Genomic DNA, 55023 nt, shown 5'->3' with positions numbered 1-55023 from the left:
AGCCGCAACGGCGGGATCACCGCCACCGGCATGGGATCCGACCGGGTCAGCGCGGACAGCCGCAACGGCCGCATCAGGATGACGATGGACCGCGCCCCGTCCCTGGTCGAGACCGACAGCCGCAACGGTCGTACCACCATCGAGCTCCCGGACGGCAGCTACCGGGTCAGTACCCGGACGGACAACGGGAAGGTGGAGGTCAGCGTCCCGCAGGACGAGGGCAGCGCGCACCGGATCAGCACCCGCAGCAGGAACGGGGACATCACGGTGCGCAGCTCCGGCTGACGCGGCCGTGTCCCCCCGCTCCCCCGGATGGAACAATGGCACCGGATCGTCCGGGATCTCGTCGGCGGGGAGAGGGAGCACGTGACAGCGACACGCACCGTGAAGGATCTTGCGGCATGGGCGCTGCTGCCTCTGCCCGTGCTGCTGGCCTTCGCGGTGAGCCTTCCCGGATCGTTCGCCGGTGGCGGTACCCGCCGCTGGGGCCGCGGGCGGGCCGAGGACCTGCGGGCCGAGGCCCAGGAGGCCAAGGACGGTGCGGCGGCCGCTTTCTACGAGCTCGACACCGCGCAGCGCGACCTGCGCATCTCGATCGAGACGATCGCCGCGGTCGACGACTCACCGCAGGCGGCGAAAACCGGTGCGGACTTCGCCGCCTTCGGCGAACGCATCGACCGGGTGAGCCACGAGTACATCCAGGTGATGGACGCCCATGACCTGGACAGCGGGAATCTGGACGCCACCGCCGCCTCCCGGGCCCGGCACGACCTGAGCCGGATGCGGGACGAGCTGCTCCGCACCAAGGTGGACCTGGAGCGGTTCGCTCACAGTCTGGGCCCGTTGCTGGAGCAGGCCGAGACTCAGCTGGCCCAGGTGGCCCCGGCCGTGGAGCGGGCCAAGCAGTCCCTGCTGGCCGCCACCCAGGCCCTGGACACGGTCCGTGCGGCCCGGCTGCAGGCCGACGAGCTGGCGGCCTCGCTGGCCGCCCTGGCGCCGGAGCTAACCCGGCTGAACCAGGGTGCGGCCCGGCACGGGGTCAAGGCGACCGTGCAGCGTGCGGAGGAGGTGCGGCGCCGGGCGGAGGCGCTGCGGGCGGAGGCCGAGCAGCTTCCGCGGCGGGCCGGGGAGATCGACCGCCGGCTCGCCTCCCTGCGGACGAGGGCGCAGGCGCTCACCACCCGGGCCGGCCAGGTGGATCCGGTCCTCAGCGAGCTGCGCCGCCGGTTCAGCGCGGCCTGCTGGCAGGACCTGCAGCGGGTACCGGAGGAGGCGGCGGAGTCTGTCCGGCAGGCGGAGGAGACCCTCCGCGAGGCGCAGCGGGCCCGGGACGAGCAGCGCTGGACGGACGCGACGGCCCGGCTGACGACGGTGCAGACCCTGCTGGGCCGGACCGACGAGTCGGTGTCGGCGGCCGGCGAGCGGCTGCAGCGGCTCAACGAGGTGTCCTTCGATCCGAAGAAGGAGATCGACCGGACGCGCTTCGCGGTACGGGACGCCCAGCGGCTGGCGATGGCCGGGCGCAGCGTCCCCGAGCCGCGGCACGCGCAGCCGCTCGACGCGGCGGTGGAGCGGCTGGACCGCGCCGTGGGGGTGCTGGAGCGCGGCGGGCGCAATCCGGACTACTGGCAGTTCCTGATGGAGGCCCAGGCGGTACGGGGCATGGTCGCCGCGGTCGTCGAGGACATCCGGGGCGGCCGCTCCTGAGCGCGGCCGGTTACTCTGCTGCCATGCCGCGATACGAGTTCCGCTGCCGCAGCTGCGGCAGCCAGTTCGAGCTGAACCGTCCGATGGCCCAGTCGGGCGCCCCCGCGACCTGCCCGCAGGGTCATGAGGACACGGTGAAGCTGCTGTCCACGGTTGCCGTCGGCGGCGTCTCGTCCGCTCCGGCGGCTGCCCCGGCCGGGGGCGGCGGAGGCTGCTGCGGGGGCGGTTGCTGCGGGTGATCCGGCCCGTGTAGGGCAGCGGCTCACGGGTACGCGGCAGGGAACGTACGCGTACGTGAGGAGGTCGCTGTGCCCACTCCCCCTGAGACGGAACGCGAGCCCCGGGTTCCCGATGCCGGGGTCCGCGGTCTCCTGCAGCAGGCGAACCTGGACGAGCACCTGCCCGCCGACCACCGGCTGAGCACCGTCTACCGCAGCGGCGCCGGGCTGATGGGGCTCATCCTGATCGTGTTCGGGGTCCTCGGGTTCACCCAGAACCTTGACTTCTTCGACACCGGGGACGAGACGGTTCTCGGTCTGCAGACCAACGGCGCGCTGAGCGGGCTGTCGGTGACCGTGGGTGCGCTGCTGCTGTTCGGCATGGTCAAGGGCGGCAACTTCGCGTCCACGTTGAACATCGTCATCGGCGGGGCCTTCGTGCTGAGCGGCTTCGTCAATCTGGCGGTGCTCGAACGCGACAGCCTGAACATCCTGAACTTCGAGATCCAGAACGTCCTGTTCAGCTTTGTGACCGGGGTGATGCTGCTGATGTTCGGCCTGTACGGCCGGGTCAGTGCCCGCCTGCCGCACGACAACCCGTACTGGCAGGCTCGGCATCCGGATCTGGCCGGTGAGGAGCAGCGGATGCGTGAGGAGGCGGCGGCGCAGCAGCGGGAGCTGATGAACCGGCGGCGTGGCGGAGCATCGCGCGAAGTACCTCCTCCCCACAACTGACGCCCTGCCCGGGCAGGGCCGTGACGTGCGGTGCGCTCCAGCCGACGGCGGCGAGTTCGCCGTGGCCGGGGCGCCAGCCGTGGTCCGCGGCGAGCAGCAGGTCGGCGTCGAGAAGGGAGTCGCCCGCGGTGAGGATCTCCCCGGCGCCGCTGCGCCGGGCCACCTCGGCGAGTGCGGCGCTCTTGGTCAGCGGCCGGGGAACCGCGTAGAGCTTGCGGCCCTGCAGGGAGACCCTCCAGCCCCGGGGTTCCGCCCAGGCTGCGAGCTCGGTGGCCCATTCCGCCGGGAAGCGGTCGCGGTCCAGCACGAGGTAGCAGAACAGGTCCTCGGCGGTGCGGGCGTTCAGCAGCCAGTCGGAGCCTGCGGTGCTCCGCATCCGGTCGCGGATCTCCGGCAGCGGTGCGCAGTCGGCCGCCAGCGTGCGGCGGACCCCGCGGTGCCAGTCGTGGTCGGTCTCACCGCGGACCAGGAGGTGGCCACCGTTGGCGCAGATCGCGTACTCCGGAACGGGAACGGGCAGGCTGATCCGGTGGTACTGCTCGCGGGTGCGGGTGGTGCAGGGGACGAAGACGGTACGGGCCGCGAGGTCGGCGAGCAGCGCGGCGGCGGTCTCGGTGAGGTAGGACAGCGGCTTCCCCCGGTAGACCTCGACGCAGAGCAGCCGGGGGGCGTCGGCATCGGGCATGCCGAGCGCGAGAGCTGCCGCGGAGTAGATGAGGGTCCGGTCGAGGTCGCTGCCGACCAGCACGGCGGGCTGCGGTGCGGCCGGCGGCTGCTGCGCGGGCGGCCCGGGCGCGGTCATCGGGCCGCCTTTCCGTCGGCGCCGGTGGCGCCCCTGGTGTACCGGGGATGGATGAGGCCGACGCAACTGTAGGGCAGCTCGTCGGTCTCTTCGACGGGCACGCCGCGCTGCGCGGCGAGCAGCCGTATGTGGTCGAGGTCGGCGCCGGTGCCCCGGCGTGCGAGGACGCGCCAGGGGACGCGGCGCAGCAGGACCCGGGTGGTCTCGCCGACGCCGGGCTTGACGAGGTTGAGGTCGCCGATGCCGTACTCCTCGCTGATCCTTTCCACGGCCTGCCGGCCCGCCCAGGTGGCGGTCCGCTCGCCCGGCGGTGGGGGCGGGTCGGGTGTGGTGGTGGGGAAGTGTGCGGTGACGGCGTCCAGGAAGTGCCCGGAGACGTCCGCTCCGGCGAGTTCGCGGTAGTACTTCGCCCCGTGGAACTGTCCGTCCCGGACGAGGTCGGCACGGAGGACGGTGCGGGAGACGAGCCCGGAGACGGTGGAGTTGAGGCAGGCCGAGGGGATGAGGAAGTCCTCCCGGGTGCCGTAGGTGGTGACGCAGGCCCCGGGGTCGGCGAGGACCACCAGCGAGGGGTCGAAGCCGGGTTCGGGGCGCAGGGCTTCGGTGAGTTCGCGGGCGATGGCGCCTTTCCCGGTCCACCCGTCGACGAAGACGGTGTCGGCGGGGTCGTGGTGGGTGGCGAGCCAGCGCAGCGCGGCGGTGTCGATGCCGCGGCCCCGGACGATGGACACGGCGTAGTGCGGCAGGTCGAGCCCGTGCGCGTGCTGGGCCCAGCGGCGCATCAGGACGCCCACCGGGGTGCCGGCGCGGGCGAGGGAGACCAGGACCGGGCCGGACCGGCCGCGGGGCCGGCCTGCCGGGTGCCGGTCGGCCAGCACCATGTCGGTCACGGTGGCGACCGCGCGGGCGATCCGGGGGGCGGAGGCGTCCAGCGCGCTGTGGAAGAGCCGCTGGTACTCCGCGCTGGGCTGGTACTCGACGGGCAGCGATTCGGCGTAGTGCGCGCCCCCGCGCTGGATGGCCTCCTCGCGTTCCTCGGTGGGCGCTTCCAGGGTGACGTGCGAGAGGTCCTGCAGGAGCCAGCCGACCTCGTCGGGGGCGTAGGAGGAGAAGTGCGGACCGCGCAGCGGGTGCGGGGCGCCGTGCGGGACGGGCGCGTGGGGCGGGCCGGTCGCCGGGAGCGTGCGACGGGGTGCGGTGGCCGGGCGGGGCTCCGGGACGTGGCAGGGCAGGACGGTCAGCAGCAGGTGCGCGGTGTGTGCGGCAAGCCGGTCGGTCAGGCCACCGGGGGCGTGCAGGGCAGGGGTGTCGCCGGCGGAGTCGGTGACCAGTACGACGGCGTCCCAGCCGCCGTCCGCGACGTTGTACGCGTAGCGGGGTCCGGGACCGTCGGCGGGGTCGTCGTGGGCGGGGAAGGTCAGGCCGGTGCGGATCGCGTAGCCGGGGTCGTCGACGGGCAGCGCCGGCGAGCGGCTGGTGGTGGAGAAGAGCACCTCGGTCCGCTCTCCGTGCCGGTGCTCCAGGGCGGCGGCGAGCCGCAGCGGCGTGTACATCAGTTCCTCGGTGCCCAGGACGAGGATCCGCCGGGCGGTGCGGGGCAGGGTGGCGGCGAGCCGGTCGGCCATGGCCGGCAGCGCGGCTTCCAGGCGTGCCCGGTGGGCGGGGGTGAAGCCGTGCCGGCCGCCTTCGGGGAGGCGGGCGGGCCAGCCGAGGTCCACCCGCTGTGCCGCCGGGCGGTCGGTGTCCGCGGAGCGGGACCGCCCGGCGGGGCGGTCGGTGTCCTCCAGGGGCTGGTGGGCGGTCACCAGTGCCGCGGCCCGGTCCAGCACCCCGTCCGGGAGGTGCACGGTACCGGAGGCCAGGGCGACGACGTCGGCCCGGACTCCGAGCCCGGCCGCCCACTTGTCCAGGCCGGCGGCGTCCTCCGGGGTGCGCAGGTCGACGAGCGCGGCGACGACGTACCGCTCCCGCGGCCACTGCCGGTGCAGCGCCTCGACGGTGTTGCGGACGGTGCGGCCGGTGGACAGTTCATCGTCGACGAGCACCAGGGGGCCCGTCCCGGCGAGCAGTTGCGGGTCGGCGGGCAGCAGCAGGTGGGAGGTGGCGTGGCTGTGCTCCTCCTCGAAGCCGCCGACCGGCCCGATCCCGGCCACCGGCCGGCGGGTGGAGTGCAGGTAGGGGGCGCTGTCGAGCCGGTCCGCCACGCAGTGGCCCAGTGCGGTGGCGGTCTCCGCGTAACCGAGAACCACGGCCCGTCCGGCGTCCTCCCCGAGCGCCTCGCGCACCAGGGAGCCGAGCGCGTCGCCGGCGGCGCGGACGGCCGCCGGCCGCTGCGGCACGTGCTTTCCGAGCACGGGCGACACCAGGAGCTGCGCCCGTTTGGCGTTGCGCCGAAGGGCCAGGCCCAGCAGCTCGCGCAGCCCGGCTCCGTGCAGGCGCACGCCGAGCCGCTCCCCGACCCAGTCCCCCGTCCAGGGTGCTCCGGGCCGGGTGCCTCCGGGCGTGCGGGGTGCTGTGGAGCCACCGGTGACGGGGATCTGCTGCCCTCGGTGGCCGCTGGGGTTCTCGTTCCGGTTCATGCGTGCTCGCTCACGGTGACGTCCTCGGCAAGGCCCGCCGACAACAGGTCGACGTAGTCCACGCCCGGGCGGGTGACCCCGAAGACCGCGGCCCGGCGCGTGATCCGCTCGGCCCAGGCCCGGTGGGGTTTCACCTCGTTCATCTTGTTGGTGTAGGCGGAGCGCAGTACTCCACCGCCGTCCGGCCCGGTGCGCAGGATGTCCGCGGCGTCGCTGAACTCCTCGTGCGTGACGACGGAGAGGGCGTGGACCGGTGCCACGTGGGTGGGGTGGATGCAGGTCTTGCCCTGAAGGCCGTTGGCACGGTCGAGTTCGATCTCCTGCAGCAGGCCGTCCATGTCGTGCTCGATGAGCGCGGTGCGCAGGCTCTCGGCGCCCCGGCCGCTGAACGGGCTGCGGCGCAGCTGAGGCTTGAACATCCTCTCCTGCGGGCGGAAGTACTCCCACACGGGCCCGGCGACGACGTGGCCGGTCCCGTCGGCCCGGCCGAAGACGTTGACGACATCGGCGATGACGGAGGCGACCAGGTGCACGTCGTAGGCCGTCACGTCGGGGGTGCGGCGCAGCCCGTAGGCGGAGCAGAAGTCGGTGACGCCGATACGTACCGCGGGTATTCGCTCCCGGTACTTGTCGGCCAGCCGGGCCGCCGCGACCAGCGCCTCGGCGCGGGTCTCCAGGTGCAGCAGCTCGGGGGACTCCAGTACCGGCATGGCCAGCAGCCGCCGGCCGCACCCGACCTCGGCGGCGGTGAGCGCCTCCAGGAACGCCGGTCCGGTGTCGGCGGTGAACTTGGGAAGGACGTAACCGGCGAGCAGCTCCGCGTGGCTGCCGAGACGGCTGGTCAGGTCGGTGATCTGCCGGGGGTCGCGCACCCGGATGAACAGCAGGGGCAGCTCGTCCGGTGGTGCCTGCCCGCGCAGTCTGCCGAACTGGCGGATCAGGTTCTGCTCGGCGCCGGGGACTTCGGCCTCGCTGATGGAGTCCTCGAGGCAGAGCACCATGGATACCACGCCGCGGGCGGCCTGTTTGCGGATGTCCGCGGCGAGCCGGGGGCGGGTGGCGGGGCTGTAGAGAGTGGCGCCGAGGGCGGTGCCCAGGGTGACCAGGTCGGAGTCGAGAGAGAACTCGGCCGGCTCCTGGTGGAAGAGCGAGCGCCGTTCCGCTGCCGTGAGCTGCCCGTAGTGGCGCATGTGCTTCCCCTGGTGCGATTGTTCCGCGGGGCCGGCGGCAGCGCGGTCCCAGCGGATTATCGTACGGGCGAGCGTGTTGCGGCGTGATGAAGGCGGCGCGGCCCCGGCATGTCGGCTTTCCGGCCACCCCGGTCCCCGCCGTCTCCCCGGCCTAACTGCGCAGCCTGCTGGGCTTGTAACCGCGCCCCCAGGACAGGCCCCAGCCGTAGAGCCGGTCGATCTCGGACTGGAACCCGTAGACGTACTTCACCTCACGGCGGGCGATCAGCTCACCCTTCTCGTGCTCGATCATCACCACCGCGCAGGAGCGGGCCTGCGGGAAGGGGTCGGTCAGGCCGATCTCGATGTGCTCGCCGTTACTGGCGATCAGGGTGACGACCACGTCCGCCCGCGCGAAGGCCGGGGTCCCCTCGTAGATGTAGACGAAGACGAGGAGCCGCTTGAAGGTCTCGGCGTGGTCGAGGTTGACGTATATCGTCTCGCCGGAGGACGTGCCGAAGCGGTCGTCGCCGCTGAGCTTGATGTGCGGCGGGGAGTTGAAGTCCCCGGTGAGGCCGCCGAGCGGCTGCACCACACCCTTGGTGCCGTCCGCGAGTTCGTAGAGGCAGGCCAGGTCGAAGTCCACATCGACGAGGCCCTGCGTGTGGGCGGTCACCTCGGCCGGCTTCAGCAGTTGCAGCGGGTGCCGCCACGCGTTCAGCCGCCGGTGGCTGCCCGCCCCCATCTCGTTGCTGCGGAGCCGCCAGGCGAGGTTGATCCGCATGGTGCCCGTGGAGGCGCCCTCCTTGGTCAGCGAGAGCTGCGGAGCCCGCTTGGTGAGCTCCACCGCGTAGCTGGACGAACCGCCGATGGTGTCGAACTTCCGTACCGGCGCCCTGCTGCGCCTCCAGTTGTCCCACAGGGACGCCATGCCGCCCAACCCCTCCCGCACATCCCGGAACACCGACCGCTCCGGCGGGGCGGGCGCTCCGGCCCGCCCCGCTACGTAGACTTCCGCATTCGCCCCGTGTTCACACCCCGGTGGGCACGGCGGGCTTGTCCGCGGTGCCTCCGGAATCCTCCTGCTTGAGCTCCGCCCGGTTGTGCCGCACCGATGACCAGAACGCGGCGGCGATCAGACCGACCCCGAAGAGGCCGGTGACGACCTCCGGCAGGTGCCAGCGGATGCTGACCAGCAGCATGATGGCGAGGGCGCCGATCGCGTAGTGCGCGCCGTGCTCCAGGTAGCGGTACTCGTCGAGCGTGCCCTCCCGGACCAGGTAGATGGTCAGGGACCGGACGTACATGGCACCGATACCGAGCCCCAGCGCCATCCAGAAGATGTGGTTGGTGATGGCGAAGGCCCCGATGACCCCGTCGAAGGAGAAGGACGCGTCCAGCACTTCGAGATACAGGAACAGGAAGAAGGCGGCCTTGCCCGCCAGACCGACGGCGGTGGGCTGCCGGCCGGCGCGCCGCGCGGCCTCCTCCGCCTCGGCGTCACGCTCGTCGTCCTCCTCGATCCGCTTCTCGAAGAACCCGGAGAGCCCGCCGACGAACAGGTAGGTGAGCAGTCCGGCCAGTCCGGCGAGCAGTACCGTGTCGGTCTTGTCCGCGTGGGTGCCGCCGTGCTGGTACGCCTGCCCGGCGATGGTGGTGGCGGTGAGCAGCAGCGCGGTGAGCGCGACGCCGACCGCGAAGGAGTCGATCTTGCCGAGCCTGGCCAGGGGCCGCTCCAGCCAGGCGAGCCACTGGATGTGCCGCTCCTGGAATATGAAGGTCAGGAAGATCATCAGCAGGAACATGCCGCCGAAGGCCGCGATGGACGGGTGGGCGTCGGTGACCATCTCGGTGTAGGTGTCCGGCTCGTCCAGGGCCAGCCGGACCGCCTCGATCGGGCCGACCCCCGCGGTGATCGCCACGATCGCGACGGGGAAGACCAGGCGCATGCCGAAGACCGCGATGAGAATGCCGATGGTGAGGAAGATCTTCTGCCAGAAGGCGTTCATCTTCTTCAGGATTCCGGCGTTGACCACCGCGTTGTCGAAGGAGAGCGAGATCTCCAGCACCGAGAGGATCGCCACGACGGCGAAGCCCTGCCAGCCCCAGAAGTAGTAGGCAGCAGCAAGCCCGACGCCGGTGACGGCGAAGGACCAGCCGAAGGTCTTGAGAATCACGGAGCGTTCCTGTCTCCAGCGCGGGTGATCGCGCACTCACACCACCGGCGCCGCGCTGCTCCTCCTCACTCGGGGTGAGGGGAGAACACGACGCCGTGGCTGCGGATGGTCAGACGTTCAGACGTTCACGCCGAAGTCCAGCGCGATACCGCGCAGACCGGAGGCGTATCCCTGGCCGATGGCGCGGAACTTCCACTCCGCGCCGTTGCGGTAGAGCTCACCGAAGACCATGGCGGTCTCGGACGAGGCGTCCTCGCTGAGATCGTAGCGGGCCAGCTCGTTGCCGTCCGCCTGGTTGATGATGCGGATGTACGCGTTGCGGACCTGGCCGAAGTTCTGCTGCCGGGCCTCCGCGTCGTAGATGGACACCGGAAAGACGACCTTGTCGACCTCGGGTGACATCGTGGACAGGGAGACCTTGATCTCCTCCTCGTCCTCGTCGTCACCACCGGCTCCGCCGACCAGCTCGTCTCCCATGTGCTCCACGGAGCCGTCGGGGCTCTTCAGGTTGTTGAAGAAGATGAAGTGCTGGTCGCTGATGACCTTGCCCTGGGCGTTGGTCAGCAGCGCACTCGCGTCCAGGTCGAAGTCCGCGCCGGTGGTGGCACGGGCCTCCCACCCGAGGCCCACGGTGACGGCGGTCAGGTTCGGGGCCTCCTTCGTCAGCGAGATGTTGCCGCCTTTGCTGAGGCTGACTCCCACGGGTCCTCCAGAAGTTCCTTGAGGGGCTTCGGACGGGCCCCAATATGCCATTGCGCTGCACCACCGGGAGAACGAGGCGGGAGGGGGCGATGTTCCCGGGCCGGCGTACCGGTCAGGCGTCCAGCGTCCGCAGCGCCTTGGCGTACTCGGTCAGGTCGCGGGCGTCGGCGAGCCCGTTGACCACGGTCCAGCGCACCACACCGTCCCGGTCGATGATGAAGGTGCCGCGCACCGGGCAGCCCTTCTCCTCGTCGAAAACCCCGTAGGAGCGCGCCACTTCACCGTGCGGCCAGAAATCGGAGAGCAGCGGGTAGTCCAGCTGCTCCTGATCGGCCCAGACCCGCAGCGAGAACCGCGAGTCGGTGGAAACGGTCAGCAGCTGCACGTCCTCATTGGCGAAGGTGGGCAGCTCGTCACGGAGCGCACACAGTTCTGCGGTGCAGACACCCGTGAAGGCGTATGGGTAGAACACCAGAACCACGTTCTTGGCACCGCGGAACTCGCTGAGGGTGACTGCCTCGCCGTGCTGGTTCCGGAGCGTGAAATCGGGGGCCTCGGTGCCGGGCTCGATCACCATGGAAGAGCTGCCCTCTCATCTGTCGTCGTCTCGCCGCAGGTGTTCGCGCGGCCCCTGAGGAGCCGGGTCCCGGCCCGCACCCCGGGGCACCACGCTCCAGAGTACGCCGCGGCCCCCGGCGGCGCTGCTGCCGCCGGGGGCCGGTGAGATGCGGGGACGTTACTTCTTGCCCGCCGTCTTCGGAGTGACCAGCCGGCTGCCCGACCAGTCCTTGCCTGCGTTGATGCTCTTGGTCTGCGCCAGGCCGGCGGTCTTCGCCGCCTCGCCGATCTCGCTCGGCTCGACGTAACCGTCCCGGCCGGTCTTCGGCGTCAGCAGCCAGACCGGTGCCCCCGGGTCGATCATCGTCGTGGCATCCACCAGCGCGTCGGTCAGATCGCCGTCATCCTCTCGGAACCACATCACGACGGCATCGGCGAGGTCGTCATAATCCTCGTCAACGAGCTGCTGGCCCGTGAGGGCCTCGATCCCGTCGCGGAGCTCCTGCTCGGTGTCCTCACCGTATCCGAGCTCCTGGACCACCTGCCCGGGCTGGAAACCCAGCCTTACGGCCGGGTTGGTCCGCTCCTCCGCGTGGTCCGCGGTCGCGCTCACGGATGGCCTCCTGTCGTGGGTTGAAGAATAGGGTGCGCCCGCGGGAACGCGAGCTTGAGCCGTAGTCCACACGGGCTGAGCGGATCACGCAAGTACCGGAAGCCCGAGCCCGCACAAACATTGACTTTGCGGCCCACAAGGCACCCGGTCACGTGATCTGTGCCACATTCTGCTCCTCCGGGAGCCCGCTCTCAACCCGAACGGCGATCCGGGGCCGGTGACCGGCGCACCCACCGGCCCCCTCGCGCCGGAACCGGGTGGGCGTACGCTTGCCGGTCGGCCCGGACCCCGGGCCCTGCCACCCGGCTGCCGCGCCGCCACGGACACGGCCGTCTCACCAGGCGGGTATTACCGCCCGGTAGAGATGACGTTTCGCTTCCTGAGGTACACGATGGAGGGTGGCGCGACACCAGAGAGCATGACCCCTCACAGTGAAGGAACAGCGTGGCTTCCGGATCCGATCGCAACCCGATCATCATTGGCGGCCTTCCCAGTCAGGTCCCGGATTTCGATCCCGAGGAGACCCGGGAATGGCTCGACTCGCTCGACGCCGCAGTCGACGAGCGCGGGCGTGAACGCGCCCGCTACCTCATGCTCCGCCTGATCGAGCGGGCCCGCGAGAAGCGGGTCGCGGTCCCGGAGATGCGCAGCAGCGACTACGTCAACACCATCGCGACCAAGGACGAGCCGTTCTTCCCCGGTGACGAGGAGGTCGAGCGCAAGATCCTCAACGCCACCCGCTGGAACGCCGCCGTAATGGTCTCGCGCGCGCAGCGCCCGGGCATCGGGGTGGGCGGGCACATCGCGACCTTCGCTTCCTCCGCCTCGCTCTACGACGTGGGCTTCAACCACTTCTTCCGGGGCAAGGACGAGGGCGACGGCGGCGACCAGATCTTCTTCCAGGGACACGCCTCGCCGGGCATCTACGCCCGCGCCTTCCTCCTGGACCGGCTCAGCGAGCCCCAGCTGGACGGCTTCCGGCAGGAGAAGTCCAAGGCGCCCAACGGCCTGTCCAGCTATCCGCACCCGCGGCTGATGCCGGACTTCTGGGAGTTCCCGACCGTCTCGATGGGCCTCGGCCCGCTGGGCGCGATCTACCAGGCCCGGATGAACCGCTACACGCAGGCGCGCGGCATCGCGGACACCTCCAAGTCGCACGTGTGGGCGTTCCTCGGCGACGGCGAGATGGACGAGCCGGAGTCGCTGGGCCAGCTGTCCATCGCGGCCCGCGAAGGGCTCGACAACCTCACCTTCGTCGTCAACTGCAACCTGCAGCGGCTCGACGGCCCGGTGCGGGGCAACGGCAAGATCATCCAGGAACTGGAGTCCGCCTTCCGCGGCGCCGGCTGGAACGTGATCAAGCTGGTCTGGGACCGCTCCTGGGACCCGCTGCTCGCACAGGACCGGGACGGCGTGCTGGTCAACAAGCTCAACACCACGCCGGACGGGCAGTTCCAGACGTACGCCACCGAGACCGGCGCGTACATCCGGGACCACTTCTTCGGCAGCGACCAGCGGCTGCGCACGATGGTCGAGAACATGACCGACGACCAGATCCTCCATCTGGGCCGGGGCGGCCACGACCACCGCAAGGTGTACGCGGCCTACAAGGCGGCCAAGGAGCACAAGGGGCAGCCGACGGTCATCCTCGCGCAGACCGTCAAGGGCTGGACGCTCGGGCCGAACTTCGAGGGCCGTAACGCGACCCACCAGATGAAGAAGCTGACCGCCGAGGACCTCAAGGGCTTCCGTGACCGGCTGCACCTGCCGATTCCGGACAAGGACCTGGAGAGCGGCGCCCCGCCGTACTACCACCCGGGGCCCGACTCCGCGGAGATCCAGTACATGCACGACCGGCGGAAGCAGCTGGGCGGCTACGTACCGACCCGGGTGGACCGGTCCAAGCCGCTCCAGCTGCCGGGCGACAAGGCGTACGCGGCTGTCCGGAAGGGGTCCGGGCAGCAGGAGATCGCCACCACGATGGCGTTCGTCCGGCTGCTGAAGGACCTGATGCGGGACAAGGAGATCGGCAAGCGCTTCGTGCCGATCGCGCCCGACGAGTACCGCACCTTCGGCATGGACTCGTTCTTTCCCTCGGCCAAGATCTACAACCCGCTGGGCCAGGTCTACGAGTCCGTGGACCGGGAGCTGCTGCTCTCCTACAAGGAGTCGCCCACCGGCCAGATGCTGCACGACGGCATCACCGAGGCGGGCTGCACCGCGTCGCTGATCGCCGCGGGCTCCTCCTACGCCACGCACGGCGAGCCGCTGATCCCGATCTACGTGTTCTATTCGATGTTCGGGTTCCAGCGCACCGGCGACCAGTTCTGGCAGATGGCCGACCAGCTGGCGCGCGGCTTCGTCCTGGGCGCGACGGCCGGCCGCACCACGCTGACCGGTGAGGGCCTGCAGCACGCGGACGGTCACTCCCAGCTGCTCGCCTCCACCAACCCGGCCTGCGTCGCCTACGACCCGGCCTACGGCTTCGAGATCGCGCACATCGTGCGGGACGGTCTGCGGCGGATGTACGGCGAGAACGCCGAGAACGTCTTCTACTACCTGACCGTCTACAACGAGCCGATCAAGCACCCGGCCGAGCCGGAGAACGCAGACATCGAGGGCATCCTCAAAGGGCTGCACCGCTACCGGCAGGGCGAGCAGGGTTCCGTCCCCGCGCAGATCCTCGCCTCCGGGGTCGCCGTGCCGTGGGCTTTGGAGGCCCAGCGGCTCCTCGCCGAGGAATGGGACGTCCGGGCCGACGTCTGGTCGGCGACCTCCTGGAACGAGCTGCGGCGCGAGGCGGTCTCGGTGGAGGAGCACAACCTGCTGCACCCGGAGGAGGAGCAGCAGGTGCCCTTCGTGACGCGCAAGCTGCGGGACGCCCAGGGCCCGGTCCTCGCCGTCTCCGACTGGATGCGCTCCGTGCCCGACCAGATCTCCCGCTGGGTGCCCGGCACCTACCAGTCGCTGGGCACCGACGGGTTCGGCTTCGCCGACACCCGGGGAGCGGCCCGCCGCTTCTTCCACATCGACGCCGAGTCCATCGTGCTCGGCGTGCTCACCGAGCTCGCCAAGGACGGCAAGGTGGACCGGTCGGTGCTGAAGCAGGCGATCGACCGGTACCGGCTGCTCGACGTGACGGCTGCCGACCCCGGCCCCGCGGGCGGCGACGCCTGAGCCGCGGGACGGCCATGCCGTCCCGCCGCAGTGCTGTGCCCCGGCGCCCCCGCACGCTGCGGGGGGCCGGGGCACAGCCCGTGGCGGCCCCGCCTCCCACGGCAGGGCTTCCGGTGGCGCGGCACTAGGGTGCCGGTATGACTGAGCGGACCGCCCCCGGCACCCGGGGGAGCGCCACCGACGCCCCCACAGGCCCCGGGGACCGCCTGCTGCCGGGCGGACGGGACGACACTCGCAGAATGCGCTGGGAGCGGCGCACCGAGAGCCCTCTGCTGCTGCTGGCCGTCCTGTTCGGTGTCGCCTACGCGGTGCCCATCGTGATGAGCGACGCCGACCCGCTGCTCCGCCAGGTCTGCCGGCTGACCGAATGGGCGGTGTGGGCGGCTTTCGCGGTGGACTACGCGGCCCGGCTGTGGCTGGCGGAGAACCGCAGACTGTTCGTGCGCACCCACCCCTTCGCGCTGGCCGCCGTCGCGCTTCCGCTGCTGCAGCCCCTGCGGCTGCTGCGACTGGTGTCCGCCCTCATGCTGGCCGGACAGCGCGCCCGGATGGCCTCCCAGATGCAGCTGACCAGCTACGTCGCCGGATGCTGCGCCGGGCTGCTGATGTTCGGCTCGCTGGCTGTGCTCGAGGTCGAGCGCGACATCCCGGAGTCCAACATCCACAGCCTCGGGGACGCCGTCTGGTGGGCCTTCACCACCATGACCACCGTGGGCTACGGCGACACCGCGCCGACCACCGGCCTCGGCCGGCTGCTGGCCGTTGCCCTGATGCTGTCCGGTATCGCCCTGCTCGGTGTGGTCACCGCCAACATCGCGGCCTGGTTCATCTCCCGCTTCGAGGAGGACGCGTCCCGCGCCCAGGAGCGCTCGGCCGCCCTCACCGAGCTGACGGCCGAGGTGCGGGCGCTGCGGGCGCAGGTCGCCGGGTTGTCCGCCGGCGGCAGCGGCCCGGACTCCCCCGCCCCGGTAGCGGCTCCGGGGCGCCCGGGCGCACCGCGAGACCCCGCGGAGGCCGGCTCCCCCGGCAGCGGGCCGGGGGCCGCCGGGCCGGCCGGCAGCTGAACAGCGGCGGACAGCCGGAGCCAATCACCACCCGGCGTGCTTATCATGCGTGAATAGTGCGAAATCACCGTTCGGCTCGCTCGGCCTCCCTCCTCACCGCTGCCCGGCGGATGCTGCTGCCCCTGGCAGTGGTCCTGGCCGTGCTGGCCACCTCGGGCTGGATCACCCGCACCGAGAGTCCGGCGCCGGGCACCTGGACCGCTGAGCTGCAGGGCTGGCAGCGGCACGCGCTCGCGGGCGTCCCGCTCGCCGACGCCGACGCCCCGCCCCAGGAGATCGCCCAATTCTTCGGCACTCTCGGTCACCGCAAACAGCTGCTGCTCGCCGAGCGGTTCCCGCTGGTCGTCGGCAACCTCGACGGGGCGCCGGCCGAGGTGCGGTACGCGGCGAACCGGCACGCCCTGCTCCGGGCCCGCGCGCAGGAGCGGGAGCGGATGCGGGACGAGCGGCTCTCCCCCGCCGGCCAGCACGAGGCGGGCCGCCGGATGCACCGCTTCGACTCGCTGCTGCGCGATGACCGGCAGATCCTTGCCTTCGACCCGCACGGCCGGGGCCGGGCCGCCGAAGTCTTCGGCGACCTGGACCTCGCGCGGCGGATCTCCGTCGTGGTCCCCGGAGTGGACACCGACCTGCTGACCTTCGAGCGCACCCGTCTGAAGTACCGGGCCCCCTCGGGGATGGCCGAGGCACTGCACGAGGAGCAGCAGGCGACGCGCACCGCGGGGAACACCGCGGTGATCGCCTGGGCCGACTACACCAGCCCGCGCGGGGTCGGGGTGGCGGCCGCCACCGGGGACCTCGCCAAGGAGGGCGCGGAGCGGCTCGCCGACACGGTCCGGGGACTTCCGGGCGAATCCACCGTGGCGCTTTTCTGTCACTCCTACGGCTCCGTGGTGTGCGGTCTCTCCGCCGAGCGGCTCCCCGGCCGGGTCACCGACATAGCGGTGTCGGGCAGCCCGGGCATGCGGGTCTCGCACGCCGGGGAGCTGGGCACGGACGCCCGGGTGTGGGCGGCCCGGGCCGGGAACGACTGGGTCGGTGACCTGCCGCATCTGGCCGTCGGGCCGCTCGGCCACGGCATCGACCCGGTGCACCCGTCGTTCGGTGCCAGGCGGCTCGGGGCCGGCCCCACGGGCGGCCACGCGGGCTACTTCGTGCCGGGCAGTGACAGCCTGCGCAACTTCGCCCGGATCGGCGTCGGGGACCTTGACGCGCTGCGGTGGGACGCGGACATGGCGTACTGCGCTCCGGAGGGGCCGATGGGGCGCTCGGTGTGGAATACCCGGCACATCCCTGCAGAGCGCCGTACACACGTCAGCGTCGGCGCATACGATGACTCGCATGGGTGATGTGCTGGCCGGAATCCACTCCTCCTGGGAGTTCGACACCGACGCCGTGCTCATCCGCTTCGAACGGGGTATACGCACGCCGAAGCTCTTCCACGTGCTGGGTGAGCGCCGCATACCCTACGAGGCGTTGAGCTCCGTCGAACTGACCCCCGGCCCACGCCGGGGCACCGTGGCACTGCGCGCCGTTCCGCGGCCGGGCGCCGATCCACTGCTGGACGCGGCCGGGGGACAGCTGCGGGAGGCCGTCGACCCCTACCGGCTGGTGCTGCCGGCCGAGCGGGAGGCCCTCGCCGCCTACTACGCCACCGAGCTGCAGTCGGCCCTGGGCCGCGACGCCGACCTGGACGCCGGGTACTTCATGGTCCCGGCCCCCACCGCTCCGCTGCACTTCAAGGCTTTCGACGGCAAGGTCAGCTTCGACGGCAAGGTGGTCTCGTTCCGCTGGTTCTGGACCGGGGCCTCCTCCGCCAAGTGGAAAGCCGGCGACCAGTCGTTCGCGGTCAGTGAGCTCGCCGGAGTGGACTGGCGTTCCCCGGAGGCCGCCGACGGGCATCTGCGGCTGATCCGCCGCGGCCCGGACGGCAAACCCGAGGAGAGCGACTCCGGCGAGCCGGCCGACCAGAATCCCGCCGCGGTCGTCTTCGGGCTCGGATACGGGCTGGTGCACGAGTCGCTGCCACTGGCCGCGAGTGTCCTGGAGGCCGTGCAGGCGTCCGAGGAGGACCCCTGCTTCCCGCACCCGGACAGCGTGCGCGACGCCCGCGCGGATCCGGCCGATATCGCGGAACGCATCCGGCACCTGGGCGACCTGCACACCGCCGGGCTGCTCACCCGCGACGAGTTCACCGAGAAGAAGCGCGAACTGCTGGCCGAGCTCTGACCGTGCTCCGGTACCGCGGAGCGGCCGGCCGGGGCGGCAGTGGCGATCCGGCCGGCGGCGTCAGTCCCGGGGCTTGCGCTTCCGCCGGGACAGCTGGCCCCACCAGCCGTCCCCGGGCTCGCCTTGCGCACCGTCATCAGGCGCGGGCCGCTCGGGTTCCGGCTCGGCCGGCCCGAGCATCACGCCGGCGGTGGAGCAGGGACGGCAGCGGCCCTGCTCGTCCCAGGCCACCCCGATGCAGCACTGCGAGCACGGCTTGGGACGCTCCCGGACCGGCATCGGCGTCACCACCGCCGGACGGTTGCCGGCCTTGCGCACCGGCGCCGGCACCGACCCGGCCGGCCCCAGGTTCACGTTGCCGATGGAGCACGGCTGACAGCGGCCCTGGGCGTCCCACGCCCGGCCTGTCTGACACTGCGAACACATCATGATCCTGCCCCTTCGGGCCCCCGTCCGCGCAGGGCGGCGGCGTGCGGATCGTATGCCACGGGCAGGCCACTCGGCCACTCCCCCGCCGTGCGCGCCCCTGCTGCGCCCGGCCCGCCCCGGCGCCCCGCCCCCGGTGAAATGCGTCACGTGCCGCTCGGACTCCCGGAGACGCACGGCTCTCAGGGGCGCCCCGGCGCCCGCCGGGAATCGGCGTAGAAGTCGATCTTGCGATCGAGCACGTCGAGGGTGTCCTGGAGCTCGGCGATCCGCTGCCGGACCCCTTCGCGGGTGTCGAGCAGCAACTGCCGGCGTTCCTCGTAGGTGTGCTCGCCCGCCCGGACCAGCTCGGCATAGCGGACCATGTCGGCCACCGCCATGCCGGTCAGCCGCAGCTTGCCCACCAGGGAGAGCCAGTCGAGATCCCGGTTGGTGAAGCGCCGCTGCCCGGTGTGCGAGCGGTCGATGTCCGGCATCAGGCCGATCCGCTCGTACCAGCGCAGAGTGTGCGCGCTGAGGCCGGTCAGCGCGGCCACCTCGCTGATCGTGTAGCGGTCCTGCCCGTCGGGCCGTGGATGCGCGGCCTGTCCGGTCGCGCACCGGTCCACCGGGGCCTGAGTCGTCGTGGGGTCCGTCACCGTCATGTCCCGAACGCTAAGGGCTTGGAGTGCACTCCAAGCAAGCCGTATCCGGCACGTTTTCCGGCCGCGTTAGGCTCGGTGGCATGCAGAGTCTGGCGATGATCGAGGAATGGCCGGTACCGACGGCAGCTGCGGTCGCGGTGCTCGCGGACGGCACGGTGGCGGGCAGCCACGGGCCGACCGGCAGGCGCTTTCCGCTCGCCTCGGTGACCAAGCCGCTCGCCGCCTACGCGGTGCTGGTGGCGGTCGAGGAGGGGGCCATCGAACTGGACGAGCCGGTCGGCCCGCCGGGGGCGACCGTGCGGCATCTGCTCGCCCACACCTCCGGGCTGGCCTTCGACGAGCACCGGACCATGGCCGAGCCGGGTACCCGGCGGCTGTACAGCAACTCCGGTTTCGAGTTGCTGGGCGACCTTGTCACCAAGGCCGCCGGCATCCCCTTCCCGGAATATCTGCGGCAGGCCGTGCTGGAGCCGCTCGGCATGACGGACACCGCGCTGGACGGCTCCCCCGCCAAGGACGGCGTATCCACCGCGGACGACCTGGCCCGCTTCGCGGCCGAACTGCAGGCCCCGCGGCTGCTGGCCCGTCAGACGCTGACGGAGGCGACCGCGGTGACCTTCCCCGGTGTCAACGGGGTACTGCCCGGCTTCGGGCACCAGAAGCCCAACGACTGGGGCCTCGGCTTCGAGATCCGCGGCCACAAGTCCCCGCACTGGACCGGCACCGGCTCCTCGCCGCGCACCTTCGGGCACTTCGGCCAGTCCGGCACCTTCCTGTGGGTGGACCCGGACGCCGAGGCGGCGTGCGTGGCCCTCACCGACCGCGACTTCGGCCCCTGGGCGGGCCTGGTGTGGCCGCCGTTCACCGACGCGGTCCTCGCCGAGCTGGACCGGGACTGAGCCAGGGCCGACCTCCGTCGCGCACACCCTCCCGGGCCGATCGGTCCTGCCGGCGCCCGGGTTTCAGCGCTCCGGGCCGGGAGCGTCGGACAGCTCCCACACCAGGACTTCAGCTGGTCCCGCCACCGCCGTGACCTCCCCTTCGGGGACGGCCGTGAGACGCGCCGCGTCACCCGCGGTCAGCTGCTCCGCCACCAGCCGCACCGTACCCCGCACCACGTGCAGGTAGACCAGGGGTGCCGGCGGCAGCGCGGTGCGCCCGCCCGCGCGCAGCCGCCGCACGTGCAGCACCGCCTCGGTGCGGGGCAGTGCGTACGGCGTCCCGTCCGCTATCCCCCGGACCACCTCGTACTCCGGCTCCCCGCCGGGCACCCCGGGCACCAGCCACATCTGGACGAAGCGGAGCGGGGTCCGGCCCGTGTTGCGCTCCGCGTGCCGGGTGCCGGAGCCGGCCGTCAGGCGCTGGACGTCCCCCGGTTCCAGGATCGTACGGCGGCCGTCAGCGGCCTCGTGCGTCAGCTCGCCCTCGATCACCCAGGTCACGATCTCCAGGTCCCGGTGCGGGTGCGGCCCGAAGCCGGCACCCGGCGCGAGCCGCTCCTCGTTGCAGGCGGTGAGCGGCCCGAAGCGCAGATTCCCCGGGTCGTAGAAGCCGGCGAAGGAGAAGGCGTGCCGAGTGTCGATCCCGGCTGCCGGATCGCCGCCCCGGTAACGCTCGGAGGCTCGCTGGACCTGAAGCATGAGGCCCACCGTAGCCATCCTGCGCCCCCGGCGGCACTGGACCGTCCGGGGATGAGGCAGGCTGTCACCGTGTCCGACGCAGAAGAGACCCCCTCGCACTCCGCCACCGTGCGGCGCCTCGAGCAGTCCTCCGGGAAGCTGGCCGCCGCCGCCATCGCGCGGATGGACCAGCAACTGCCCTGGTACCGGGCGATGCCGCCGGAGAACCGTTCCTGGATCGGTCTGGTCGCCCAGGCCGGTATCGCCGCTTTCACCGAGTGGTTCCGGCACCCGGAGAAGCCGCAGGCAATCAGCACCGATGTCTTCGGAACCGCGCCGAGGGAGCTCACCCGGGCCATCACCCTGCGGCAGACCGTGGAGATGGTGCGCACCACCATCGAGGTGGTGGAGACCGCGGTCGACGAGATCGCCGCCCCCGGCGGGGAGATGTCGCTGCGCAACGCTCTGCTCGTCTACGCCCGGGAGATCGCCTTCGCCACTGCCCAGGTCTACGCCCAGGCCGCGGAGGCCCGCGGGGCTTGGGACGCCCGCCTGGAGTCGCTGGTCGTCAACGCGGTCGTCTCCGGCGAGGCCGACGAGGGCGACGTCTCCCGGGCAGCCGCACTCGGCTGGAGCGCCCCGGAACACGTCACGGTGGTGCTGGGCAGCGCACCCAACGGGGACAGCGAGCTGACGGTGGAGGCCATCCGCCGGGCCGCCCGGTACGCCAAGCTGCAGGTGCTCACGGGGGTGCTGGGCAAGCGCCTGGTGGTGATCGCCGGTGGCAGCGACGATCCGCTGCGCACCGCCAAGTCCCTGATCGGCCCGTTCGCCGCGGGGCCGGTGGTGGCCGGTCCGGTGGTCGGGGATCTGCTGGCGGCCACCCGGTCGGCGCAGGCCGCCTCGGCGGGACTGCGGGCCTGTTCGGCGTGGCCGGACGCGCCCCGGCCGGTGCTCGCGGACGATCTGCTGCCGGAGCGGGCGATGGCCGGCGACCCGGCCGCCCGCGGCCTGCTGGTGGAGGAGATCTACAGACCGCTGGAGCGGGCCGGCTCCGCGCTGCTGGAGACTCTGAGTGTCTATCTGGAGCAGGCGAGCAGCCTGGAAGGCGCGGCCCGGATGCTGTTCGTGCACCCCAACACCGTGCGCTACCGGCTGCGACGTGTGACGGACGTCACCGGCTGGTCGCCTTCCGATGTGCGCTCGGCGTTCACGTTGCGCGTCGCGCTCATGCTGGGGCGTCTGGCGGACGGGGAGCCGCGGCCGTAGCGCCGAGGGCGGTCTTTGTGGGAGAGCAACAATTCCCTCGACCCAACTTCGTCCCGCTCCCCACCGGCGGGAACCCGGGCCGCCGGGAGAGAGTGTGAGGGTGCTCGTACTCGTCGCTCCCGGCCAGGGTGCACAGACACCCGGCTTCCTGACCCCGTGGCTCGACCTCCCCGGCGCCGCCGACCGGCTGCGTTCCTGGTCGGATGCCATCGGACTCGACCTCCTCCACTACGGCACCGAGGCGGACGCCGACGCGATCCGTGACACCTCGGTGGCCCAGCCCTTGCTGGTGGCGTCCGCGCTGCTGTCCGCCGAGGCGCTTCTCGGTGACTTCGAGGCCACCGGGGGCAACGACGAGCGCGGGGCGCTCGGCGCGACCGCTGGGCACAGCGTCGGAGAGCTGGCCGCGGCTGTCGTCGCCGGGGTGCTGTCCGCCCAGGAGGCGATGGTGCTGGTCCGCCGGCGCGGGCTGGCGATGGCCGAGGCCGCCGCGGTCACCGAGACCGGGATGTCCGCTGTCCTGGGCGGCGACCAGGAGACCGTCACCGCACACCTGGAGCGGCTGGGCCTCACCCCGGCCAACATCAACGGCGGCGGCCAGATCGTCGCCGCCGGCACCGTCGAGCAGCTGGCCGCGCTCAGCGCCGACAAGCCGGAGAAGGCGCGGGTCATCCCGGTGAAAGTGGCCGGTGCCTTCCACACCCGGCACATGGCGCCGGCGGTGGCTGCCATGGAGTCCGCGGCCCGGGATCTCAGCGTCGCCGACCCCGTGGTCCGCTATGTGTCCAACGCCGACGGCGCGGTGGTGAGCGAGGGCAAGGAGGTCGTGCACCGGCTGGTGAAACAGGTCTCGAACCCGGTCCGCTGGGACCTGTGCATGGAAACCTTCCAGCGGCTCGGTGCCACCGCACTGATCGAGGTGTGCCCGGGCGGCACCCTCACCGGCTTGGCCAAGCGCAGCCTGAAGGGCGTGCAGGCCTTGGCCGTCAAGACCCCGGACAATCTGGCCGCCGCCCGCGAGCTCATCGCCGAGCACGCACCCGGCCGGCGTTCCGCCGAATAAGCCGCGAAGCGAAGCAGCGAAGAGGAGCGACGAGAAGCATGTCCGCCACACTCAAGGTCAGCAAGGGCGCTCCGTACGCACGGATTCTCGGAGTCGGCGGTTACCGTCCGGCGCGGGTGGTCGCGAACGACGAGATCCTCAAGCACATCGACTCCTCCGACGAATGGATCCGGTCCCGGTCGGGTATCGCGACCCGGCACTGGGCCAACGACGAGGAGACGGTCGCCGAGATGTCCTTGGCCGCGGCCGGTAAGGCGCTCGCCTCCGCGGGTGTCGGCGCCGAGCAGCTGGGCGCCGTGGTGATCTCGACCGTCTCGCACTTCCGGCAGACTCCCTCGATCGCCACCGAGATCGCTCATCGGCTGGGGGCCGGCCGTCCTGCCGCCTTCGACATCTCCGCGGCCTGCGCCGGCTTCGGCTACGGGCTCGCCATCGCCAAGGGCATGATTGTCGAGGGCAGCGCCGACTACGTCCTGGTGGTGGGCGTCGAGCGACTGTCCGATCTGACCGATCGGGAAGACCGTTCGACGGCCTTTCTGTTCGGTGACGGGGCCGGCGCGGTGGTCCTCGGCCCGTCCACCGAGCCGGCGATGGGTCCGACGGTGTGGGGCTCCGAGGGCGACAAGGCCGAGACCATCGCCCAGACCGTCCCGTGGGACGCTTATCGTGAGGGGGCGGTGGAGCGCTTCCCGGCACTCCGCCAGGAGGGCCAGACGGTCTTCCGCTGGGCCGTTTTCGAGATGTCGAAGGTCGCCGCGCAGGCGCTCGAGGCCGCCGGCATCACCACGGACGACCTGGATGTCTTCATTCCGCACCAGGCCAACATGCGGATCATCGACTCGATGGTGAAGACTCTCAAGCTGCCGGAGCATGTCGCGGTGGCCCGGGACGTCGAAACCACCGGCAACACCTCGGCCGCCTCCATTCCGCTCGCCATGGAGCGGATGCTGGAGACCGGGCAGGCGAAGAGCGGTGACACCGCACTTGTCATCGGCTTCGGGGCGGGACTCGTGTACGCCGCGACGGTCGTTACCCTCCCATAAGCAAGATCTCCATGGTCCGGCGCTGCCGGGCCTGTCACACACCGACGCGGTATTCACCGCAGCACATAGAAGGAGCGCCGCAATGGCTGCCACCCAGGAAGAGATCGTCACCGGTCTCGCCGACATCGTGAACGAGATCGCGGGCATTCCCGCCGAGGAGGTCACGATGGAGAAGTCGTTCACCGACGACCTGGACGTGGACTCGCTGTCCATGGTCGAGGTCGTGGTCGCGGCCGAGGAGCGCTTCGGCGTGAAGATCCCGGACGACGACGTCAAGGGCCTCAAGACCGTCGGCGACGCGGTGACCTACATCACCGAGCACCAGGGCTGAGCCGATCGGCCGCTCACTCATGACGCGCAGTCGCCACCCGCGGGGTGGCGAGATTCACCAACCTCGACTAGCGGAGCAATCATTCCAGTGAACACGACCCATCGAACGGTGGTCGTCACCGGTATCGGCGCAACCACACCGCTGGGTGGCGACAGCGCATCGACCTGGGACGCCCTCGTCGCCGGAAAGTCCGGTGTCCGGAAGCTTGAGCAGGACTGGGCAGCCGACCTGCCGGTCCGCATCGCCGCCCTCGCGGCGGTGGATCCCTCCGAGGTGCTGCCGCGGCCCCTGGCCCGCAGGCTGGACCGTTCGGCGCAGTTCGCTCTGATCGCCGCCCGGGAGGCCTGGGCGGACGCCGGGTACACCGGCAAGGCGGACGAGCACAGCGACTTGGACCCGTCACGGCTCGGGGCGGTCATCGCCTCCGGCATCGGCGGCGTGACCACCCTGCTCGGCCAGTACGACGTGCTGAAGGAGAAGGGATCCCGCCGGGTCTCCCCGCACACCGTGCCGATGCTGATGCCCAACAGCCCGGCGGCCAATGTCGGACTGGAGGTCGGCGCCAGGGCCGGTGTGCACACTCCGGTCAGTGCCTGTGCCTCGGGCGCGGAGGCCGTCGGCTACGCCGCCGAAATGATCCGCACCGGCCGGGCCGACGTGGTGATCGCCGGCGGAACGGAGGCGGCGGTGCATCCCCTGCCGATCGCCGCCTTCGCCAACATGATGGCGATGTCCAAGAACAACGAGGACCCCGAGGGGGCCTCGCGGCCCTACGACACCGGCCGTGACGGTTTCGTCCTCGGTGAGGGGGCGGGCATCGTCGTCCTGGAGTCCGCGGAGCATGCCGCGGGGCGCGGTGCCCGGGTGTACTGCGAGTTCCTCGGTCAGGGGCTGTCCGCGGACAGTCACCACATCGCCCAGCCGGAGCCGAGCGGGCGCGGTGTCGCGGCTGCCATGCAGAACCTGCTGGACAGCACCGACCTCAAGCCGGAGCAGCTGACGCACCTCAACGCGCACGCGACCTCGACCCCGCAGGGCGACATCGCGGAGATCAAGGCACTGCGCCGGGTGCTCGGCGACGCGCTCGACCGGGTGGCGGTGTCCGGCACCAAGTCGATGACCGGTCATCTGCTCGGCGGCGCGGGCGGCATCGAGACGGTCGCCACCGTGCTGGCGCTGCACCACCGCACGGCGCCTCCGACCCTCAATGTGACCGACCTCGACCCGGAGGTGGACGCCGACATCGTCCGCGGCGAGGCGCGCGAGCTGCCCTCGGGCACGATCGCGGCGATCAACAACTCGTTCGGCTTCGGCGGCCACAACGTCGTGCTCGCCTTCCGTACCGTCTGACGCCGCCCGGCCTTCCCGGACGGCGCGAAGCGGCCGCACCCCGCGGGGTGCGGCCGCTTCGGCACGTGCGCCGGTGCGGGGTGCCGGGACGGTCCGGCGTCAGACCACCTGGTGCAGCCAGCGGACGGGGGCGCCTTCTCCGGCGTAGCGGAAGGGCTCCAGCTCGTCGTCCCAGGGTTTTCCCAGGAGTCCGGCGATCTCGGCCTCCAGCTCGCTCTCCCCGCGGGAGGCCCGTGCGGTGGCTGCCCGCAGCCGGTCCTCGGGGATCATGATGTCCCCGTGCATGCCGGTGACGGCGTGGTAGATCCCGAGTCGCGGGGTGCAGCTGTACCGCTCGCCCTCTGCTGCCGGGCTGGGTTCCGAGGTCACCTCGAAGCGCAGCAGCTGCCAGCCGCAGAGCGCGGAGGCCAGCTCGGCAGCGGTGCCTTCCGCACCCTGCCAGGAGAGTTCCGCGCGCCAGGTGCCCGGGGAGGCGGGCTGCTTGATCCAGTCCAGGCTGACGCGCATCCCCAGGACTCCCGCCACGGCCCACTCGATGTGCTGGCACAGCGCGCGGGGCGCGGAGTGCACATACAGGACACCACGTGTCGTCATCGGGGACTCACAGCCTTCCGTACCAGCACCCGGGCGTACGAGCAGTAAACACCATTACGTCCACATTCTGGCAAGTCCGACAAACATGCCAAAGTTGCCAAAGCTGCCGAACTGGACAGCGTGTGACACGCGGCAATCTCTTACGCTTGTCTCGCGGACCTCCCGCACCGCACCTGCCAGGACCAAGCTACCGCGCGACCGCGGCCCTCAGCCCCGCGCGTCACCCAGCCATACCTTCAGGGAGCTGAATGACGGCCAGCCGCCGTATCCCCGCCCGTACCCTCGCCCTTCTGCTCGCCTGCGTCGCGGCACTGAGCGCCTGCGCCCTGACGGACAGCCCGGACGCACCGGAGCGTGGTGAGCACGCGTCCCCGGCCGGGCCCGAGTGGAACACCAGTCCGTCCTCGATCGCCGCCATCGGCGACTCCCTCACCACCGCGTTCCACGCCTGTGAGGTCTTGTCCGACTGCCCGGAGACCTCCTGGGCGACCGGCAGCGACAGCACGGTGCCGAGCCTGGCCCAGCTGCTGCCGGCCGAGTCCGCCTGGAACGAGGCGGTGTCCGGCTCGAAGATCGCCGACCTCCCGGGCCAGGCACAGCGGGCCGTCACCTACCGGCCGGAGCTGGTGACCGTACTCATCGGCGCCAACGACGCCTGCACTCGCGAGAAAGAGGCGATGACCGAAACCGAGGACTTCCGGGCGGACTTCACCGAAGCCCTGCAGGTCATCCGCAGCTCCCTGCCGGACAGCCAGGTCTACGTGGCCAGCGTGCCCGACCTGATGCAGTTGTGGGAGGTGGGCCGGGAACACCCGGAGGCCCGGCAGGTGTGGCAGTTCGGGATCTGCCAGTCGATGCTGCGCAACCCGCTGGCCGACACCCCGGAGGCGATCGAGCGGCGCGAGACGGTACGGGAGCGGGTGCAGAGCTACAACGCCGTACTGGCGGAGGTCTGCGGCGAGGACCCGCTGTGCCGGTACGACGACGGCGCGGTCTTCGGGTATCCCTTCTCGGCCGGGGAGCTGAGCGAGTGGGACTGGTTCCATCCCAGCCGCGAGGGCCAGCGCATTCTGGCCGGCCTCGCCCATCAGGAGATCACCCGGGACTAAGCGGGACCGCCCGCGCCGGGCACCCCGGCGCGGGCGGCCGGGGGCGTGCGGCCATTGACAGCACGGGGCTCTCCTCATTACCTTGCCGTCAGCATTTCGAACGAGTGACGAAATTTCGAACAACGCCGCGCTCGTCGGCGGAAGGGCCGGATCCCGTGCGCATCACCGGTATCAGCACGCATGTCGTGGGCACCCCGTGGCGCAACCTGACCTACGTCGAAGTACACACGGACGAGGGACTCACGGGCGTCGGTGAGACCCGCATGCTGGGTCGCACCGACGCACTGCTGGGGTATCTGCGCGAAGCCGCGGTGAACCACATCACCGGTTCCGACCCGTTCGCGGCCGAGGATCTGGTGCGCCGCATGAAGTACGGCGACTACGGGCGGGCCGGGGAGATCGTGATGTCCGGCATCGCCTGCGTGGAGCAGGCCTGCTGGGACATCAAGGGCAAAGCGCTGGGCGTCCCGGTCTGGCAGCTGCTGGGCGGCCGGGCCGACATGTCGGACAACCGGGTCAAGGCCTACGCGAACGGCTGGTACACCGTCGAGCGCACCCCGGAGGCGTTCCACCGGGCGGCCCGGACCGTCGTCGAGCGCGGCTACCGGGCCCTGAAGCTCGACCCCTTCGGCACCGGCCGGTACGAGCTGGACCACACCGAGACCGTCCACTCGCTCTCCCTCGTCGAAGCCGTCCGGGACGCCATCGGCCCGGAGTGCGAGCTGCTGCTGGAGATGCACGGGCGGTTCAGCCCCGCCACCGCCATCCGGCTGGCGCGCGAGCTGGAGCGCTTCCAGCCGGCCTGGCTGGAGGAGCCGGTGCCCCCGGAGAACCTGAAGGCACTGGCCAAGGTCGCGGAGCGGACCTCGCTGCCGATCGCCACCGGCGAACGCATCCACGACCGCATCGAATTCCGCGAGCTCTTCGAGTCGCAGGCCGCCGACATCATCCAGCCCGACCTCGGCCACATCGGCGGCCTCGGCGAGATGCGCAAACTGGCGGCGACCGCCGAGACGCACTACGTCCTGGTCGCCCCGCACAACGTCGGCGGCTCGGTACTGACCGCGGCCACCCTGCAGCTCGCCGCCTGCACCCCCAACTTCAAGATCCTCGAGCACTTCAACGACTTCGCCGACGCGGAGATCAAAACCGTCGTCAAAGGCGCCCCCGAGGTGGTGGACGGCTACTTCACCCTGCCGGACGCCCCGGGCCTGGGTGTGGAGCTCGACACCGAGGCGGCGGCCGGCTTCCCGCAGCAGCAAGCCGGGTTCGACCTGTGGGCCGAGGACTGGCACAAACGGGAAGGCACCACCGGAGGCAGACGGTGACCGCACGCGCCGTCGTGGTGGACGGCCCCGGCCGGCACCGGCTCGTCACCGCACCAGCCCCCGTGCCCGGGCCGGGCGAGGTGCGGGTCACCGTGCACGCGGCGGGGATCTGCGGCAGCGACCGGGAGCTCTACGACGGCAACCGGCCCGCCGAGTACGTGCGCTACCCGGTCGTCCCCGGCCACGAGTGGTCGGGAACAGTGGACGCGGTCGGCGCCGGGGTGGACGACACCCTGGTGGGCCGCCGGACGGTCGCCGAGGGCTTCCGCAACTGCCAGGTCTGCGCCCGCTGCCGGGTCGGGGAAACCAGCCTGTGCGGCGCGGGCTACGAAGAGACCGGCTTCACCCTCCCGGGGGCCTTCGCCGACCGGCTGGTGGTACCCGCCCGGCTGCTGCACCCGCTCAACCGTGACGTCGACCTGACCGCGGCGGCCCTGCTGGAGCCGGCCGCGGTCAGCGCCGCGGCCGTGCTCACCGCCGCACCCCGGCCCGGGGAGCGGGCAGCCGTGGTGGGTGCCGGCACCCTGGGCCTGCTCGCGGTCCAGCTGCTCGCCGCCTCCTCCCCCGCCGAACTGCTGGTCGTCGACCCGCGCGAACGCCCGGCCCGGCAGGCCCTCGCGATGGGCGCCACCCGGCACTGCGCCCCCGGGCAGACCCCCGCCCTGCACGGCCGCTACGACCTGGTGCTCGAGACCGCCGGGGCCCCGGGAACCGCCCGGGAGTCCTGCCTGCTGGCCCGGCGCGGCGGCCGGGTGGTCCTCACCGGCATCCCCGGCCCACCCGCCCACGGCATCGACCCCGCCGCGCTGGTGACCGGCGCCCTCACCGTCTCCGGGGTCTTCGGAGCACCGTCCGCCGCCTGGACGTACGCCGTACAGGCCTTCCACGCCGGAGTGCTGCGCCCCGCCCCGCTGATCACCCACCGCCTCCCGCTCGAGTCCTTCCCGGAAGCCGTCGGCCTGGTCGGCAGCGGGGACCCGGACGTGGGCAAAGTCCTCCTCCTCCCGTGAGGCGTCCCCCGGGGGCGGCACGGGCTCCGCGGCCCGTCCGCTCTCCGCACACCCTCCGCTCCCGGCCGCCGGCCGGCCACCTCACCACGACCGACCCACCGAACAGGGGCACCATGTCCGAGTCCAGCCCGCCCGCCCTCCCGTCTCCGCCGGGGAAGGCCGCGCTCGCCGCGCTCGGCCATCACCTCCCGGCGGCCGACCCGGCGGACAGCTCGCCGCACACCTTCCCCGACGGCGGCCGCTGGCGCACCGAGATCCCGTCCGTGGAGGGCCCCGAGGCGCTCGCTGTCGTGCTGGAGGAAGCGACCGCGCTCGAGGTCCCCGTCCACCGGGTCAGTCAGGGCAGCGGCATCTGGATGCTCACCGACGCCGAGATCACCTCGATGGTGGACGCCTGCGCCGCGTCGGGAGTCGAACTCTGCCTCTTCACCGGCCCACGCGGCACCTGGGACATCGGCGCGGGCACCCGCACCCCGTCCGGCGGCGCAGGTCTGCGGGCACGGGGCAATGCCGGACTGGCCGGCTGCGTGGAGGACGCGCTGCGCGCCGCCGCACTCGGCGTGCGCTGTCTGCTCGTCGCCGACGAGGGAGTGCTGTGGCTGCTGCACCGGCTGCGGGAACGCGGCACACTGCCGGCGGACACCACGCTCAAGGTGTCCGCCCTCATCGGGCCGGTGAACCCGGCCGGGGTGGGGATCCACGAGCGGCTCGGCGCCGACTCGGTCAACGTCCCCTCGGATCTGACCCTGGAGCACCTCACCGAGATCCGCCGGACGAGCCGGGTGCCGCTGGACTTCTACCTGGAGGCCCCGGACGATCTCGGCGGCTACGTGCGCCTGCACGAGATCCACGAGCTGGTCCGGCGCGCAGCACCGGTCTACCTGAAGTTCGGCCTCAGCAAGGCACCCGCCCTCTACCCTTCCGGCGGGCACTTGCGCACGGTCGTTCTGGACACCGCGCGCGAACGGGTGCGCCGGGCACGACTGGCCCTGGACTTGCTGGCCCGGCTCGGCTCGGACGGCGACATGTCCACGCCCGGCAGCCGCCTGCCGGGAGAGCTGCAGCGCTTCCCCGCCCCGGCGGACGACGGCCGGACCGATGACGTGCACCGGTGACGTCTCCGCCGGGAGCGGAAGGGGAAGACCGCGGGGGCGTCACTCAGGCATGTGATCGCCGCCCGGTGATCAGACGGTAAAGGAAGAGCAGGAGCATCGCCCCGAGGATCGCGGTGATCCAGGTGGACAACTCGAAGAAGCCGTCGAGCGAGTCAACACCGAAAATGGCCTGCCCCAGGAATCCGCCCAGCATGGCGCCGCCGATGCCGATGAGGATGGTGACGATGATGCCGCCGGGGTCTCTGCCCGGCATCACCCACTTGGCGATCGCTCCCGCGATCAGTCCGAGAAGGATCCACGCGATAATGCCCATGTCGGTTTCCTCTCGTCCGGTTGTCGTGTACCGCTACCGAATGCCCCGATTGCCGCGCGCTACTCCTCGAGGTGGGAAGGCGTCCGGACGCGGCACTCGTGAGCGGCGGGCCACGCACAACGGGTGATACGGACAGTCCACACAAGGCGGCCCGGTCCGCCCGCGCGAGGTGGCGCCGGGCGAGCCGCCGGCGCAGCCTCAGCAGCCGGCCGGGGCGATTCCGGGCGGATGCGGACGAACAGCGGCTGCCCAGGTCGCTGGGGGGTCACGGTCCGCGCCAGGGGGCAGCCGGGACGCTCCCCGGCCTGATACGTATGTCTCATCCATCCTTCACATCGCCCCCACAAGGAGCGGCGTTGACCACCGAAACCGACAGACCCGCGGGCCGCCCGGGTGACCTTCCCGCCGGAGAGCACCCGGAGGAGGCCCGCCTCGACGAGGACATCCCGCAGCGCATCCTGCGGCACGGCGGGCACTCCCCGGCAGTGACCGCCTTCGCGGAGGCGCTGGACCGGGCCGCCACCGCCGAGGACACCACCCGGACCGCCCGGAAGCACGGCCGCGCACTGTGGCGGAACGCCGCCCGGCGGCTGCGGGAGACCGACGGCGACGACCGGCCGCTGTACTGGTCCCGTCTCGCGATGGCCCGGACCCTGCGCGAGCGCCGCGGAGACGTCCCGGAGGCCATGACCGCCCTGGAGCTCGCCTCCCGCGGCCAGGAGGGGAACCGGCTGCCCGCCGGTGAGGACCGCCTGCGGATCCTCGTCACCGGCTTCGACCCGTTCAGGCTGGACGAGGACCTCCGCCGGAGCAACCCGTCGGGCGCCGCCGTCCTCGCCGTGCACGGCACGACGCTGCGCACGCCCTCCGGCCGGACCGCGCACATCGAGGGCGTGATCTTCCCCGTGCGGTGGGCGGACTTCACCGCGGGAGCGGTGGAAAGTGCCCTGGACCCGTACCTGGCTCCGGGGCCGCGCCAGGCGGACCTGTTCCTCACCCTGAGCCAGGGCCGCCGCGGGGCGTTCGACCTGGAGCGGTACAACGGCGCCTGGCGTGGCGGGGGCACCGACAACACCGGCGCCACCGCCGGCGGGCCCGTCCCGGTGCCCGGCGGACCGCACCCGGCGTGGACCGTCAGCTCGCTGCCGTACCGGGAGCTCACCGCCGAAGCCGGGGTCACCGGCCGTTTCCCGGTCCGTGACCGCACCGCCGTCACCGAGGTACCGGCCGGCGGTACCGACCCGGTCGAGCGTCCGGACGGCCCGACGGACGGCTCCGCCGCCCGGGCGGGGGGCGGCGGCGACTACCTCTCCAACGAGATCGCCTACCGGGCGACGCTGCTGCGCGACACCCTGGACGAGCGGATTCCGGGCGGGCACCTGCACACCCCGGCGCTGGTCTTCGCCGAGGACAACACCGACGGCATCACCGACCGCACGCTGGTCGCCGACCGGCAGGCCATCACCTCACAGCTGCGGGCCCTGCTCACGCGGGCCGCGGAGTCCCTCGGCTGACGGCCGCCCGGCCCGGCTCGCCTCAGCCCGCCAGCAACGCTTTCGCGGCCTTGATCACCGGCAGGCCCACCTCGCCGACCAGCGCCGCGATGCCGGAGATGCGCTGCACCAGGCCGCGCCGGCGCTCAGGAGACGTCTCCTCGGCGATCGAGTCGGCCGCCGCGTCCACCTGTGCCCGGTCGTTCGCGTCCAGGTGCGGGCGCAGCTTCTCGATCTCTCGCAGGAGGGCCTCCACCTCAGGCCCTCCTGCGGTCGCCCCGACGCTCTTGCCGCCGGCCACGATGTCCCCGGAGCCGGTGTGCTCGGCCTTGCCGATGCTGCCCGCGCCGTACTGCTGGATGTGGTCGCCGCTCATGATCCCTGAATGCTCCCGGAGCCGGTGTGCTTGGCCTTGCCGATGCTGCCCGCGCCGTACTGCTGGATGAGGTCGCCCTGCACCGCGTGTTCCACGTTGATGATCATCTGCGCGATGTCGGGATTGCCGATCGCCTTGGTGATCTCCTGGACCAGCCGTTGGATCTCCTCCTGCTGCGTGGACCAGACGGCCTCATGCTGGGTGCCGGAGGTGTTGAGGACCAGGCCGTACAACGGGGGCTTCTGCAGGGTGGAGACCAGCCTCCATACCAGAAGGGCCTGGACGACGAAGAAAACGACCGGTCCCAGGCCGTCGGCCACAGCGGCGAAAATGCCGCCCACAATCAACCACCCGACGGTCCGGAGGATGAATTTCCTCCACGCGACACCGGTGTCGATGATCAGTCGTCTCTGGCCGACATGGGAGATGTTGCGCAGCGGATACGCATCACCCTCCACCCATAACACACCTTCATTGATTGTCACTTGGGCCGCCACAAGACCCTCCTGTCACCTGCCGGACACTGAGAGTACAAAGAGTAGCGAAGTCGATGCGGACACGCGCCGGAATCGGCCTTTCCCTCGCATACGGATTGAGTGCCGCCTGGGCCGCCGCCCGTTGAACGAAATACCACTCCGGCACGCCGGCCCCCTGCACAGTCCGCGGCCGGCACCCGGGTCCTCAGGGGCGGACGCCGCGTGGTCACGCCAGCCGGATGACGTTCCAGGACATCGGTTCCAGGGTGGCGCGCAGCACCCCGTCGTCCAGGACGGTGCCCTCGGCCGGGTGCGGCACGACCCGTTCGGGAGCCTCCAGCGTGTTACGGGCCTCGGGGTCGGCGTCGGCCAGGACGCTGTGCCCGGCCACCGAGGTCAGGTCCATCCCGTGGAGCGTGACCTCCAGCGGCAGCGGCGCGGTGCGGTCGCGGTTCACCGCGAAGACCGTGACACCGCCGGTGCCCCCGTCACGGACCGCGGTGGCGTGCAGCAGGTCCACCTCCCCGTACTGCTCGGTGACGTGCACCGGGCTGTGCGGGCGGACGTCGAGCACGGTGCCGCGGCCGTGGCGGGAAGCCTGGGCGAAGGGGAAGAAGGTGGTCTGCCGCCAGGCCGGGCCACCGGGCTCGGTGAGGATCGGCGCGATGACGTTGACCAGCTGGGCGAGACAGGCCACCTTCACCCGGTCGGCGTGCCGCAGCAGAGCGATGAGCAGGGTGCCGAGAACGACGGCGTCCGTGACCGTGTAGTGGTCCTCCAGCAGCCGGGGGGCTTCCGCCCAGTCCTTGTCGGGGGACATGGCGGAGGACCGTGGGTGGTTCATGTACCAGACGTTCCACTCGTCGAAGGAGAGGTGGATCTTCTTCTTCGACTTCAGCCGGGCACCCACGTGATCGCAGGTGGCCACGACGTTCTCGATGAAGGACTCGGTGTCGACAGCGGAGGCCAGGAAGGAGTCGCGGTCCCCGTCACGCTCCTCGTAGTAGGCGTGCAGGGAGATGTGGTCCACCAGGTCGTAACAGTGTTCCAGGACGGTGGCCTCCCACTGGGCGAAGGTGGGCATGCTCTGGCCGGAGCTGCCGCAGGCCACCAGCTCCACCGAGTCGTCGATCTGCCGCATCGCCCGGGCGGTCTCGGCGGCGAGCCTGCCGTACTCCTCCGCGGTCTTGTGTCCGGTCTGCCAGGGGCCGTCCACTTCATTGCCCAGGCACCACAGCCGGATACCGAACGGCTCCCGGTCGCCGTGGCCGATGCGCCGCTCGGAGAGCTCGGTGCCGGCCGGGTGGTTGGCGTACTCCTGGAGCTCGATGGCCTCGGCGACTCCCCGGGTGCCGAGGTTGAGCGCCATCATCGGCTCCCCGCCGACCTTGCGGACGAAGTCGACGAACTCGCTGAGCCCGAACCGGTTGGTCTCGGTGGACTTCCAGGCCAGGTCGAGCCTCCGCGGCCGGTCCTCCAGCGGACCGACGCTGTCCTCCCACCGGTAGCCGGAGACGAAGTTCCCCCCCGGATAGCGGATGGCGGTGACACCCAGCTCGCGGACCAGGTCCAGGACGTCGGTGCGCAGACCCCGGTCGTCGGCCGCGGGATGACCGGGTTCGTGGAGGCCGGTGTAGACGCAGCGTCCCAGATGCTCGACGAAGGAGCCGAAGAGGCGCGGGTCCACCTCGCCGACGGCGAAGGCGGGGTCGAGGGTGAAGCGTGCGGTGTCCTGGGGGCTCATACGGATCCTCACTCGTCTGCCGGCGCGGGCGGGCGCGTCGTCGGGCGGCTCGGGCCACCGGCACGCCGGCCTGCGGGCGCACCTGCGTCCCCTCCGCATCGCCCTCCGCGCGGGTGTTCGGTATTTCGCACAACGATCGGGAAGTCGAACGAAATCTAGGACGTTGAGGGCACAGCGGTCAACGGCCCCGCAGCGCCGAAACCCTCCCGGACCCGCCGGGCGTCAGGCGACCGAGAGCGTGACCTCGATATTGCCGCGGGTCGCGTTGGAGTACGGGCACACCCGGTCCGCCTTCTGCGCCAGCTCCCCGGCGGCCGTCCTGTCCAGGTTCGGGATGCTGACCGCCAGCTCGACGGTCAGCCCGTACTCGCCGCGGTCGTTGCGTCCGAGCCCGACCCGGGCGGTGACGGTCGAACCGGAGACATCAGCCTTCTCCCGGCGCGCCACCACCTGCAGGGCGCTCTGGAAGCAGGCGCTGTAGCCCGCGGCGAAGAGCTGCTCGGGGTTGGTGCCGGTACCGCTGCCACCCAGCTCGGGGGGCTCGTTCACGGTCACCTCGAGCCGGCCGTCGTCCGAGGCGACCCGGCCGTTCCGTCCCCCTTCCGCGGTGGCGACAGCGGTGTACAGCGCCTCGGTGGTCTCCGCGTTCCGTGCGGACCGTTCGGTGCGGACCCCGGCGCCGGCGTCGGTCTTGGTGTCGGTCGTGGTGGACTGTGCGGACACGAGAGCCTCCAGAGTGCGGTCGTGCGGGTCGCGGCTGCTGCCCGGCGGCACCTGCGAGTGCCCTCTTGCCGGGCCCGGAAGCCTCCCCGGACGGCCGGAGCGGATCCGCCCGGCCGCATCGCGCCCGCCGGGAGGCAGATGACGGCCCCGGCGTCCGATGTTCAGTTTTCAACCATTTCTGGCGGTACGCGGGGCCCACCCGGCGACAGCGCTTCCCCACCCGGCCCCCGGCCGTGACAAAGATCGCTATAGCCTGGGTACCAATGAGAGTTTTCCTCGCGGCATCCCCGGGGACACTGCGCAGGCGAAAGCTCTCAATCCGTTCCCGCGTCCGTTGTGATCAGGCCTGGGCAAGGCCCCGTTAAGGAGTGCGAATGTCGACAGCGCTGCTGGTAGCAGTGATCGTCGTGCTGTGGGTGTCCATCGGTGTCGCCGCCGTGGTCTTCTTCCTCGGCCGGAAGGGCTACCGGGACTGGCACTGGTACCTCATCGGCGGCATTCTGGGGCTCATCTTCGTACCGATCGCCGCCGAACGCGCCCGGAACGACGTACGGGTCCTGGAGCGCACCCCGGTCGCCGAACACGTCCGCAACGGGGGGGAACGGATCACCATCCTGGTCGGCACCGACGGCTCCCCCGAGGGCGACCAGGCAGTACGGGACGCCGCCCGGCTGGCGGTGAGCTCCGCTCACCGCGTGGTGCTGGCCACCGTCGTCGACGCCGAGGCCAAGCGCGCCGAGGAGAACACGGCCGCCGCCCGCAGCATGCTCATCGAGCGGGTCGCCTGGCTCGTCGGCGACTCCCCCGAGGGCGGCCCGGACACCGTCATCGAGATCGGCTCCGGTCAGCCGTCCACCGTGCTGCTGGGCCTCGCGGAGAGCGAGGAAGCCGACCTCATCGTCATCGGGCGGCGCGGCAAGGGGCTCTCCCAGCGGGTGCTCGGCAGCGTGGCCGACGAAGTGACCAAGCGCTTCCCCCGGCCGGTACTGCTGTCCTCGATCACCGCCGAACGACGCTGACGAGGGCCGTCCATGCTGCTGGTCGTCGCCCTTGCCGCGATGATTGCGCTGGCCGCCGCGGTGCCCGCGGCGGCCGGCCGTCTGGGGAGGAACACCGGCTACCCCCTCGCCGTCGGCTTCCTCGGCGTCGGGCTGCTGCTGGCCATCGCCGTCCTGGGCACCCCCGGTGACGAGGCAGTCACCATCTCCTGGCCCTGGCTGCCCCAGCTCGGCGTGTCCCTGGCGCTGCGGCTCGACGGCCTGGCCGGCCTGTTCTGCCTGCTGATCCTCGGTGTGGGCGCGCTGATCATGGCGTACTGCCCCCGCTACCTCCCCGTGGAGGGGCACCACACCACCATCTACAGCCTCCTCACCCTCTTCGCCCTGTCCATGCTGGGACTGGTCCTGGCAGCCGACCTGGTGCTGCTCGTGGTGTTCTGGGAACTCACCACGATCTGCTCGTTCTTCCTGATCGCCTCCGCCGGCCCCAAGGCCACCAAACCCGCGGTGAAGGCGTTCCTGGTGACAGCACTCGGCGGACTGGCCCTGCTCGCCGCCGTCGTCCTGCTCACCATCGCCGCCGGAACCACCGACCTCACCGCGATCCTGGCCAACCGCGAGGAGGTCCTCGCCTCCCCGCTGGCCTGGCCGATCGGCGCACTGATCATCATCGCCGCGTTCACCAAATCGGCCCAGCTGCCCTTCCACTCCTGGCTGCCCGGCGCCATGGCCGCCATCACCCCGGTCAGCGCCTACCTGCACGCCGCGACCATGGTGAAGGCCGGCATCTACCTGCTCATGCGGTTCAGCCCGCTCTTCGCCGACCAGACCGCCTGGTCGGTCACGCTCGTCGCCGGCGGGCTGTGCACGGCCGTGTTCGGCGCGATGTGGGCCCTGCGGCAGCACGACCTGAAGGCCCTGCTCGCCTACTCCACGGTCAGCCAGCTCGGCCTCCTCACCGCCGCCATCGGCGTCGGCACCCAGACCGCCATGGCCGCGGCCATGCTGCACACCGTCGCCCACGCCCTGTTCAAGGCGACCCTCTTCATGCTCGTCGGCATCATCGACCGCGAAGCCGGCAGCCGCGACATCCGCGAACTCTCCGGCCTGCGCCGCGTCATGCCCACCACCGCTCTCGTCACCGGCCTGGCGGGCCTGTCCATGGCCGGTGTGCCGCCCCTCCTGGGCTTCGTCAGCAAGGAGTACCTGTTCAAGGGATTCCTGCAGACCGACTTCGCCCCCTGGGCCGGCCCGGTGGCCACCGCGGTCGCGATCGGCGCCTCCGCCCTGACGTTCGCCTACGGCCTCCGCATCTTCTACGGGGCGTTCGGCGGCCCGACCCTCCAGGGCAGGCTGTACGAACCCGCCTGGTCCTTCCTCGCACCGGCCGCCGTGCCTGCCGTTCTCGGACTTCTGCTCGGGCCGGCCGTACCGGTGCTCGACACGGTCGTCGGGCGGGCCATGCAGGACATCAACCCCGCCGCCGGACCCCCCGGCTTCGCCCTGTGGCCCGGCTTCACCGCCGAACTGGCGATGTCCATGATCACCATCCTGGCGGGCGTGACCCTCTTCCTCGCCCAACGGCCCGTCGAACGCACCCTGCTGCGCATCCCCACCCCCGGAGCCCTGTTCGAACGCGGCTACGACGGGCTGCTGCGCTTCGGCGCCTTCGTCGGCCGTCCCGAACGCAGCAACGCCACCGCGCCCTACCTGGTCAGGCCGGTGATCGCCCTCGTGCTGCTCGGCGGGATCGGCGCCCTGGCGCTGACCGACCCCCCCACCGCCGACGCCTCCACCGTGTCACCCCTGGACTGGCCCGTGGTGGCCGCCGTCACCCTGGTCGTGATCGGCAGCGTGCTCACCACCTCCACCCTGGGGGCCCTGGCCCTCCTGGGCATGGCCGGATTCCTGGTGTCGGCGTGGTTCCTGCTCGCCGGCGCCCCCGACGTGGCCCTCACCCTGCTGCTGGTCGAGATCCTCACCGCGATCGTCGCCGTCCTCGTCATCACCGGACTGCCCAGCCGGTTCCTTCCCCGGCTGCCGGTGCCCACCGTGGCGGCCGGGGCCCTGGCCGTCGCGGCCGGGCTCGCCGCCACCGGAGCGACCCTCGTGTTCACCGGCGACCGGGACATCTCACCGGTCGGCGACTACTTCCTGCACGAGGCGGAAGAACAGACCGGCGGCACCAACGTCGTCAACACCATCCTGGTGGACTTCCGGGCCCTGGACACCCTCGGCGAAGCCGTGGTGCTCGGCGTCGTGGCCCTCGGACTGCTGATGCTGCTGGGCGCCCGGGACGCCCCCGGCACCGGACGGCCGGTCAGCGCCGCCGACGGTCTGGTGCTCCAGCTCGCCAACCGCACCATCGGCCCCGTCATGCTGGTGTTCTCCGCCTACCTGTTCCTGCGCGGGCACAACGAGCCCGGCGGCGGCTTCATCGCCGCCCTGGTCGCCGGCGCCGCGGTCGCCCTGAGCTACCTCGCCCGGGGCCGGCTGCCCGGCAGCGGCGGCCGCATCCTGCGCCCCGCCCCGCTGGTCGCCACCGGCACCCTGCTCAGCCTCGGCCTCGCCCTGGGCGTGATGCTCCTGGGCGAGGAGTTCTTCACCCCCCTCAAGGGATCCCTGCCCCTGCCCCTGCTGGGAGACCTCTCCCTCACCTCCTCGCTCCTGTTCGACCTGGGCATCTACCTCCTGGTCCTCGGGCTGATCTTCGGAGCCGTCGACCGGCTCGCCCACGGCCTGCCCGCGGAACCGGAACCCGGCGACGAGCTGGAGCCCGAGCCGGCAGCCGCCGCGGCCCAGACCACTCCCGAGAAAGGCACGCCATGACCGCCGCGATTCTCGTCGGCATCCTCGTCGCCGGCGGCGTGTACCTGGTGCTCCAGCGGGAGCTGCTCCGGGTGGCGATCGGCTTCGTGCTCCTGGGCCACGCCGTCAACGTGCTCTTCGTCGCGGCCGGCGGCATGGCCCGCCGGGAAGCACCACTGCTCAACGAGAACCACCCGGACGTCGCCGCCGACCCCCTGCCCCAGGCATTCGTCCTCACCGCCATCGTGATCACCTTCGGCATCACCGTCTACCTGCTGGGGCTGCTGCGCGCCGGCAGCTCCCACCGGCACCCCGACCCCCCCGAGGACACCGACGGCCCGCCGGACGCACCACGCACCGGTGACCCGACGGACACCGGCCGGCTCGCCGGCCCCGGAGATCCCGAGGACACCACCGGGAGCGCCGAGCTCACCGGCACGGGGGACGAGGAAACCCGCCCCGGGCGAAGCCCCCGCCCCGAGGCCGGCGAACCCGCCGGCCACCGGACCGGCCGCAGCGAGGCCGGACCCGACACCGTGCACCGCACCGGGCACCGGAAGGAGGAGGACCGATGAGCGGCACCCTGCTCCCCCTGGCCGTGGCCGGGCCGCTGGTGGCCGCCGGCCTCACCCTCGCGGTCGGACAGCGCCGCGTCCTGTCCCGGGTCATCGCACTGGCCATGACGGCCGCGATACTGCTCCTGAGCGCCCTGCTCCTGGCCCACACCTCCGACGGCTCGGTGCTCACCGCCGACCTCGGCGGCTGGCCGGCCGGCATCGCGATCGTCTTCGCCGCCGACACGTTCAGCGCCCTGATGCTGACGGTCACCTCCCTGCTCACCCTGGTCTGCCTCGCCTTCGCCATGGCCGCCGACGACGACCGGCACCCGCTCTACCTCCCCCTCGGACTGGTGCTCTCGGCAGGCGTCTACGGCGCCTTCCTGACCGCCGACCTGTTCAACCTCTTCGTCCTCATCGAAGTCATGCTCGTCCCCTCCTACGCGCTGCTCACCCTGACCGGCGGCCGGCGGAGAGTGGCCGCGGGACGGCTCTACCTGACGTTCAACCTCATGGCGTCCACCGTCTTCCTGGGCGGGCTCGCGATGCTCTACGGCGTCACCGGCACGGTGAACCTCGGCGAGCTGGCCGGAGCGGCGAACGGCTCCCCGCTGGTCGCACTCGCCGGAGCGGTGATCCTGGTGTCCATGGCCGCCAAGGCCGCCGTCGTGCCACTCCACGGCTGGCTCCCCCGCACCTACCCCGACGCCTCACCGGCGGTCACCGCACTCTTCTCCGGGCTCCTCACCAAAGTCGGCGTCTACGTCATCATCCGCGTCTACGCGGTCCTCTACGACGGCGACCCCCAGTACCTCTGGGTCATCCTGATCGCCGCCCTGGTGACCATGGTCGTCGGCGTCCTCGGCGCGGTCGGCGAGAAGAGCATGCGGTCGATCCTGGCCTTCCACATGGTGAGCCAGATCGGCTACATCCTGCTGGGTCTCGCGCTGTTCACCACCGCCGGACTGGCCGCCGCCGTCTTCTACCTCATCCAGTACGTCCTGGTGAAAGCCGCCCTGCTGCTCTGCGCCGGCGCCGTGGAAGTGACCTACGGGACCGGCAGACTCGACCGGATCGGCGGCCTGGCCCGCCGGGAACCCCTGCTCACCGCCGCCTTCCTCACCGCCGCGCTGTCCCTGGCAGGACTGCCCCCGCTCTCCGGGTTCATCGCCAAGCTGACCCTGCTGCGCGCCACCGCCCTGGAGTCGGAGTACCTGGCCGTCGGCATCGCCGTCGCCGTCAGCCTGCTCACACTGCTGTCCATGATCAAAATCTGGAGCGGGGTGTTCGCCGGGAACCTCACCCTCCCCTCCCGGGCCCCCACCCCCGCAGGCGGCAGCGGCTCCTCCACGGGCGGGGGCGGACCCGACGGCACCGGCGAGTCCGCGGCCACCCCCCGGATCCGCACCACGCTGCTACTGCCCGCCGTCCTCCTCGCCGCCTTCTCCCTCGGCCTCGGCATCGGTGCGGAAGCCCTGCTGATCAGCGCCGAGACCGCGGCCGAGGGCCTGATCGACACCACGACCTGGGTCTCGGAGGTGACGGGCCGATGAGCTCCCTCGCACGCCGCACACGCCTCCGGGCCTACCGGGTGGCCACCTTCCTCGTCTCCTTCAGCTACCAGTTCCTCGAAGCCAACATGGTGATCGCCTGGGAGATCCTCACCCCCGGCACCCGGCTGGCCCCGGCCATCGTCAAGCTGCCGCTGCGCTGCCGGAGCCGGGGCGAAGTCATGACCCTGACCAGCCTGGTCAGTCTCACCCCGGGCACCCTGGCGATCGAGGTGGAAACCGAGCCCTTCATCCTCTACGTCCACGGCACCCACGCCCAGGACGTCGAGGGGTTCCGCACGAAACTGCACGACCTGGAGACCCTGATGCTGGGTGCGCTCCGGCCCGTCGACGAGATTCCCGGCGCACCGGGAGAAGGGAGGGCCGGCTGATGCAACTGCTCGACGTGGCCCTGCTGGTGCTGGTCCTGTCCCTGGCGACCGCGATCGTCCAGGTGGTACGCGGGCCGACCGGCGCCGAGCGCCTGGTGGCGGCGGACTTCGGCTTCGTCGCCTTTGTCGCCGGCGTCGCCGTCCTGGCCGTGCGGCTGGAGAGCCCGGCCCTGTTCGATCTGGTGCTTGTCGCCACACTGGCCGGATACCTGGCCACCGTGGCACTCGCGCGCCTGCTGGAGAGGAGGCGCGCCCCGTGACCGGATCACGCGTCATCGCGGACCTGCTGATCGTCGTCGGAACCCTGCTCATCGCCGTGGGAGCCCTCGGCCTGATCCGGCTCCCCGATGCCTTCAGCCAGGTCAACGCGGTCACCAAGGGCGCCTGCCTGGGCGTGGTGTGCCTGCTGCTGGGCGCACTGATCCGGATGCCGAGCCCGTCCACGACGGTCACCCTCATCGCGGCGATGGTGCTGCAGCTGATCACCGTGCCCATCGCCGGGTACACGGTCGGCCGCGCCTGCTACCGCTCCCGGGCCCGGCTCAGCCGGAGCACCCATACCGACGAGCTCGGCGGCCGGCACACCCGGAACGACCCGCCGTCCTGACACCGCTCCCCCGGAGGGCGACGCGGTGCCGCCCACGACGACGCCACCGGCCAGCACCGGAGGTCAGTGCCGGCCGGCCGCCTGGAGCACGGCTGCGGCGACGTCGGTCACCGGGTCGGTGCCGGCGTCCACGGTGAAGTCGTCCACCCCGGCCCGGTCCAGGATTCCGGCCAGCTCTCCGGCCCGCTCCAGGTGCCAGCGCAACGCCTCGGGCTCCTGCGCGTGACGGCGGGTGAGCCGCTCCCGGATCACCGGCAGGCCCGCCCGGAGCCGGCACACCGACAGCTCGACGCCCACCGCGTCAGCGCACCTCTGCCGTTGCTCCCGGGTTTCGACCACCCCCGCGAGGAGCAGCCGGACCGCTCCGGCAGCCAGGCAGTTGCCGGCCACCGCGCTCAGATTCCGGAGCATCAGGCCGAAGTGGAAGCGGTCCCCGGGCGGCGCCGGCCAGGCGCGCCGCAGGCTGTCCAGGTCGATGACGGCATGGGGCACCGCGGCCTCCGCGAGAAGCCCTCCCACTGCCTCTGCCACCGACGACTTCCCGACCCCGACCGTGCCGTTGAGCAGGAGGGCACGGGGCTCCGCAGGGCTGTCAGCACGCATACGGGGACCCTACGGCGCGGGGGCCGGCAGAACGCGGGGTCCGAGGAGCAACGGAACAGAAAGTACACCGTGTTCCGCAGGACAACGACGTTGAGCATCAGCCCCGGTGCGCGATGTTCACGGAGCGGTGTGTCTGGTGTGCGTCTGGCTCGTGCGCGGTCAGCGGGCGGCGAGGGCCTCGGCGGTTTCTGCCTCGGCGGTGACCGCAGGTGTGGTGTTCTCGGGGCCGCGGAAGACGATGTGGACGAGCAGGGCGCCCATGACGGCGGCGCCTGCCCACATGGACTGCTGCCAGCCGTCGACGAAGGACTGCTGGGCTGCGTGGAGCAGGTCCTGGGCGTGCGGGCCGGCGTTGCCGGCCGCTTCGACAGCGTTGGCAACGCCGTCGCGGGCGGTGTCCGCGGTTCCCTGCGGGATGCCGTGCAGCCGGTTGTCGATGGCGCCACGGTAGCCGTTGGCCAGCAGTCCGCCGAGCAGAGCGACGCCGAGTGCGGTGCCGAACTCGCGGGTGACGTCGTTCAGGGCAGAGGCCACGCCTTGTTCGGCGCGCGGCAGGGACGCGGTGATGGCGGTGGTGGACGGGGTCATCGACAGGCCCATGCCCAGTCCCATGGCGAGCAGTCCGGGCAGGATGGACAGGTAGCCGCCCTTGACGGAGACGAGCAGGGCCATGAGCACGAGGCCGAGTCCGGCCAGCGCGATGCCTGCCGCCATGGTGGAGCGGGAACCGATGCCTGCGGCGAGCTTGGGGGCCAGGCCGGAGGTGGCCATCATCATGACGGCCATGGGCATCATGGCGGCCGTGGACAGCAGCCCGGACCAGCCGAGCACGGCCTGGAAGAACGGGAAGAGGACCACGCCGATACCCGCCTGGACACCGAAGACCACCAGCAATGTGATCGAGCCGCCCGACAGGCCGCGCTCGCGGAACAGCCGCACGTCCAGCAGTGCGCTGTCGCGGCGGTGCAGCTCCCAGGCCACGAAGCCGATGGCCGCGAGGAGACCGACGGCGAGGCTGATCAGAGTGACGGGGGCGGTCCAGCCGCGTTCGGGACCTTCTTGCAGGACGAAGATGAGGCCGGTCACGGCGAGGGTGGAGAGCAGCGCGCCGGCGGTGTCGAAGCGGCGGGCCGAGGTCTCGCGGGAGTGGGGAACCGATGTCGCCGTCATGGCCAGGGCCGCGAGGGTCAGGGACACCGGCAGGGCGAACAGCCAGCGCCAGGTGGCGACGTCGACGAGGAGGGCGGAGAGGAACATGCCCAGGATGCCGCCGCCGCCGGCGACGCCGGTCCATACGCCGATCGCCTTGCCGCGCTGTTCCTCGGGGAAGGTGGCGGTGATGACGGCCAGGGTGATCGGCATGATCATCGCGGCGCCGATACCGCTGGCGACGCGTGCGGCAATCATCACCTCCGCCGTCGGGGCCAGGGCCGAGACGACGGTGGCGACGCCGAAGAAGCCCAGTCCGGCGAGGAGCATGGGCTTGCGTCCCAGGCGGTCGCCGATGGCGCCGAGCGGCAGCAGCAGCGCGGCCAGGGCGAGGGCGTAGATGTTGATGATCCACAGAACCGTGTTCTGCGAGGCGCCGAACTCCACTGCCATGTGGGTCTGCGCGACGTTCAGCCCGGACACCGAGGCGATGACCGACATCAGCGCGAGGGAGACGGCGATCAGGACCGTCCTCAGCTGACGCGCGTCCGGGCTGCCTTCGCCACTGGCCGGCGCGGCTTGTGGGGGCTGGGGTGTGCTCATGGATTTCCTCACAACACAGGCATGCCGAGCTGACGCCGGGCAGGGCCGGTCGGTGGGTGAACAGGGCGGGTTGGGCCGGGCGGTCGGCCGGGCCCCCGGGAGGCGTTGTCAGAGGGCGGGTGTCTCGCCCCGCGCGGCGGCGAGCGCGGCGGCGGTGTCCGCGGTGACCAGCACGGCGTTGATGTGGGAGCCGGCCAGGGCGCCGGCCGCGGCGGAGGCGCCGACCTGGGCGGCAAGGTCGGTGGCGTTGCCTGCCACCCACACGCCCGGCACCTCGGTGGTGCCGGCCATGCCGGAGGCGAAGCGGCGGCCCATGTGGTCCGGCAAGTCCTCCATGGGCAGCTTCAGCGCATCCAGGCCCTCGGTGCGGGCCTGCATCTGTGTGGCGACCGCGAGGACGCGGCGGCCCACAACCTGGCCGCCGGTCAGGCGCAGCCCGGCGAGGGTGCCGTCCTCGTGGTTGACGACCTCCTGCACCGGGGTGTCGACGATGGGGATGTTGCGGGCGGCGAAGCGGGCTCGAGTGTCCTCATCCAGGGCAGTGCCGTGGGTGAAGTAGGTCAGGTCCGCGGTCAGTTGGCGGAACAGGAGTGCGTGGTGGACGGAGGCCGGGCCGGTGGCGAGGACGCCGATGGGCTGGTCGCGGACCTCCCAGCCGTGGCAGTACGGGCAGTGCACCACACTGTCTCCCCAGTGTTCGGCGAGGCCGGGGACCTCGGGCAGCACGTCCCGCAGACCCGTGGCCACCAGGAGGCGGCGCGCGGTGATGCTGTGGCCGTCAGCCAGGGTGAGGGTGAAACGCAGGTCTCCGTCGGCCGACGGGGCGGCCGGGGCGGCAGAGGCCACCGTGCCGAAGACGATGTGTCCGCCGTACTGGCGGACCTGCTCCCGGCCCCGCCGGAGGATCTCGCGCGGCTCGGTGCCGTCCAGCACGATGAAGCCGTGCATGGCCGCAGCCGACGCGTTGCGCGGGGAGCCGTTGTCGATCACGACGACCGACCGGCGGGAGCGGGCCAGAGTCAAAGCACCGTTCAGCCCTGCGGCGCCCCCGCCGATCACCACTGCGTCGACGGTTCCACCGGGCAGTGCGTCGCTCGCGCACGGAGAAGTCGTCATAGCCATGTCCTCCTGCTCTCTCGTCGTGCGTGGTTCAGACACTGCGGACCATCTGCACCGACGCTAACCCCGCATTGCATCTAGGGCATACAATGTTGCCCATGACGCAAGAAGGTGGAGAGCTGGACGGCCTCGTACGCAAACGCATCCGCGCGCTGCGGGTGGCGCAGGGCTTGTCACTGGAAGAACTGGCCACCCGCGCCCACCTCAGCCAGTCCTCACTGAGCCGCATCGAGAACGGCCAGCGCCGCCTCGCACTGGACCAGCTGGTCACCCTCGCCCGCGCCCTGGACACCACGCTGGACCAGCTCGTGGAGACCGCCACCGACGACGTCGTCACCAGTCCGACGATCGACAGCACCCACGGCCGGATGCGCTGGGCCCTGAAGGCCGACCCCGGCATGAGCGTGGTGCGCCAGCACCTGACCGACCCCCCGCCCGACAACCCCGCCCGCATGCGCGCCCACCCGGGGCGCGAGTGGTTCGTCGTACTGTCCGGCACCGCGATCCTCATGCTCGGCCAGCGCCGCTTCCGCATCGAGACCAACCAGGCCGCCGAGTTCCCCACGATGATGCCGCACGCCATCGGCACCGGAGGTGGCCCCTGCGAGATCCTGGGTCTCTTCGACCGCGACGCCCGCCGCGGCCACCAGCGCGACGACGGCGACGCTCAAGGCCCTCCCGATTGACGGCGCGAGCCGCACGACGGCCTCCGCAGCGGCACCCTTTTGCGCGTCACGCAGCACCTACGGCCATCACCTTGCGCAAACAGGGAGACAGTACGCCTCTGGCGCATAGTCGCCCTACGGTGAAAGGCATGAACCAAACACACACGCACGGCCACCACCACGAGCAGGACACCAGCGCTCACGCGGAGATCCTCGACCTGGACGCCGAGGTCCTCGCCGAGCACACCGCCTCCATCACCGCGTCGCTGCCGCTGAAGAGCGCCCCCGGCCACATCGTGGACCTCGGCTGCGGCACGGGCGCGGGCACCTTCGCCCTCCTCGACCGCTTCCCCCACGCGCACGTCACCGCCGTCGACACATCCGCCGAACACCTTCAGCGCCTGCGCACCAAGGCGTGCACCCGCGGCGTCGAGGAACGCGTGCGCACCGTGCAGGCCGACCTCGACGACGACGCCTGGCCCGACCTCGGCTCACCCGATCTGATCTGGGCATCGGCATCGATGCACCACATGGCCCACCCCGAGCGCGTGCTGCGCACCGTCCACGACGCGCTCGCGCCCAACGGCCTGTTCGCCGTCGTCGAACTGGCCGGCCACCCCCGCTTCCTGCCCGAGAATGCCCCCGAGGACCGGCCCGGCCTGGAAGAGCGCGTCCACGCCGCAGCCGACCGCCGCCACGCCGAACACATGCCCCACCGCGGCGCCGACTGGGGCCCGATGCTGACCGCCGCCGGCTTCACCGTCGAGGACGAACGCACCATCGCCGTGAACATCGAGGGCGACCGCAACGAAGCGATCGGCCGCTACGCCCTCGGCATCCTGCAGCGCATCCGCAGCGTCATCGCCGACAGGCTCTCCCCCGAGGACCTCACCGCGCTCGACCGGCTCCTCGACACCACCGGCCCGCACAGCATCCTGCGCCGCGGCGACCTGACGGTACGCACCGAACGCAGCGTCTGGGCCACCCGCCGCGCCTGACCCCTGACACGGGTTGCCACGTCCGGCGCGGGCACGCGGAACCAGGCCGTCACGTCCGCGTGACACAAGGGGCATTCTCACAAATGACCATCTGTGCGAGTTCTGCGAGAGCCCCGGAACGTGATCCGTTTCCGCAGGGCGCGATTCGCAGAACGGTGACCGACCGGCCGGTCACCCGGTCCCCCGGGTCACGCCCTCATCCGACCACCCTCGTCACCGCCGTGGCAGCCGTCACCCGGCAGCCGTCAGCCGTCAGCCGGCGAAGGCCGGCTGCGCCAGCCCGGCCCCCGCGCCCGGCAGCACCAGCAGCGAGCCGGCCAGCGGCTCGGCGCCCGGGTCCGTACCGATGCGGGCCGAGCTGACGTACAGGTCCGTCAGGTCCGCGCCGCCGAACGCGCAGGCGGTGGGACGGGAGACCGGCAGCTCGACGGTGCGGTCGAGCCGGCCGTCGGGGGTGTAGCGGCGGAGCGCGCCGCCGTCCCAGAGGGCGACCCACACGCAGCCGTCCGCATCCACCGTCAGACCGTCCGGGAAGCCCGCACCGTCCTCGATCCCGGCCAGCGGACGGCGGTCCGTCACCTCGCCGTCCGCCCAGCGGAACACGTCGATCCGGCGGGTCGGGGTGTCGATGTAGTACATCAGGGTGCCGTCCGGGCTCCACCCGGTGCCGTTGCTGACCGTCACGTCAGGCAGTACGGTCACCGCTTCGCCGCCGGGCCCGATCCGGGTCAGTGTCCCCCCACCGGGCTTCTCCGCGTAGCTCATCGTGCCCGCCCACAGCGTGCCGTCCGGGGCCACCGCCGCGTCGTTCCCTCGGCGTCCGGCCACCGGCTCGCGCACCAGCCACCGGAACGCCCCGTCCGCATCGTAGAGCCCGATCCCGTCCCGCAGGTTGACGGCGAGCCCGCCGTTCGCGCGCGGCTTCGCCGCACCGACGTGCTGCTCGGTCGGCAGCACGCTCCGCCGCCCGGACCCCGGGTCGAACAGGTGCACGCGGGAGGACAGGATGTCCACCCAGATCAGGCGCTGCTCCACCGAGTCCCAGGTCGGGCCCTCCCCGAGCGCAGCGTCCGCCTTGACCGCGGTGTCCAGGTACTGCGTGTGCCGCTTCATGCGTATGACGTCCCGTCCCTCACGCCGGGCCCCAACAGCCCGGTCCCTGCCGCGCGGACTCACCGCGCGCATGTCTTCGCCCCCGGCGTCCGCCGGCCCGGCGCACCCCGGGGGCCGCACCGCGCCGGAGCGCACCGCCCCGCCGGGAGCGGCGTCGCGGCAGGTCAGCCGCGCCGCCGATAACCGAGGCGCTCGGACAGCCGGTCCGCTCCGTCCGCGGCCAGCGCCGCCAGTTCCTCCCGGCGCTCCTCGCTCCACCGGATCATCGGCACCGAGACGCTCAGCGCCGCCACCACACGCCCCTGTCGGTCCCGCACGGGTGCGGCGACACAGCTGACGTCCGGGTTCGACTCCTGGCTCTCATGGGCGATCCCGTGCTCCCGGATCTCCGCCAGCTCCCGTCGCAGCCCTTCCACCGAGGTCAGCGAGTTCGCCGTCATGGCGGGCAGCGGGCCCTCGGGCAACCGAGCGTCGAGCTCCTCGGGCGGCAGCGCAGCGAGCAGCATCTTGCCGACCGCCGTGCAGTGCGCGGGCAGCCGACGGCCCGCGGCCGACACCATCCGCACCGCGTGCGTGCTGTCGACCTTCGCGATGTAGATGACGTCCAGGTGCTCCAGCAAAGCCACGTGCACCGTCTCGCCGCACGCCTCGGCAACCGACCGGGCCACCTGCTGGCCCTCCGCGGCGATGTCCAGCTGCTCGGCGTAGCGGCTGCCCAGCTGGTACGTGCGGACCCCGAGCCGGTACCTGCCGGGCCGGTCCGGGACCGGCACCAGGTACGAGCGGGCGGCGAGCGTGGTGATCAGCTCGTGGACCGTGGTGCGCGGCAGCTGAAGCCGGCGGGTGATCTCGGGAGCCGAGTGGGTTCCGTCCCCTTCAAGGAACAGCTCGAGGATGTCCAAAGCCCGGCTCACCGCCGGAACCTGCCGCCCCATGCTCCTCGCGCCTCCCCCGGCCGCCCACCGGCGGCTGACACGTCCGACTCTCCGGTCGCCTGCCGGAATATCGAACACACGCTAGCCCCTCACCGGCCGCAGGGGCAACGACCGAAGGCTACCGCCCCCGCGGCGGACGGCGCGGTGGGGCGGCGGCCGGGACATACCCGGCCGCCGCCCCACCGCTCACGCGCTCACACGCGCCGCTCCGCGCCGGTCAGCTGCTGCTTCCCCAGTCGTCGTCCATCGGGGTGCGATTGCCCTGGACCGAACGCAGCTTCTCCACTACCGGGCCCGGCAGCCGGTCACCCGCCCGTTCGTTGACCATGCCCGCCGCCCTGGCCGCGGCCTGGCGTCCGTTCTGCGCCGCGGACTCCATCGTGTTCCGCACCGCCGGGTTGCCCATGAACCGCTGCGCGGCTCCCGACAGCTGCTCGTAGCGCTCGCGACCGGCCTTGGCGCCGAGCACGTAGCCCACTGCCGCTCCCGCCATGAACATGAGCCTCTTCCGCATGGATGTTTCCTTCCCTCGCGGGCCTGTGGTGGTTGGCACGGCGCTCTCACACCGCAGACACCCGGGAACCCCGGATACCGATTTCAATGCACAGCCTCACATGCGCTAATGTATGGGTCGCAGCGAGGGAACGCCCCCGGATTCCGGGTGGGGGCCCGAGCGGCGCAGTCCCCTGTAGCTCAATCGGCAGAGCAGCCGGCTGTTAACCGGCAGGTTACTGGTTCGAATCCAGTCGGGGGAGCATCACTCGAAGGGCCCCTACGGGGCCCTTCGGCACGTTCAGGGCTTCACCGCCCGCACGAAGGGAACCCTTCACCCTGTGCCCGTAGTTGTGGATCATGTGAGGTACCGCCCGGGCCGGGCGGCACATCGTATGAACAGCTATGCTGCGGCAGACGGCGCGTACACATGTACGCGGCACGCCGCTACGGGGCGGTAGCTCAGCCGGTTAGAGCAACGGACTCATAATCCGTCGGCCGTGGGTTCGAGTCCCACCCGCCCCACCCAGCGCCCCCAGACAGAATTGCTCTGACCTGGGGAAACGCTGTACCCGGGGGCATTGTGCGTATCGAAGACGAGCCCTGAACGGCTTTGACCTGAGGCTTTGTGACGAAGCCCCCGTAAGAGCGTCGCGGGACGGTCCCACGGCCGTTGAGGGACGTCGCACTCCACCCAACTCGCAACATCGGCGCGACATCGCCGCCTCCGCACCTGGTCTGCATCGGAGCTGCCGCCGCGAATGTTGGTGATGTATCATGCTTATGTACATCATGGACTTGTCGTGAGGGGTGGCTGGTATGTCTGTGACCCAGGTCGATCTCGATGACGAGGCGCTGGCCGAGGCGATGCGGCTCATGGGCGCGTCGACGAAGAAGGAGACGGTCAACGGAGCTCTGCGGGACTACGTGGCGCGCATCAAGCGACTGGAGGCTGCCGAGAAGCTGGCCGCGCGGGGCGAGCGGGGCGAGTTCGAGGCCGCGGCTGCGGCGCATGCAGCTGCCAAGCGTGCTCGGCGGGCAGCCTTCGAGTGATCACGTACCTCCTCGACACGTCCGCCCTGTGGCATCTCTTCCGTACGCCGGGCGCGCTGCGGCCGTGGGAAGGGCACATCGCTGCTGGCGTGTTCCATGTCTGCGAGCCCACGAGGGCGGAGTTCCTCTACTCGGCCACAAGCCCGGCCCATCGGGACGAGTTGGCCGAAGAGCTGGATGATCTCTGCCATCTCTCGCCGGTTCCCAAAAGCGCATGGCGCTGGGTCGAAACCGCGCAGTACAGGCTTACCCAGCGAGCACAGCACCGCGCCGCCGGAGCCATCGACCTCTTGGTATGTGCGACAGCGGTCCATCACGGGCACACGGTGCTTCACGTGGACAACGACTTCGCCACGGTGGAGGCGGTCCTCAAGGAAGTGCAGCAGCGAGACGTACGCGCCTGACCGCTGCTCGCCAGTGATCTTCGCAGGAAGTCCTGGCCGGGATGTTGCCGGGGCGCGCCGAACGAGTGCCGCCCACCTGGACGAGTACGAGGCTCGCCGCTGCCCAGGCCGGTACCGACACGTCACCCTGTTCCTACTCGGCGATGCCTTCTCACTGCCATGGCCGCGCCGCCCACTCGGGCCGGCTGCTGGGGCGATCGGGCTCATGGTGGGGACCCGTCACTTCTCCCAGCAGGCAGCCTCCTCGTCGGCGACACGATCGTCGACCGCCCCGGTCTCCGGGCACCCGTCCTGCCCGCCCAGCCAGATCCCATCGCCCGGACACGGCTGGGCGAGCACCCGACGCAGCGTCCGAGGAGCAGCATCTCTGTACGACCCGGCTCGGCCATGGCTGCCAGGACTTCATCGGGTCCCAGGAAGTGACCGGCTAACCCGTCTCCGTCCACGCCTCGCAGCCATCGGTCTGAAATGCCGCGTCGGACGGAGCAATGGTGACCGTGGTGGGGCCCTGCACGTTGCCGTTGGCGATGATGTCGTCGAACTCCCCTGTGGTGCTGCTGAGGCGGGCCCAATAACAGTTGGGGAGGGCACTGTCTGCTGGGCCTGAGGTCCGGTACGTCCCTGGCTCGATGTCCACGCCTACGACGAACACTCCGTCGCCGGGGATGTCCCGCTCCGGCTCCGGTGTCACCGTCTCAGTGGCTGTAGCCGTGGTGGTGGCCGTCGCCGTAGCCGTGGCGGTGGCGGTGGCCGTGGCGGTCTCAGTCGCTGTCACGGTGGGCGGGGCCGTCTCGGTCACCGTAGACGTAACGGTCGACGTTGGTGCTGCTTCGCGTTCAGGGTCAGTGTTTCCAGCAGTGCTGAAGACGAGGCCAAGCATCAGGCCGCCGGCGCCGACGCCGGCGTGTGTGAGTACAGATTTCCTCGACGGTGCAGACGGGCGGGACGGCTTCTCCGGTCGAGGGCCCCACTGCGGGGCTGGCTGCGGAGGGCTCATGCTCCCATGGTGGGCTCAACGGGAGGCCGTCCGTCCGTGAAGGACCAGCAGACCTCGCAGTCTCACCTGCGCGGGTGAAGCCCTCGCAAGCTGTGCGGCACAGCGGCGTCAGAGGTTCCGGACGGGCTTGTGGGTGTGCGACTCGATGTCCTTCGCGGCGCTGTGCAGCAACTGGTGGGCCAGGTCGGACAAGGCCCGCGCGCAGGCCAGTTCGTCCCCGATCGCGGGGTCGTTCTCATCGGCGGGGTTGAGCCGAGCGGTGCCCTCGCCGATCAGCTCCTTGCTGTCCTTGCCCGAGAGCCGGGCCTCGGCCTTGGTTTCGCGGTCCACCTCATTGATGGTGACCTGGAGATTCCACGTCTTGGTAGGCATGGCAAACAACCCTTCGCGGCGAGAACGAACACCCCGATTGTGCACATACCGGCACGATCCCTCTCGGACACTCACCCGTACAGGGACGTGGCGCGCGCGACCAGCGGCGCGGTCATCGCTTCCTTTGCGACGATGAGCGGGTGACCTCGACCGAAGCAGCAGCAGACGCCCTGCAGGACCATGCCGCCCTGTGGAGCACGAGAGAGATCCGCTCCCACGCTGTCGTCCATGCCGCCTGCGAGGCGCTCGTCGCCGGACTCGACAGCCCCGGCCTCCGGGCCCTGGCCGCCTGCACGCGCGCCGACGCGGACTACGACGTCCCCACGCTGCTCCCCGAAGCGCTCAGCGAGCTGGGCCTGACCTTCTTTCCCGTCGGCAGCGACGCAGGGCGGGAAGCCGCTGCCCAAGCACTCGCCCGCCGCATGCTCGCCGACGGGCTGACCGCCCGGGAGTTCGCCTCCCGCATCCATGAGCTGCATGGACGTGAGTCGCGCTGGGCTGAGCGGCTCGCCGAGCTCGATGACGAGTACGGCATCCTCGAGTGCGGCTGCGCCGACGGACCCACGACCCAGGTCGATGCCGAGGTCAGGGCCGAGGCCCGCCGCCTCGCCGCCCGCCCCCGCAGGCCGGCCGAACACCGGGACCCTCGGAGCTGAAGCCCACGGCCGGAGACGTCCGTTCTCCGCGCACTGCGCGGCAGGGCCCGCTTGCGTGGGGCCCCGCCGCGGGTGCTGCCGGGCGCGGAGGCTCAACTGCCGTCGCGCTCCTCCGCCACCACCTGCTGGCGCAGCTCGACCAGCGCGCGCAGAGCCTGGCTGTACATCAGGATGCTCTTCTCGCTGTGCGTGTTGACGGCCGTCCTGACCTCGTTGAACGTCCTGGCGATGACCTCGTCCAGCTCGTCCCTGTCGATGCCGTTCATGCTGCTCCTTTCGGTAGTGGCGGCGGGCCCCTTGTGCCGTGCCACCGTGCGCGGTTGTGACGGTACGCGGGTCACCCGCATGACTGACCCGCGAAGTCCCGGGTACCCGGTGCGTCGTTCAGCGTGAAAGCCATCGGCCCGGGAGGCGGATGACAGGACCGCAGCAGACAACGACCGCCGTGCAGCGAGCAGTCACTCAAGGAGGCACCGTGTCGCACATCGAGGAATCCGTGGAAGTCGACGTCCCGGTCAGCACCGCCTACAACCAGTGGACCCAGTTCGAGGACTTCCCCCACTTCATGGACGGAGTCGAGCGGGTCGACCAGCTGACGCCGACCAGCACCCACTGGGTGACCAAAATCGCGGGCGCGGAGCGCGAGTTCGACGCGGAGATCACCCAGCAGCTGCGTGACGAGCGCATCGCGTGGACCAGCGTGAGCGGCCCCAAGCAGGCCGGTGTGGTGACCTTCCACCGCCTGGACGAGCAGCGTTCCAAGGTCATGCTGCAACTGGAGTACGCGCCCGAGAACTTCACCGAAGCCGTCGGCGACAAGATGGGTTTCGTGGGCCGCAAGGCCAAGGGCGACCTGGAGCGCTTCAAGAAGTTCATCGAGGACCGTGCGGTGGAGACCGGGGCGTGGCGCGGTGAGGTCTGAGCGGGGGGCCGCCCCGGCCCTGGCCGTTCCCTCTCCCGGGCCTGCCCGGTCCGTGCAGGCCCCCCGCAGGCGGCCCGCCGGGGGCCGTCGGCCCGCGACCCCCGGCCCCCGCCCCGTCCGCCCGTCCCGGCCCCGGCAGATGCCGGGGCCGGGACGGGCGGCGGCCGTCCGGAAGTGCGCAGCCGGCCGGCGCTGAGAAGACCGGTCACCACCGGGCGGCAGGCAGCACCCGGTCGTCGTGGTCGAAGAACGCCTGGTTCACCCGGGCGTTGCC

Annotated in this window: 58 protein-coding genes, 2 tRNA genes and 1 pseudogene (2 of these 61 only partly in view); 34 read left to right on the top strand and 27 right to left on the bottom strand. The window is 71.5% G+C overall.

Annotated elements, in window-relative coordinates:
• From PJ985_RS09325 to PJ985_RS09310, 4 genes and pseudogenes are all read left to right on the top strand, one after another.
• A protein-coding gene (locus PJ985_RS09325; RefSeq protein WP_271683135.1) for a DUF4097 family beta strand repeat-containing protein crosses the window boundary here: on the top strand, positions 1-285 show its final stretch. It extends 537 nt beyond the left edge of the window; 285 of the gene's 822 nt are visible here — the last part of the coding sequence; its start codon lies beyond the left edge, outside the window; its stop codon occupies positions 283-285.
• An 81-nt stretch (positions 286-366) separates the two neighbouring features.
• Positions 367-1707, top strand: coding sequence for a hypothetical protein (locus PJ985_RS09320; RefSeq protein WP_271683134.1), 1341 nt, complete (start codon positions 367-369; stop codon positions 1705-1707).
• A gap of 23 nt (positions 1708-1730) precedes the next feature.
• Entirely contained in the window at positions 1731-1946 is a 216-nt protein-coding gene (locus PJ985_RS09315) for an FmdB family zinc ribbon protein (protein ID WP_271683133.1), read from the top strand.
• 132 nt (positions 1947-2078) lie between these two features.
• A pseudogene (locus PJ985_RS09310) lies at positions 2079-2576 on the top strand (DUF4383 domain-containing protein); the annotation flags it as partial.
• Here the strand turns inward: PJ985_RS09310 and PJ985_RS09305 are convergent.
• From PJ985_RS09305 to PJ985_RS09270, 8 genes are all read right to left on the bottom strand, one after another.
• Positions 2497-3462, bottom strand: coding sequence for an HAD family hydrolase (locus tag PJ985_RS09305; RefSeq protein WP_271683132.1), 966 nt, complete (start codon positions 3460-3462; stop codon positions 2497-2499). The pseudogene PJ985_RS09310 and the gene PJ985_RS09305 sit on opposite strands and share 80 nt — an antisense overlap.
• Positions 3459-6041 carry a phosphoribosyltransferase gene (locus PJ985_RS09300; protein ID WP_271683131.1) on the bottom strand — a complete coding sequence of 861 codons (2583 nt, stop codon included), beginning with the start codon at positions 6039-6041 and terminating at the stop codon, positions 3459-3461. Before PJ985_RS09300 ends, PJ985_RS09305 begins: the two co-directional genes overlap by 4 nt.
• Positions 6038-7231 carry an HpcH/HpaI aldolase/citrate lyase family protein gene (locus tag PJ985_RS09295; protein WP_271683130.1) on the bottom strand — a complete coding sequence of 398 codons (1194 nt, stop codon included), beginning with the start codon at positions 7229-7231 and terminating at the stop codon, positions 6038-6040. Before PJ985_RS09295 ends, PJ985_RS09300 begins: the two co-directional genes overlap by 4 nt.
• A 151-nt stretch (positions 7232-7382) precedes the next feature.
• Positions 7383-8141 carry a Tellurium resistance gene (locus PJ985_RS09290; protein WP_271683129.1) on the bottom strand — a complete coding sequence of 253 codons (759 nt, stop codon included), beginning with the start codon at positions 8139-8141 and terminating at the stop codon, positions 7383-7385.
• Between the two features lie 100 nt (positions 8142-8241).
• A complete protein-coding gene (locus tag PJ985_RS09285) occupies positions 8242-9387 on the bottom strand; it encodes a DUF475 domain-containing protein (protein ID WP_271683128.1) in 1146 nt (381 codons plus the stop codon).
• A gap of 117 nt (positions 9388-9504) precedes the next feature.
• A complete protein-coding gene (locus PJ985_RS09280) occupies positions 9505-10089 on the bottom strand; it encodes a TerD family protein (RefSeq protein ID WP_271683127.1) in 585 nt (194 codons plus the stop codon).
• 112 nt (positions 10090-10201) lie between these two features.
• Positions 10202-10666, bottom strand: coding sequence for a peroxiredoxin (locus PJ985_RS09275; RefSeq protein WP_271683126.1), 465 nt, complete (start codon positions 10664-10666; stop codon positions 10202-10204).
• A gap of 159 nt (positions 10667-10825) precedes the next feature.
• Positions 10826-11260, bottom strand: coding sequence for a DUF3052 domain-containing protein (locus PJ985_RS09270; RefSeq protein ID WP_271683125.1), 435 nt, complete (start codon positions 11258-11260; stop codon positions 10826-10828).
• Positions 11261-11704: 444 nt separating this feature from the next.
• Here PJ985_RS09270 and aceE point away from each other — a divergent pair, with 444 nt between their 5' ends.
• The 4 genes from aceE to PJ985_RS09250 all read left to right on the top strand — a co-directional run bounded on the left by aceE (position 11705) and on the right by PJ985_RS09250 (position 17730).
• Positions 11705-14437 carry a pyruvate dehydrogenase (acetyl-transferring), homodimeric type gene (gene aceE, locus PJ985_RS09265; RefSeq protein ID WP_271683124.1) on the top strand — a complete coding sequence of 911 codons (2733 nt, stop codon included), beginning with the start codon at positions 11705-11707 and terminating at the stop codon, positions 14435-14437.
• 239 nt (positions 14438-14676) lie between these two features.
• Positions 14677-15501: an ion channel gene (locus PJ985_RS09260; protein WP_271683252.1), complete on the top strand. Its 825-nt coding sequence runs from the start codon at positions 14677-14679 to the stop codon at positions 15499-15501.
• Between the two features lie 56 nt (positions 15502-15557).
• Positions 15558-16850, top strand: coding sequence for an alpha/beta hydrolase (locus tag PJ985_RS09255; RefSeq protein WP_271683123.1), 1293 nt, complete (start codon positions 15558-15560; stop codon positions 16848-16850).
• Positions 16843-17730, top strand: coding sequence for a DUF4429 domain-containing protein (locus tag PJ985_RS09250; RefSeq protein WP_271683122.1), 888 nt, complete (start codon positions 16843-16845; stop codon positions 17728-17730). Before PJ985_RS09255 ends, PJ985_RS09250 begins: the two co-directional genes overlap by 8 nt.
• 60 nt (positions 17731-17790) lie before the next feature.
• Here PJ985_RS09250 and PJ985_RS09245 read toward each other — a convergent pair whose 3' ends face one another.
• A complete protein-coding gene (locus tag PJ985_RS09245; protein WP_271683121.1) occupies positions 17791-18084 on the bottom strand; it encodes a hypothetical protein in 294 nt (97 codons plus the stop codon).
• A 254-nt stretch (positions 18085-18338) separates the two neighbouring features.
• Complete coding sequence (locus PJ985_RS09240) at positions 18339-18800, bottom strand: MerR family transcriptional regulator (protein ID WP_271683120.1); 462 nt, start codon at positions 18798-18800, stop codon at positions 18339-18341.
• Between the two features lie 80 nt (positions 18801-18880).
• Between PJ985_RS09240 and PJ985_RS09235 the strand changes: the two genes are divergently transcribed.
• Complete coding sequence (locus PJ985_RS09235) at positions 18881-19699, top strand: serine hydrolase domain-containing protein (RefSeq protein ID WP_271683119.1); 819 nt, start codon at positions 18881-18883, stop codon at positions 19697-19699.
• A 63-nt stretch (positions 19700-19762) separates the two neighbouring features.
• Here the strand turns inward: PJ985_RS09235 and PJ985_RS09230 are convergent, their stop codons facing one another.
• The gene (locus PJ985_RS09230; RefSeq protein WP_271683118.1) at positions 19763-20440 is read right to left on the bottom strand and encodes a pirin family protein; all 678 of its coding nucleotides are present in this window, start codon (positions 20438-20440) and stop codon (positions 19763-19765) included.
• Positions 20441-20491: 51 nt separating this feature from the next.
• On the opposite strand from PJ985_RS09230, the gene PJ985_RS09225 reads away from it, so the two are divergent.
• The 5 genes from PJ985_RS09225 (at position 20492) to fabF (ending at position 25475) form a co-directional block, all read left to right on the top strand.
• Positions 20492-21688: a PucR family transcriptional regulator gene (locus tag PJ985_RS09225; protein ID WP_443033443.1), complete on the top strand. Its 1197-nt coding sequence runs from the start codon at positions 20492-20494 to the stop codon at positions 21686-21688.
• 100 nt (positions 21689-21788) lie between these two features.
• Complete coding sequence (locus PJ985_RS09220; RefSeq protein WP_271683251.1) at positions 21789-22751, top strand: ACP S-malonyltransferase; 963 nt, start codon at positions 21789-21791, stop codon at positions 22749-22751.
• 38 nt (positions 22752-22789) lie between these two features.
• Complete coding sequence (locus PJ985_RS09215) at positions 22790-23794, top strand: ketoacyl-ACP synthase III (protein ID WP_271683116.1); 1005 nt, start codon at positions 22790-22792, stop codon at positions 23792-23794.
• An 82-nt stretch (positions 23795-23876) separates the two neighbouring features.
• Positions 23877-24125: an acyl carrier protein gene (locus tag PJ985_RS09210; protein WP_271683115.1), complete on the top strand. Its 249-nt coding sequence runs from the start codon at positions 23877-23879 to the stop codon at positions 24123-24125.
• Positions 24126-24212: 87 nt separating this feature from the next.
• Positions 24213-25475 (top strand): beta-ketoacyl-ACP synthase II, encoded by a 1263-nt coding sequence (gene fabF / locus PJ985_RS09205; protein ID WP_271683114.1) that lies wholly within the window; start codon positions 24213-24215, stop codon positions 25473-25475.
• Positions 25476-25574: 99 nt separating this feature from the next.
• Here fabF and PJ985_RS09200 read toward each other — a convergent pair whose 3' ends face one another.
• A complete protein-coding gene (locus PJ985_RS09200) occupies positions 25575-26069 on the bottom strand; it encodes a DUF3145 domain-containing protein (RefSeq protein WP_271683113.1) in 495 nt (164 codons plus the stop codon).
• Between the two features lie 248 nt (positions 26070-26317).
• On the opposite strand from PJ985_RS09200, the gene PJ985_RS09195 reads away from it, so the two are divergent.
• The 4 genes from PJ985_RS09195 (at position 26318) to PJ985_RS09180 (ending at position 30631) form a co-directional block, all read left to right on the top strand.
• Positions 26318-27178 carry a GDSL-type esterase/lipase family protein gene (locus tag PJ985_RS09195; protein WP_271683112.1) on the top strand — a complete coding sequence of 287 codons (861 nt, stop codon included), beginning with the start codon at positions 26318-26320 and terminating at the stop codon, positions 27176-27178.
• 155 nt (positions 27179-27333) lie between these two features.
• The gene (locus tag PJ985_RS09190; RefSeq protein ID WP_271683111.1) at positions 27334-28506 is read left to right on the top strand and encodes a mandelate racemase/muconate lactonizing enzyme family protein; all 1173 of its coding nucleotides are present in this window, start codon (positions 27334-27336) and stop codon (positions 28504-28506) included.
• The gene (locus PJ985_RS09185; RefSeq protein ID WP_271683110.1) at positions 28503-29516 is read left to right on the top strand and encodes a zinc-dependent alcohol dehydrogenase; all 1014 of its coding nucleotides are present in this window, start codon (positions 28503-28505) and stop codon (positions 29514-29516) included. The genes PJ985_RS09190 and PJ985_RS09185 overlap by 4 nt, the downstream gene beginning before the upstream one ends.
• 113 nt (positions 29517-29629) lie before the next feature.
• Positions 29630-30631 (top strand): hypothetical protein, encoded by a 1002-nt coding sequence (locus PJ985_RS09180; protein WP_271683109.1) that lies wholly within the window; start codon positions 29630-29632, stop codon positions 30629-30631.
• 43 nt (positions 30632-30674) lie between these two features.
• Here PJ985_RS09180 and PJ985_RS09175 read toward each other — a convergent pair whose 3' ends face one another.
• Positions 30675-30944, bottom strand: a complete 270-nt coding sequence (locus PJ985_RS09175) for a GlsB/YeaQ/YmgE family stress response membrane protein (RefSeq protein ID WP_271683108.1) — start codon at positions 30942-30944, stop codon at positions 30675-30677.
• Between the two features lie 356 nt (positions 30945-31300).
• Between PJ985_RS09175 and PJ985_RS09170 the strand changes: the two genes are divergently transcribed.
• Positions 31301-32458, top strand: a complete 1158-nt coding sequence (locus PJ985_RS09170) for a pyroglutamyl peptidase (protein ID WP_271683107.1) — start codon at positions 31301-31303, stop codon at positions 32456-32458.
• A gap of 22 nt (positions 32459-32480) precedes the next feature.
• On the opposite strand, the gene PJ985_RS09165 is transcribed toward PJ985_RS09170, so the two are convergent.
• From PJ985_RS09165 to PJ985_RS09150, 4 genes are all read right to left on the bottom strand, one after another.
• Positions 32481-32813: a hypothetical protein gene (locus PJ985_RS09165; protein WP_271683106.1), complete on the bottom strand. Its 333-nt coding sequence runs from the start codon at positions 32811-32813 to the stop codon at positions 32481-32483.
• Positions 32810-33298, bottom strand: coding sequence for a DUF6232 family protein (locus PJ985_RS09160; RefSeq protein ID WP_271683250.1), 489 nt, complete (start codon positions 33296-33298; stop codon positions 32810-32812). Before PJ985_RS09160 ends, PJ985_RS09165 begins: the two co-directional genes overlap by 4 nt.
• A 217-nt stretch (positions 33299-33515) precedes the next feature.
• Positions 33516-35033 carry an arabinosylfuranosidase ArfA gene (arfA, locus tag PJ985_RS09155; protein ID WP_271683105.1) on the bottom strand — a complete coding sequence of 506 codons (1518 nt, stop codon included), beginning with the start codon at positions 35031-35033 and terminating at the stop codon, positions 33516-33518.
• Between the two features lie 222 nt (positions 35034-35255).
• On the bottom strand, positions 35256-35660 hold the full coding sequence (locus tag PJ985_RS09150) for an organic hydroperoxide resistance protein (protein WP_271683249.1): 405 nt from the start codon (positions 35658-35660) through the stop codon (positions 35256-35258).
• A 470-nt stretch (positions 35661-36130) separates the two neighbouring features.
• Here PJ985_RS09150 and PJ985_RS09145 point away from each other — a divergent pair, with 470 nt between their 5' ends.
• Genes PJ985_RS09145 through PJ985_RS09115 form a run of 7 tightly spaced genes read left to right on the top strand, consistent with a single transcriptional unit; the run spans position 36131 to position 42668 of the window.
• The gene (locus tag PJ985_RS09145) at positions 36131-36775 is read left to right on the top strand and encodes a universal stress protein (RefSeq protein ID WP_271683104.1); all 645 of its coding nucleotides are present in this window, start codon (positions 36131-36133) and stop codon (positions 36773-36775) included.
• 12 nt (positions 36776-36787) lie between these two features.
• Complete coding sequence (mbhE, locus tag PJ985_RS09140; protein WP_271683103.1) at positions 36788-39583, top strand: hydrogen gas-evolving membrane-bound hydrogenase subunit E; 2796 nt, start codon at positions 36788-36790, stop codon at positions 39581-39583.
• Positions 39580-40137 (top strand): sodium:proton antiporter, encoded by a 558-nt coding sequence (locus PJ985_RS09135; RefSeq protein WP_271683102.1) that lies wholly within the window; start codon positions 39580-39582, stop codon positions 40135-40137. The genes mbhE and PJ985_RS09135 overlap by 4 nt, the downstream gene beginning before the upstream one ends.
• The gene (locus PJ985_RS09130) at positions 40134-41672 is read left to right on the top strand and encodes a monovalent cation/H+ antiporter subunit D family protein (RefSeq protein ID WP_271683101.1); all 1539 of its coding nucleotides are present in this window, start codon (positions 40134-40136) and stop codon (positions 41670-41672) included. Before PJ985_RS09135 ends, PJ985_RS09130 begins: the two co-directional genes overlap by 4 nt.
• Positions 41669-42061, top strand: coding sequence for a Na+/H+ antiporter subunit E (locus PJ985_RS09125; protein WP_271683100.1), 393 nt, complete (start codon positions 41669-41671; stop codon positions 42059-42061). The genes PJ985_RS09130 and PJ985_RS09125 overlap by 4 nt, the downstream gene beginning before the upstream one ends.
• On the top strand, positions 42061-42321 hold the full coding sequence (locus PJ985_RS09120; RefSeq protein ID WP_271683099.1) for an MrpF/PhaF family protein: 261 nt from the start codon (positions 42061-42063) through the stop codon (positions 42319-42321). Before PJ985_RS09125 ends, PJ985_RS09120 begins: the two co-directional genes overlap by 1 nt.
• Positions 42318-42668 carry a cation:proton antiporter gene (locus tag PJ985_RS09115; protein ID WP_271683098.1) on the top strand — a complete coding sequence of 117 codons (351 nt, stop codon included), beginning with the start codon at positions 42318-42320 and terminating at the stop codon, positions 42666-42668. The genes PJ985_RS09120 and PJ985_RS09115 overlap by 4 nt, the downstream gene beginning before the upstream one ends.
• 63 nt (positions 42669-42731) lie before the next feature.
• Here the strand turns inward: PJ985_RS09115 and PJ985_RS09110 are convergent, their stop codons facing one another.
• The 3 genes from PJ985_RS09110 to PJ985_RS09100 form a co-directional block, all read right to left on the bottom strand.
• Positions 42732-43271, bottom strand: a complete 540-nt coding sequence (locus PJ985_RS09110; protein ID WP_271683097.1) for a hypothetical protein — start codon at positions 43269-43271, stop codon at positions 42732-42734.
• Between the two features lie 159 nt (positions 43272-43430).
• A complete protein-coding gene (locus PJ985_RS09105) occupies positions 43431-45023 on the bottom strand; it encodes an MFS transporter (protein ID WP_271683096.1) in 1593 nt (530 codons plus the stop codon).
• A 108-nt stretch (positions 45024-45131) separates the two neighbouring features.
• Complete coding sequence (locus tag PJ985_RS09100) at positions 45132-46145, bottom strand: NAD(P)/FAD-dependent oxidoreductase (RefSeq protein WP_271683095.1); 1014 nt, start codon at positions 46143-46145, stop codon at positions 45132-45134.
• A gap of 95 nt (positions 46146-46240) precedes the next feature.
• On the opposite strand from PJ985_RS09100, the gene PJ985_RS09095 reads away from it, so the two are divergent.
• Positions 46241-46828: an XRE family transcriptional regulator gene (locus PJ985_RS09095; protein WP_271683094.1), complete on the top strand. Its 588-nt coding sequence runs from the start codon at positions 46241-46243 to the stop codon at positions 46826-46828.
• Positions 46829-46956: 128 nt separating this feature from the next.
• Complete coding sequence (locus PJ985_RS09090; RefSeq protein ID WP_271683093.1) at positions 46957-47805, top strand: class I SAM-dependent methyltransferase; 849 nt, start codon at positions 46957-46959, stop codon at positions 47803-47805.
• 252 nt (positions 47806-48057) lie between these two features.
• Here the strand turns inward: PJ985_RS09090 and PJ985_RS09085 are convergent, their stop codons facing one another.
• The 3 genes from PJ985_RS09085 to PJ985_RS09075 form a co-directional block, all read right to left on the bottom strand.
• Positions 48058-48918 (bottom strand): SMP-30/gluconolactonase/LRE family protein, encoded by an 861-nt coding sequence (locus PJ985_RS09085; protein WP_271683092.1) that lies wholly within the window; start codon positions 48916-48918, stop codon positions 48058-48060.
• Between the two features lie 164 nt (positions 48919-49082).
• On the bottom strand, positions 49083-49853 hold the full coding sequence (locus PJ985_RS09080; RefSeq protein ID WP_271683091.1) for an IclR family transcriptional regulator: 771 nt from the start codon (positions 49851-49853) through the stop codon (positions 49083-49085).
• Between the two features lie 217 nt (positions 49854-50070).
• Entirely contained in the window at positions 50071-50367 is a 297-nt protein-coding gene (locus PJ985_RS09075) for a YtxH domain-containing protein (RefSeq protein WP_271683090.1), read from the bottom strand.
• A gap of 168 nt (positions 50368-50535) precedes the next feature.
• Here PJ985_RS09075 and PJ985_RS09070 point away from each other — a divergent pair.
• The 4 genes from PJ985_RS09070 (at position 50536) to PJ985_RS09055 (ending at position 51802) form a co-directional block, all read left to right on the top strand.
• Positions 50536-50608 (top strand) — tRNA-Asn (locus tag PJ985_RS09070).
• A gap of 188 nt (positions 50609-50796) precedes the next feature.
• Positions 50797-50870 (top strand) — tRNA-Ile (locus PJ985_RS09065).
• Between the two features lie 294 nt (positions 50871-51164).
• Positions 51165-51398 carry a type II toxin-antitoxin system VapB family antitoxin gene (locus PJ985_RS09060; protein ID WP_185301024.1) on the top strand — a complete coding sequence of 78 codons (234 nt, stop codon included), beginning with the start codon at positions 51165-51167 and terminating at the stop codon, positions 51396-51398.
• The gene (locus PJ985_RS09055) at positions 51395-51802 is read left to right on the top strand and encodes a PIN domain nuclease (protein WP_271683089.1); all 408 of its coding nucleotides are present in this window, start codon (positions 51395-51397) and stop codon (positions 51800-51802) included. The genes PJ985_RS09060 and PJ985_RS09055 overlap by 4 nt, the downstream gene beginning before the upstream one ends.
• Positions 51803-52229: 427 nt before the next feature.
• On the opposite strand, the gene PJ985_RS09050 is transcribed toward PJ985_RS09055, so the two are convergent.
• Both PJ985_RS09050 and PJ985_RS09045 read right to left on the bottom strand, forming a co-directional pair.
• Positions 52230-52577 (bottom strand): hypothetical protein, encoded by a 348-nt coding sequence (locus PJ985_RS09050; protein ID WP_271683088.1) that lies wholly within the window; start codon positions 52575-52577, stop codon positions 52230-52232.
• Between the two features lie 330 nt (positions 52578-52907).
• Positions 52908-53171 (bottom strand): DUF1876 domain-containing protein, encoded by a 264-nt coding sequence (locus PJ985_RS09045; RefSeq protein WP_271683087.1) that lies wholly within the window; start codon positions 53169-53171, stop codon positions 52908-52910.
• A gap of 140 nt (positions 53172-53311) precedes the next feature.
• Here PJ985_RS09045 and PJ985_RS09040 point away from each other — a divergent pair, with 140 nt between their 5' ends.
• Positions 53312-53827 (top strand): hypothetical protein, encoded by a 516-nt coding sequence (locus PJ985_RS09040; protein ID WP_271683086.1) that lies wholly within the window; start codon positions 53312-53314, stop codon positions 53825-53827.
• A 92-nt stretch (positions 53828-53919) separates the two neighbouring features.
• On the opposite strand, the gene PJ985_RS09035 is transcribed toward PJ985_RS09040, so the two are convergent.
• Entirely contained in the window at positions 53920-54093 is a 174-nt protein-coding gene (locus tag PJ985_RS09035; RefSeq protein ID WP_271683085.1) for a hypothetical protein, read from the bottom strand.
• Between the two features lie 209 nt (positions 54094-54302).
• Between PJ985_RS09035 and PJ985_RS09030 the strand changes: the two genes are divergently transcribed.
• Positions 54303-54749, top strand: a complete 447-nt coding sequence (locus tag PJ985_RS09030; RefSeq protein ID WP_271683084.1) for an SRPBCC family protein — start codon at positions 54303-54305, stop codon at positions 54747-54749.
• A gap of 205 nt (positions 54750-54954) precedes the next feature.
• Here PJ985_RS09030 and PJ985_RS09025 read toward each other — a convergent pair whose 3' ends face one another.
• A protein-coding gene (locus PJ985_RS09025) for a glycosyl hydrolase 53 family protein (RefSeq protein ID WP_443033442.1) crosses the window boundary here: on the bottom strand, positions 54955-55023 show its 3' portion. Its footprint extends 117 nt past the window's final position; only the last 69 of its 186 coding nucleotides appear in the window; its start codon lies off the right edge, out of view — the gene reads right to left on this strand; its stop codon occupies positions 54955-54957.

The organism is Streptomyces sp. ACA25 (assembly GCF_028200735.1).
Classification (GTDB): domain Bacteria; phylum Actinomycetota; class Actinomycetes; order Streptomycetales; family Streptomycetaceae; genus Streptomyces.
Note: the sequence above shows the minus strand (reverse complement) of the source record. Positions and strands in the feature narration are given on the sequence as shown.

Excerpts from the sequence above, each read along its gene's own strand:
- PJ985_RS09210 (WP_271683115.1), top strand. The coding sequence starts at position 23,877 with ATGGCTGCCACCCAGGAAGAGATCGTCACCGGTCTCGCCGACATCGTG.
- PJ985_RS09080 (WP_271683091.1), bottom strand. The coding sequence starts at position 49,853 with ATGGGGCGGCAGGTTCCGGCGGTGAGCCGGGCTTTGGACATCCTCGAG.
- PJ985_RS09110 (WP_271683097.1), bottom strand. The coding sequence starts at position 43,271 with ATGCGTGCTGACAGCCCTGCGGAGCCCCGTGCCCTCCTGCTCAACGGC.
- PJ985_RS09060 (WP_185301024.1), top strand. The coding sequence starts at position 51,165 with ATGTCTGTGACCCAGGTCGATCTCGATGACGAGGCGCTGGCCGAGGCG.
- PJ985_RS09275 (WP_271683126.1), bottom strand. The coding sequence starts at position 10,666 with ATGGTGATCGAGCCCGGCACCGAGGCCCCCGATTTCACGCTCCGGAAC.
- PJ985_RS09290 (WP_271683129.1), bottom strand. The coding sequence starts at position 8,141 with ATGGCGTCCCTGTGGGACAACTGGAGGCGCAGCAGGGCGCCGGTACGG.
- PJ985_RS09215 (WP_271683116.1), top strand. The coding sequence starts at position 22,790 with ATGTCCGCCACACTCAAGGTCAGCAAGGGCGCTCCGTACGCACGGATT.
- PJ985_RS09120 (WP_271683099.1), top strand. The coding sequence starts at position 42,061 with ATGCAACTGCTCGACGTGGCCCTGCTGGTGCTGGTCCTGTCCCTGGCG.
- PJ985_RS09240 (WP_271683120.1), bottom strand. The coding sequence starts at position 18,800 with ATGACGGTGACGGACCCCACGACGACTCAGGCCCCGGTGGACCGGTGC.
- PJ985_RS09165 (WP_271683106.1), bottom strand. The coding sequence starts at position 32,813 with ATGAGCGGCGACCACATCCAGCAGTACGGCGCGGGCAGCATCGGCAAG.
- PJ985_RS09125 (WP_271683100.1), top strand. The coding sequence starts at position 41,669 with ATGAGCTCCCTCGCACGCCGCACACGCCTCCGGGCCTACCGGGTGGCC.
- PJ985_RS09175 (WP_271683108.1), bottom strand. The coding sequence starts at position 30,944 with ATGGGCATTATCGCGTGGATCCTTCTCGGACTGATCGCGGGAGCGATC.
- PJ985_RS09145 (WP_271683104.1), top strand. The coding sequence starts at position 36,131 with ATGTCGACAGCGCTGCTGGTAGCAGTGATCGTCGTGCTGTGGGTGTCC.
- PJ985_RS09095 (WP_271683094.1), top strand. The coding sequence starts at position 46,241 with ATGACGCAAGAAGGTGGAGAGCTGGACGGCCTCGTACGCAAACGCATC.
- PJ985_RS09230 (WP_271683118.1), bottom strand. The coding sequence starts at position 20,440 with ATGCTTCAGGTCCAGCGAGCCTCCGAGCGTTACCGGGGCGGCGATCCG.
- PJ985_RS09250 (WP_271683122.1), top strand. The coding sequence starts at position 16,843 with ATGGGTGATGTGCTGGCCGGAATCCACTCCTCCTGGGAGTTCGACACC.
- PJ985_RS09085 (WP_271683092.1), bottom strand. The coding sequence starts at position 48,918 with ATGAAGCGGCACACGCAGTACCTGGACACCGCGGTCAAGGCGGACGCT.
- PJ985_RS09105 (WP_271683096.1), bottom strand. The coding sequence starts at position 45,023 with ATGAGCACACCCCAGCCCCCACAAGCCGCGCCGGCCAGTGGCGAAGGC.
- PJ985_RS09135 (WP_271683102.1), top strand. The coding sequence starts at position 39,580 with ATGACCGCCGCGATTCTCGTCGGCATCCTCGTCGCCGGCGGCGTGTAC.
- arfA (WP_271683105.1), bottom strand. The coding sequence starts at position 35,033 with ATGAGCCCCCAGGACACCGCACGCTTCACCCTCGACCCCGCCTTCGCC.
- PJ985_RS09200 (WP_271683113.1), bottom strand. The coding sequence starts at position 26,069 with ATGACGACACGTGGTGTCCTGTATGTGCACTCCGCGCCCCGCGCGCTG.
- PJ985_RS09045 (WP_271683087.1), bottom strand. The coding sequence starts at position 53,171 with ATGCCTACCAAGACGTGGAATCTCCAGGTCACCATCAATGAGGTGGAC.
- PJ985_RS09260 (WP_271683252.1), top strand. The coding sequence starts at position 14,677 with ATGCGCTGGGAGCGGCGCACCGAGAGCCCTCTGCTGCTGCTGGCCGTC.
- PJ985_RS09090 (WP_271683093.1), top strand. The coding sequence starts at position 46,957 with ATGAACCAAACACACACGCACGGCCACCACCACGAGCAGGACACCAGC.
- PJ985_RS09130 (WP_271683101.1), top strand. The coding sequence starts at position 40,134 with ATGAGCGGCACCCTGCTCCCCCTGGCCGTGGCCGGGCCGCTGGTGGCC.
- mbhE (WP_271683103.1), top strand. The coding sequence starts at position 36,788 with ATGCTGCTGGTCGTCGCCCTTGCCGCGATGATTGCGCTGGCCGCCGCG.
- PJ985_RS09100 (WP_271683095.1), bottom strand. The coding sequence starts at position 46,145 with ATGGCTATGACGACTTCTCCGTGCGCGAGCGACGCACTGCCCGGTGGA.
- PJ985_RS09295 (WP_271683130.1), bottom strand. The coding sequence starts at position 7,231 with ATGCGCCACTACGGGCAGCTCACGGCAGCGGAACGGCGCTCGCTCTTC.
- PJ985_RS09075 (WP_271683090.1), bottom strand. The coding sequence starts at position 50,367 with ATGCGGAAGAGGCTCATGTTCATGGCGGGAGCGGCAGTGGGCTACGTG.
- PJ985_RS09195 (WP_271683112.1), top strand. The coding sequence starts at position 26,318 with ATGACGGCCAGCCGCCGTATCCCCGCCCGTACCCTCGCCCTTCTGCTC.
- PJ985_RS09035 (WP_271683085.1), bottom strand. The coding sequence starts at position 54,093 with ATGAACGGCATCGACAGGGACGAGCTGGACGAGGTCATCGCCAGGACG.
- PJ985_RS09180 (WP_271683109.1), top strand. The coding sequence starts at position 29,630 with ATGTCCGAGTCCAGCCCGCCCGCCCTCCCGTCTCCGCCGGGGAAGGCC.
- PJ985_RS09300 (WP_271683131.1), bottom strand. The coding sequence starts at position 6,041 with ATGAACCGGAACGAGAACCCCAGCGGCCACCGAGGGCAGCAGATCCCC.
- PJ985_RS09225 (WP_443033443.1), top strand. The coding sequence starts at position 20,492 with ATGAGGCAGGCTGTCACCGTGTCCGACGCAGAAGAGACCCCCTCGCAC.
- PJ985_RS09305 (WP_271683132.1), bottom strand. The coding sequence starts at position 3,462 with ATGACCGCGCCCGGGCCGCCCGCGCAGCAGCCGCCGGCCGCACCGCAG.
- PJ985_RS09235 (WP_271683119.1), top strand. The coding sequence starts at position 18,881 with ATGCAGAGTCTGGCGATGATCGAGGAATGGCCGGTACCGACGGCAGCT.
- PJ985_RS09315 (WP_271683133.1), top strand. The coding sequence starts at position 1,731 with ATGCCGCGATACGAGTTCCGCTGCCGCAGCTGCGGCAGCCAGTTCGAG.